The organism is Rhizorhabdus antheiae (assembly GCF_049889055.1).
Lineage (GTDB): Bacteria > Pseudomonadota > Alphaproteobacteria > Sphingomonadales > Sphingomonadaceae > Rhizorhabdus.
Map to the genome: position 1 here is coordinate 1 of NZ_JBLTWO010000005.1, position 55,586 is coordinate 55,586.

Annotated in this window: 54 protein-coding genes and 1 pseudogene (1 of these 55 running past the window's edge); 23 read left to right on the forward strand and 32 right to left on the reverse strand. The window is 63.5% G+C overall.

Annotation, left to right across the window (positions count from 1 at the left end):
• Positions 1-260: 260 nt before the first annotated feature.
• From ACNI3R_RS10895 to ACNI3R_RS10905, 3 genes and pseudogenes are all read right to left on the reverse strand, one after another.
• Positions 261-2,168, reverse strand: a complete 1,908-nt coding sequence (locus tag ACNI3R_RS10895) for an AAA family ATPase (RefSeq protein WP_426183150.1) — start codon at positions 2,166-2,168, stop codon at positions 261-263.
• 260 nt (positions 2,169-2,428) lie between these two features.
• A pseudogene (locus tag ACNI3R_RS10900) lies at positions 2,429-2,767 on the reverse strand (type 1 glutamine amidotransferase family protein); the annotation flags it as partial.
• Between the two features lie 156 nt (positions 2,768-2,923).
• On the reverse strand, positions 2,924-3,469 hold the full coding sequence (locus ACNI3R_RS10905; protein WP_426183152.1) for a MarR family winged helix-turn-helix transcriptional regulator: 546 nt from the start codon (positions 3,467-3,469) through the stop codon (positions 2,924-2,926).
• 1 nt (position 3,470) lies between these two features.
• On the opposite strand from ACNI3R_RS10905, the gene ACNI3R_RS10910 reads away from it, so the two are divergent.
• Both ACNI3R_RS10910 and ACNI3R_RS10915 read left to right on the forward strand, forming a co-directional pair.
• Positions 3,471-4,532, forward strand: a complete 1,062-nt coding sequence (locus tag ACNI3R_RS10910) for a Rieske 2Fe-2S domain-containing protein (RefSeq protein ID WP_426183154.1) — start codon at positions 3,471-3,473, stop codon at positions 4,530-4,532.
• Positions 4,533-4,655: 123 nt separating this feature from the next.
• Complete coding sequence (locus ACNI3R_RS10915; RefSeq protein ID WP_426183156.1) at positions 4,656-6,947, forward strand: TonB-dependent receptor; 2,292 nt, start codon at positions 4,656-4,658, stop codon at positions 6,945-6,947.
• Between the two features lie 324 nt (positions 6,948-7,271).
• On the opposite strand, the gene ACNI3R_RS10920 is transcribed toward ACNI3R_RS10915, so the two are convergent.
• From ACNI3R_RS10920 to uvrB, 5 genes are all read right to left on the reverse strand, one after another.
• Positions 7,272-7,922, reverse strand: a complete 651-nt coding sequence (locus ACNI3R_RS10920) for a hypothetical protein (RefSeq protein WP_426183158.1) — start codon at positions 7,920-7,922, stop codon at positions 7,272-7,274.
• 209 nt (positions 7,923-8,131) lie between these two features.
• On the reverse strand, positions 8,132-8,740 hold the full coding sequence (locus tag ACNI3R_RS10925; RefSeq protein ID WP_426183679.1) for a DJ-1/PfpI family protein: 609 nt from the start codon (positions 8,738-8,740) through the stop codon (positions 8,132-8,134).
• An 80-nt stretch (positions 8,741-8,820) separates the two neighbouring features.
• Positions 8,821-9,378: a DNA-3-methyladenine glycosylase I gene (locus ACNI3R_RS10930; RefSeq protein ID WP_426183160.1), complete on the reverse strand. Its 558-nt coding sequence runs from the start codon at positions 9,376-9,378 to the stop codon at positions 8,821-8,823.
• Positions 9,375-9,839, reverse strand: coding sequence for a DUF1810 domain-containing protein (locus ACNI3R_RS10935; RefSeq protein ID WP_426183681.1), 465 nt, complete (start codon positions 9,837-9,839; stop codon positions 9,375-9,377). Before ACNI3R_RS10935 ends, ACNI3R_RS10930 begins: the two co-directional genes overlap by 4 nt.
• A 70-nt stretch (positions 9,840-9,909) precedes the next feature.
• Positions 9,910-12,096, reverse strand: coding sequence for an excinuclease ABC subunit UvrB (uvrB, locus tag ACNI3R_RS10940; protein WP_426183162.1), 2,187 nt, complete (start codon positions 12,094-12,096; stop codon positions 9,910-9,912).
• A 56-nt stretch (positions 12,097-12,152) separates the two neighbouring features.
• On the opposite strand from uvrB, the gene ACNI3R_RS10945 reads away from it, so the two are divergent.
• The 4 genes from ACNI3R_RS10945 (at position 12,153) to ACNI3R_RS10960 (ending at position 15,164) form a co-directional block, all read left to right on the forward strand.
• Positions 12,153-13,004, forward strand: a complete 852-nt coding sequence (locus ACNI3R_RS10945; RefSeq protein ID WP_426183164.1) for a 2OG-Fe(II) oxygenase — start codon at positions 12,153-12,155, stop codon at positions 13,002-13,004.
• 93 nt (positions 13,005-13,097) lie between these two features.
• A complete protein-coding gene (locus ACNI3R_RS10950; protein WP_426183166.1) occupies positions 13,098-13,583 on the forward strand; it encodes a DUF3617 domain-containing protein in 486 nt (161 codons plus the stop codon).
• The gene (locus ACNI3R_RS10955) at positions 13,580-14,407 is read left to right on the forward strand and encodes an arylamine N-acetyltransferase family protein (protein WP_426183168.1); all 828 of its coding nucleotides are present in this window, start codon (positions 13,580-13,582) and stop codon (positions 14,405-14,407) included. The genes ACNI3R_RS10950 and ACNI3R_RS10955 overlap by 4 nt, the downstream gene beginning before the upstream one ends.
• Positions 14,408-14,582: 175 nt before the next feature.
• Positions 14,583-15,164, forward strand: a complete 582-nt coding sequence (locus ACNI3R_RS10960) for a carboxymuconolactone decarboxylase family protein (RefSeq protein ID WP_426183170.1) — start codon at positions 14,583-14,585, stop codon at positions 15,162-15,164.
• A gap of 117 nt (positions 15,165-15,281) precedes the next feature.
• Here the strand turns inward: ACNI3R_RS10960 and ACNI3R_RS10965 are convergent, their stop codons facing one another.
• Positions 15,282-15,404: a PIN domain-containing protein gene (locus ACNI3R_RS10965; protein ID WP_426183172.1), complete on the reverse strand. Its 123-nt coding sequence runs from the start codon at positions 15,402-15,404 to the stop codon at positions 15,282-15,284.
• A 214-nt stretch (positions 15,405-15,618) separates the two neighbouring features.
• Here ACNI3R_RS10965 and ACNI3R_RS10970 point away from each other — a divergent pair, with 214 nt between their 5' ends.
• Positions 15,619-16,908, forward strand: a complete 1,290-nt coding sequence (locus tag ACNI3R_RS10970) for an MFS transporter (RefSeq protein WP_426183174.1) — start codon at positions 15,619-15,621, stop codon at positions 16,906-16,908.
• Positions 16,909-17,204: 296 nt separating this feature from the next.
• The gene (locus tag ACNI3R_RS10975) at positions 17,205-17,492 is read left to right on the forward strand and encodes a hypothetical protein (RefSeq protein ID WP_426183176.1); all 288 of its coding nucleotides are present in this window, start codon (positions 17,205-17,207) and stop codon (positions 17,490-17,492) included.
• Positions 17,493-17,498: 6 nt separating this feature from the next.
• Here the strand turns inward: ACNI3R_RS10975 and ACNI3R_RS10980 are convergent, their stop codons facing one another.
• A complete protein-coding gene (locus tag ACNI3R_RS10980) occupies positions 17,499-18,590 on the reverse strand; it encodes an MBL fold metallo-hydrolase (RefSeq protein WP_426183178.1) in 1,092 nt (363 codons plus the stop codon).
• 25 nt (positions 18,591-18,615) lie between these two features.
• Between ACNI3R_RS10980 and ACNI3R_RS10985 the strand changes: the two genes are divergently transcribed.
• On the forward strand, positions 18,616-19,824 hold the full coding sequence (locus ACNI3R_RS10985) for a serine hydrolase domain-containing protein (protein ID WP_426183180.1): 1,209 nt from the start codon (positions 18,616-18,618) through the stop codon (positions 19,822-19,824).
• A 25-nt stretch (positions 19,825-19,849) separates the two neighbouring features.
• Here ACNI3R_RS10985 and ACNI3R_RS10990 read toward each other — a convergent pair whose 3' ends face one another.
• On the reverse strand, positions 19,850-21,373 hold the full coding sequence (locus ACNI3R_RS10990; RefSeq protein ID WP_426183182.1) for a fumarate hydratase: 1,524 nt from the start codon (positions 21,371-21,373) through the stop codon (positions 19,850-19,852).
• A gap of 92 nt (positions 21,374-21,465) precedes the next feature.
• Positions 21,466-21,768, reverse strand: coding sequence for a PspC domain-containing protein (locus ACNI3R_RS10995; RefSeq protein WP_426183184.1), 303 nt, complete (start codon positions 21,766-21,768; stop codon positions 21,466-21,468).
• Between the two features lie 296 nt (positions 21,769-22,064).
• Here ACNI3R_RS10995 and ACNI3R_RS11000 point away from each other — a divergent pair, with 296 nt between their 5' ends.
• Positions 22,065-22,565: a CinA family protein gene (locus tag ACNI3R_RS11000; protein ID WP_426183186.1), complete on the forward strand. Its 501-nt coding sequence runs from the start codon at positions 22,065-22,067 to the stop codon at positions 22,563-22,565.
• A gap of 91 nt (positions 22,566-22,656) precedes the next feature.
• Here the strand turns inward: ACNI3R_RS11000 and ACNI3R_RS11005 are convergent, their stop codons facing one another.
• The 7 genes from ACNI3R_RS11005 to ACNI3R_RS11035 form a co-directional block, all read right to left on the reverse strand.
• On the reverse strand, positions 22,657-23,058 hold the full coding sequence (locus ACNI3R_RS11005) for a DUF6481 family protein (protein WP_426183188.1): 402 nt from the start codon (positions 23,056-23,058) through the stop codon (positions 22,657-22,659).
• Positions 23,059-23,144: 86 nt separating this feature from the next.
• A complete protein-coding gene (locus ACNI3R_RS11010; RefSeq protein ID WP_426183190.1) occupies positions 23,145-23,405 on the reverse strand; it encodes a hypothetical protein in 261 nt (86 codons plus the stop codon).
• 81 nt (positions 23,406-23,486) lie between these two features.
• Positions 23,487-23,693 carry a cold-shock protein gene (locus tag ACNI3R_RS11015; RefSeq protein WP_426183192.1) on the reverse strand — a complete coding sequence of 69 codons (207 nt, stop codon included), beginning with the start codon at positions 23,691-23,693 and terminating at the stop codon, positions 23,487-23,489.
• A gap of 334 nt (positions 23,694-24,027) precedes the next feature.
• Positions 24,028-24,810, reverse strand: a complete 783-nt coding sequence (locus ACNI3R_RS11020) for an EAL domain-containing protein (protein ID WP_426183194.1) — start codon at positions 24,808-24,810, stop codon at positions 24,028-24,030.
• A 333-nt stretch (positions 24,811-25,143) separates the two neighbouring features.
• Positions 25,144-26,238, reverse strand: coding sequence for a non-hydrolyzing UDP-N-acetylglucosamine 2-epimerase (gene wecB, locus ACNI3R_RS11025; RefSeq protein ID WP_426183196.1), 1,095 nt, complete (start codon positions 26,236-26,238; stop codon positions 25,144-25,146).
• 54 nt (positions 26,239-26,292) lie between these two features.
• Positions 26,293-27,318 carry a cation diffusion facilitator family transporter gene (locus ACNI3R_RS11030; protein WP_426183198.1) on the reverse strand — a complete coding sequence of 342 codons (1,026 nt, stop codon included), beginning with the start codon at positions 27,316-27,318 and terminating at the stop codon, positions 26,293-26,295.
• A gap of 9 nt (positions 27,319-27,327) precedes the next feature.
• Entirely contained in the window at positions 27,328-27,843 is a 516-nt protein-coding gene (locus ACNI3R_RS11035; protein ID WP_426183200.1) for a GNAT family N-acetyltransferase, read from the reverse strand.
• A gap of 268 nt (positions 27,844-28,111) precedes the next feature.
• On the opposite strand from ACNI3R_RS11035, the gene ACNI3R_RS11040 reads away from it, so the two are divergent.
• A complete protein-coding gene (locus ACNI3R_RS11040; protein WP_426183202.1) occupies positions 28,112-29,305 on the forward strand; it encodes a type III PLP-dependent enzyme in 1,194 nt (397 codons plus the stop codon).
• Positions 29,306-29,421: 116 nt separating this feature from the next.
• Positions 29,422-30,474 (forward strand): 1,9-bis(guanidino)-5-aza-nonane synthase, encoded by a 1,053-nt coding sequence (locus ACNI3R_RS11045; RefSeq protein ID WP_426183204.1) that lies wholly within the window; start codon positions 29,422-29,424, stop codon positions 30,472-30,474.
• Between the two features lie 68 nt (positions 30,475-30,542).
• Here ACNI3R_RS11045 and ACNI3R_RS11050 read toward each other — a convergent pair whose 3' ends face one another.
• Both ACNI3R_RS11050 and ACNI3R_RS11055 read right to left on the reverse strand, forming a co-directional pair.
• Entirely contained in the window at positions 30,543-30,986 is a 444-nt protein-coding gene (locus ACNI3R_RS11050; protein WP_426183206.1) for a BLUF domain-containing protein, read from the reverse strand.
• An 80-nt stretch (positions 30,987-31,066) separates the two neighbouring features.
• Complete coding sequence (locus ACNI3R_RS11055) at positions 31,067-31,345, reverse strand: DUF6356 family protein (RefSeq protein ID WP_426183208.1); 279 nt, start codon at positions 31,343-31,345, stop codon at positions 31,067-31,069.
• A gap of 113 nt (positions 31,346-31,458) precedes the next feature.
• Here ACNI3R_RS11055 and ACNI3R_RS11060 point away from each other — a divergent pair, with 113 nt between their 5' ends.
• The 3 genes from ACNI3R_RS11060 (at position 31,459) to ACNI3R_RS11070 (ending at position 33,605) form a co-directional block, all read left to right on the forward strand.
• On the forward strand, positions 31,459-31,917 hold the full coding sequence (locus ACNI3R_RS11060) for an Lrp/AsnC family transcriptional regulator (protein WP_426183209.1): 459 nt from the start codon (positions 31,459-31,461) through the stop codon (positions 31,915-31,917).
• A 148-nt stretch (positions 31,918-32,065) separates the two neighbouring features.
• Positions 32,066-32,893, forward strand: coding sequence for an alpha/beta fold hydrolase (locus ACNI3R_RS11065; protein WP_426183211.1), 828 nt, complete (start codon positions 32,066-32,068; stop codon positions 32,891-32,893).
• A gap of 73 nt (positions 32,894-32,966) precedes the next feature.
• A complete protein-coding gene (locus ACNI3R_RS11070) occupies positions 32,967-33,605 on the forward strand; it encodes a YqaA family protein (RefSeq protein ID WP_426183213.1) in 639 nt (212 codons plus the stop codon).
• Between the two features lie 6 nt (positions 33,606-33,611).
• Here the strand turns inward: ACNI3R_RS11070 and ACNI3R_RS11075 are convergent, their stop codons facing one another.
• The gene (locus ACNI3R_RS11075) at positions 33,612-34,616 is read right to left on the reverse strand and encodes a glycosyltransferase (protein ID WP_426183215.1); all 1,005 of its coding nucleotides are present in this window, start codon (positions 34,614-34,616) and stop codon (positions 33,612-33,614) included.
• 112 nt (positions 34,617-34,728) lie between these two features.
• On the reverse strand, positions 34,729-35,658 hold the full coding sequence (locus tag ACNI3R_RS11080) for a LysR family transcriptional regulator (RefSeq protein ID WP_426183217.1): 930 nt from the start codon (positions 35,656-35,658) through the stop codon (positions 34,729-34,731).
• 91 nt (positions 35,659-35,749) lie between these two features.
• Between ACNI3R_RS11080 and ACNI3R_RS11085 the strand changes: the two genes are divergently transcribed.
• From ACNI3R_RS11085 to ACNI3R_RS11105, 5 genes are all read left to right on the forward strand, one after another.
• Complete coding sequence (locus tag ACNI3R_RS11085) at positions 35,750-36,058, forward strand: hypothetical protein (protein ID WP_426183218.1); 309 nt, start codon at positions 35,750-35,752, stop codon at positions 36,056-36,058.
• Positions 36,059-36,093: 35 nt separating this feature from the next.
• Positions 36,094-36,792 carry a pirin family protein gene (locus tag ACNI3R_RS11090; RefSeq protein ID WP_426183220.1) on the forward strand — a complete coding sequence of 233 codons (699 nt, stop codon included), beginning with the start codon at positions 36,094-36,096 and terminating at the stop codon, positions 36,790-36,792.
• A 91-nt stretch (positions 36,793-36,883) separates the two neighbouring features.
• On the forward strand, positions 36,884-37,804 hold the full coding sequence (locus tag ACNI3R_RS11095; protein WP_426183222.1) for a pirin family protein: 921 nt from the start codon (positions 36,884-36,886) through the stop codon (positions 37,802-37,804).
• Between the two features lie 14 nt (positions 37,805-37,818).
• Positions 37,819-38,103: an OsmC family protein gene (locus tag ACNI3R_RS11100; RefSeq protein ID WP_426183224.1), complete on the forward strand. Its 285-nt coding sequence runs from the start codon at positions 37,819-37,821 to the stop codon at positions 38,101-38,103.
• Between the two features lie 26 nt (positions 38,104-38,129).
• Positions 38,130-39,377: a bifunctional alpha/beta hydrolase/OsmC family protein gene (locus tag ACNI3R_RS11105; RefSeq protein ID WP_426183226.1), complete on the forward strand. Its 1,248-nt coding sequence runs from the start codon at positions 38,130-38,132 to the stop codon at positions 39,375-39,377.
• Positions 39,378-39,400: 23 nt separating this feature from the next.
• Here the strand turns inward: ACNI3R_RS11105 and ACNI3R_RS11110 are convergent, their stop codons facing one another.
• The 5 genes from ACNI3R_RS11110 to ACNI3R_RS11130 form a co-directional block, all read right to left on the reverse strand.
• A complete protein-coding gene (locus tag ACNI3R_RS11110; protein ID WP_426183228.1) occupies positions 39,401-40,399 on the reverse strand; it encodes an NADPH:quinone oxidoreductase family protein in 999 nt (332 codons plus the stop codon).
• Positions 40,393-41,625, reverse strand: a complete 1,233-nt coding sequence (locus ACNI3R_RS11115) for a cytochrome P450 (RefSeq protein WP_426183230.1) — start codon at positions 41,623-41,625, stop codon at positions 40,393-40,395. Before ACNI3R_RS11115 ends, ACNI3R_RS11110 begins: the two co-directional genes overlap by 7 nt.
• A 69-nt stretch (positions 41,626-41,694) precedes the next feature.
• Positions 41,695-43,644, reverse strand: a complete 1,950-nt coding sequence (locus ACNI3R_RS11120) for a flavin-containing monooxygenase (RefSeq protein ID WP_426183232.1) — start codon at positions 43,642-43,644, stop codon at positions 41,695-41,697.
• A 130-nt stretch (positions 43,645-43,774) separates the two neighbouring features.
• Positions 43,775-44,539 carry an SDR family NAD(P)-dependent oxidoreductase gene (locus ACNI3R_RS11125; protein WP_426183234.1) on the reverse strand — a complete coding sequence of 255 codons (765 nt, stop codon included), beginning with the start codon at positions 44,537-44,539 and terminating at the stop codon, positions 43,775-43,777.
• 17 nt (positions 44,540-44,556) lie between these two features.
• The gene (locus ACNI3R_RS11130) at positions 44,557-45,285 is read right to left on the reverse strand and encodes a Crp/Fnr family transcriptional regulator (protein ID WP_426183236.1); all 729 of its coding nucleotides are present in this window, start codon (positions 45,283-45,285) and stop codon (positions 44,557-44,559) included.
• Positions 45,286-45,473: 188 nt separating this feature from the next.
• Between ACNI3R_RS11130 and ACNI3R_RS11135 the strand changes: the two genes are divergently transcribed.
• Positions 45,474-48,893 (forward strand): indolepyruvate ferredoxin oxidoreductase family protein, encoded by a 3,420-nt coding sequence (locus ACNI3R_RS11135; protein ID WP_426183238.1) that lies wholly within the window; start codon positions 45,474-45,476, stop codon positions 48,891-48,893.
• Here ACNI3R_RS11135 and ACNI3R_RS11140 read toward each other — a convergent pair whose 3' ends face one another.
• Genes ACNI3R_RS11140 through ACNI3R_RS11155 form a run of 4 tightly spaced genes read right to left on the reverse strand, consistent with a single transcriptional unit; the run spans position 48,894 to position 53,541 of the window.
• Positions 48,894-49,994, reverse strand: coding sequence for an LLM class flavin-dependent oxidoreductase (locus ACNI3R_RS11140; protein ID WP_426183240.1), 1,101 nt, complete (start codon positions 49,992-49,994; stop codon positions 48,894-48,896). It abuts the gene before it with no gap.
• 51 nt (positions 49,995-50,045) lie between these two features.
• Entirely contained in the window at positions 50,046-51,680 is a 1,635-nt protein-coding gene (locus ACNI3R_RS11145; protein WP_426183242.1) for an AMP-binding protein, read from the reverse strand.
• Between the two features lie 38 nt (positions 51,681-51,718).
• Complete coding sequence (locus ACNI3R_RS11150; protein WP_296623267.1) at positions 51,719-52,366, reverse strand: TetR/AcrR family transcriptional regulator; 648 nt, start codon at positions 52,364-52,366, stop codon at positions 51,719-51,721.
• Positions 52,363-53,541, reverse strand: a complete 1,179-nt coding sequence (locus ACNI3R_RS11155) for an iron-containing alcohol dehydrogenase (RefSeq protein ID WP_426183244.1) — start codon at positions 53,539-53,541, stop codon at positions 52,363-52,365. The genes ACNI3R_RS11150 and ACNI3R_RS11155 overlap by 4 nt, the downstream gene beginning before the upstream one ends.
• Before the next feature lie 201 nt (positions 53,542-53,742).
• Here ACNI3R_RS11155 and ACNI3R_RS11160 point away from each other — a divergent pair, with 201 nt between their 5' ends.
• Both ACNI3R_RS11160 and ACNI3R_RS11165 read left to right on the forward strand, forming a co-directional pair.
• A complete protein-coding gene (locus ACNI3R_RS11160; protein ID WP_426183246.1) occupies positions 53,743-55,371 on the forward strand; it encodes a long-chain fatty acid--CoA ligase in 1,629 nt (542 codons plus the stop codon).
• On the forward strand, positions 55,368-55,586 hold the beginning of the coding sequence (locus tag ACNI3R_RS11165; protein WP_426183248.1) for a CaiB/BaiF CoA transferase family protein. 915 nt of this gene lie beyond the right edge of the window; the window shows 219 of its 1,134 coding nt (coding positions 1-219); the start codon lies at positions 55,368-55,370; its stop codon lies beyond the right edge, outside the window. Before ACNI3R_RS11160 ends, ACNI3R_RS11165 begins: the two co-directional genes overlap by 4 nt.

The following is a 55,586-nucleotide window of genomic DNA, read 5'->3' on the forward strand; positions in this document are numbered from 1 at the left end:
GACCCCACGAGGCACGAAGAGCGGCGGATATGTCGATGAGGCCAAAATAGCGCCTATCATCGCTAAGATCGATCGCATCAATGAGAAGCGCAAGCTAAACGGTCGGTGATAACAGCCCGTTTCACCCCTCAGATTGTAGCCTCAGCCTGCAATCTTAGAGGGGCGGACGGCTTTTAGGTGATATCGTACCGTGCGGGCATCGACCCCACCGTTTTGCAGCCTCAGCCTACAATCTGAGAGTGTCGATCGCCTTCTAGGCTTCAACCAAGTGCCAACTGGGCTAATCGGTTGAGCTCCCGCAAGCCAGGCGAGGGAAGGTCGGCCTCAAACCCATCGGTACTAGTAAATGTGATGAGCTTATCTATGTCCTTGCCCTTAAATCCTGCCCCAAGATAATCTTCTAAAGCCCCGCGCTTGAGGACGTAGGTGCCAGACGAAGCCAAGCTATCAATGAAATTTGAAATTATCCTCTTCTCATTAGTCGTTAGGGGGCCTACTATTCCATTATGTCTTGATTTAATATAATCCCAGGTCGACTCGGCATGGGACCACGAATTTGTTTTGATAGCCTGATCGATATCTCTTACGAGTTGCTGCCCATCCAAACTACCGGCGTTATCTATGACTTTTTTCTTCAGAGAGTTTACCTTGACCTTAAATAGGGATTTTACATTGCCATCTCCAACCTGTTCAAGATAATCAAAATCTGCAATTGTAAAATTCTCTACTTGAAAGGAATCTAGTATAGCCTTATAAGAGGCGAATATATTTTTCCCACCGACCTCAACTATCTCAATATTACTCGACGTTGCCAGGCGTTTCAGTTTTTCGGCCCATATGGCTTCTAAGAATATTCTGTCAGACAAGCCCTCGACGAGAATAACTCGATCCGCAAAGAAAATTTTCTCATTATTCTGAGAGTTTACGATTTTAAAGAGCAATTTTTTCTTCACCACATTATCGCGATCAAATCGAACAATAGAGCTACGCTGATCTTTGGCATAAACTCTCGAAACATATTCGATAGATTCGGGATTGATAAACATCGGTGAGTGCGTTGCAATAAGGAATTGATTGCCGGTATTCTCGGCAAGAGAAATAAATATACTCAAAAGAGACTTCTGCCATGTGGGGTGGAGGTGAAGTTCTGGTTCATCTATGACAATAAGCGAGTCCTTAATATCCAGAACGTAAATCGAAAATAGATAAGTAAGAAGTTCTTTCTCTCCGGATGAAGCCTCGGATACTAAAAATGACTTACCGTGCTTTTGCAGTTCTATATTATATTGGTTCGTCCTCATATTAAGACATTTTAGGTCCCAGTCATATCCCAAGTCTTTCAAAGCATTTGTTAATCTGACCAGATTGGGTTCAGATCTGAAGCGCCCCTTGGCATCGCCCTTGTCCTCAGCTAGTAAAGTGAGATAGCGATCAGCAAGACGCGCCACAGCTAAGGCGATGTAGGAGGGCGTCATGCGAGAATGTATCGCATCGACCTGGCGTTTAGTTTCGAACATATTCATCCCGCCAAGATGAACGTTCGACGAAAAACTGCCGGAAGCCCTGCTTACAGGGAGATAAATTAAGGGAAATCGCAGACCTTCTAGACCATATTGCTCTCGCAAAAAACTATGGATTTCGAATGACCTCATATATTCGAGAAATAATTTCGATGCGTTATCAGCAAAGGTAACGACCGAATCTTCAATAACATAGCTCACAATCTGATTTGTTTGGATAATTGACAAATCCCATTCCGCGGCAAATTTAATATCAATATTAAAGAATTTTGTTGATGCAAGATCATGCAGTTCTATGCAGGTGTTCTTTATATTGGCGATATTATCAATATCAGACTGAGAGATTTCTATATCAATTTCTATCCGCTGGTGGTCGGAAGTTCTCTCTAGATGCTTCGGAAGCAGCATGCTGTTGAGCATATCATTTTGCCGAATTTCGTAGCGGTCTGGCTGTTCCGATGTGGGCGCATGCGCCGCCCACATGCTGAGCAGAAGGTACTTCCGTAGCGTGATCGTAATCGCATCCAACAGGTTGGTTTTGCCCCCACCATTCGGACCGATGATAATAGAAATTTGCTTATCTATTAGCAGCTCTGAGCGGTCGTAGAAGCTACGAACATTTTCTAGGCCAAACTTCCGAAGCAGCATTGCATCCCCCTCAATTAGCTCGTTGAGGGACTGCGCTCAGCGGATAGTGCCGTCAACAAAAGATAGCTCGGTTTCGGCAAGCTTCTGCCGATGCCGCTCGATCCGGCTAGCAGGTGTTATTGCCGCCACAATGCAACCATCCAAAAATTTGTGTCATCAACCGCGATGTAAGTTCGGCAGCGATTATCCGGTCGAGCTTTTGCAATTACGGTGACACTGCATTTAACTGTCCGACTGTCGAACTGCCTGCGGTTGCGCGCTCACTGTTTCGACTTGAGAAAAGCCCCAACCACCCCCAGCGTCTGGTCGATCCACGCCTGCTTCTCCCCCGCCGGCGCGACATAGTGGATGGCCTCCGCCGCATCGTCGAGGCTAGCACCCCGCGCGATCGTCCAGGCGGCGAGGTAGATGGAGGCGAGGCAGCCGCCGGCCGTCGCGACATTGTCATGGGCGATGAAGGGGGCGTCGATCACGTCGATGCCGGCCTCCACCACCCAGGGCTTGGTGGTGAGATCTGTGCAGGCGGGGAGCGAGCCGATCAGGCCGAGTTTCGCCAGCAGCAGCGTCCCCGAACATTGCGCGCCGATCAGCTGGCGGGCGGAATGCCACGCCTTTTAATGCAGCGTCACCAAAATCACTTTTAATGCAGCGTCACCAAAATCACACCGAAATCAGCGTCACCGATATCAGTATCACCGGAATCCGAAATCTTAGTGCAGCGTCACCGGAATCGGTCACCGGAATCGAAAGTAGTGCTAGGCCGCGATTGCTGATCGATTGGTGATCAGTCTGAGCATCTCTATCAAGGAGCTGCGGCTACTAGGTGGAATGTCTTCCAACAGCTGGTTGATCATTTCCCGCTCGATACTACAGGCATCTTCCAGCTTTTGCCGGCCATTTTCTGATAAGTTTAACCCTGTCTGATTGCGGCCTTTGAGCGCTGTGCGAATAACGAGGCCCGTCTCTTCCATTCGCGCACACGTGGCCATAGACGATGCTCGATTGATCCGCAGTTCGCGTCCCAAGCCGCTCTGGGTAATGTTGGGACGCTGTTCAATTATTGCCATCGCAGTCACCCAGCTTGGCTTCAGGCCGATCGGCACAAGCAGGGAACTGTATAGTTCGTAGACGGCAGAACCGGCAAACGTGAGCCAAACTGCCGCGCTATCGCGGAACCTCAAGATCGCGTCTGCATCTGGAACTCGTGGCGTGCCGCGCGCTTTTTCGACCTTCATACGGATTGCAATAACACCGACTTGGGCGTATGTCATCCATACGTTCAAGTCATGAAAGTGAAACAAGATGTTCCTCCAGAATTCCTGGTACGTCCTCGGTTGGGCGAACGCTCTAGCTCCTGCCGCCCCCCCGATTGGCCGGGTGATCATCGAACAGCCTATTGTCGTTTGGCGGGATGAAGGAGGTCTGCTGCACGCCTTTGAAGACCGTTGCCCACATCGTCACGCGCCACTTTCTCATGGGCGTGTCGTGGGAAACTCTATCCAGTGCATGTATCATGGCATGACATTCGGCACTGACGGGCAATGTTTGCACATGCCTTTGATGAATGAGCCGCCGAATATTTCGATCCGTATCTATCCAGTCGTCGAAAAGGATAGCTGGATCTGGGTTTGGACCGGAGATCCTGCCCTCGCGGACGAAAATCTTATCCCTTCTGCATTCGGAATCGATGATGCAGATCGGCCGATGCGGTCAAACAGCATCGAGTATGACGCGCACTACCAACTCGTGCATGATAACCTCTGTGATCTCTCGCACGTTGATTTCGTACATGATGCAACGTTGCGGCAGGCCACGGGTGCCTATTGGTCCGAGACAGCGCCGCGCATTCTAAAGCAGGACCGCGCCATCCGGTTCGAGCGGTGGTTTGAAAATGCAGACCTGCCTGGACGGCCCGGCGAGAAGGTGGACACTTGGATCACTTACGATTTTGCCGTGCCGGGTATCTTTATCTTGCAAGGCGCGCGCTATCCATTGGGGACGGCCAAGCGCTTTGGCTGGAAGGCCCCGACAGGGATCGAGCCGATCGTCAGGAACATCGATCAACAGGCAGTCACGCCAGTAAGCCGCACCCGGACAGCCTATCATTATGCCACCGGCCTGATCGGGAGCACGCCCGACATAACACGGCAACTCGCAACGCGGATGGACGTTGTCATGGCAGCCTTCGAAGAAGATCGACAGTTGATTGAGGCGCAGCAGAAAATCTGGGATCTGACGGATCCCGCCATCCCCAAGCTCTTCCTGCCGCAAGACAAAGGGCCATTCCTGATGCGCAAGCTGATGGAGCGCCTGATCAGTGCAGAGCAAGGCATGGCCACCACTGAGGGCTGCCCAAAGCGTTGAGGGGAAAATCAACCGGCACTTCTACCTTGCGCTCCGGCCACACCGAGCGTATGTATGTTTGTCATACATACGCTCGGCTGACGTTGAGTGTGCGGACAATGATAAACGACAGGGAGAGTGAAGGTGGCCGCAAAGACAGCGACTATTCTAATGGCTTGCCACGTACTGGCCTCGCCAGCCTTGGTTCTGGCGCAGACCGCAAGCACGGATTTGGATGAGCGGGCCAGTGCCCCGACTGATAGCAACGACATCATTGTAACAGCCCGCCGCACCAGCGAGCGGTTGCAGGACGTGCCGGTGGCGGTGACTGCGCTCAGTGGCGATGCGTTGGTCGCGCGCAGTGTCGACACTCTTGATCAGATCGCGCGCTTTACCCCCAGTGTCCGCTTCGACGGTGCGGCTGCTCTGTCGGGTGGCAACTACAACGCCACTGTGTTTATTCGTGGCGTCGGCCAGAACGATTTTGCGATTTTTTCGGATCCTGGGGTCGGGTTCTATGTCGACGACGTCTACTATGCCCGATCAATTGGCGGGGTGATGGACGCGGTCGATATATCGTCAGTTCAGGTATTGCGTGGGCCGCAAGGCACGCTTTTTGGCAAGAATACCATCGGCGGGGCGGTTGTGATTAGCACCACGCGGCCCGTCATGGACACTTTTGAGGGCAAGATTGAAGCAATTACAGGCAGCTTCAACCGGATCGATGTTCGGGGCGCTATTAATCTACCCTTTGCTGATGGCAAGGCTGCATTGCGCCTATCAGGTGCGACATTTAACCGCGACGGTTATGTCAAACGGCTGCTCGATGGTGGTACGCAGGGTAATCGCAATGCTCAGATGGTGCGTGGGGCGCTGCGGCTGATGCCAACTGAGACGCTGACCATTGACATCGGAGCCGACTACACCCGGGCGCGAGAGAATTCGGCACCTTCTGATCTTCTGGCAGTAGGCAATGCGCCGGGCATCACAGGCATTCCCTTTCTGTCGAACTACAACCGGTTTGTGGCTCCCGTTCGTGGCATCGTCGCGCCCAATGGCGCGCTTACGCTAAACCCCAGTTATATCACGAATAGTCCCTTCGAAACCTGGGCTGGCGGGCCGAACCGCAATGATCTGGATCTGTGGGGTGTGCAAGGCACAATCGCGCTGGAAATCGGCGCGGTGACACTGAAATCCATCACCGCCTATCGCGATATGAAAGCGTATTTCACACGCGATGGCGATAACACCCCGCATGTATTCCGGCAAACTACCAATGATGATGAACAGTGGCAGTTCAGTCAGGAATTGCAAGCCAGTGGCAAGCTGATGGATGACCGTCTAAGCTTTGTGCTGGGGGCGTTCTATTTCAAGGAGAAGGCCTCTGACATAGCAACCGCCGACTTGGCAGTTGGTCTTTGGCCGCCGCTGGCGGCAACACCGCCGTTTTCTCCTGCTGCCTTTATCGAAAACTATACAAATAATCGCAGTTTTGCAGCCTACGGCCAAGCTGATTTTGAGATCGTGCCATCGCTATCCATCACGTTGGGCGCTCGCTACACATCAGACCGCAAGATATTCACGGCGATCGATATTCGGCAGCGTGACAATGTGAAGTATGTCGATGTCACGCGCCAGGCTACTTTCAAGAAGTTCACGCCTCGCTTTGGCATCAACTGGAAAGCCAGCGATGACTTACTGGTGTATGGCTCGTTCTCGCGTGGGTTCAAACAAGGTGGCTTCAATGGACGGCCGCTGGTGAGCGAAGCCGAAGTGACGGAGTATTCGCCTGAAACGCTCGATACTTATGAAGGCGGCATCAAGGCATCATGGCTCGACGGCGCATTGACCACGAACTTTGCAGCCTACCATGCCATTTACAAGAACATCCAGTTGACCGTTAATCAGACCCCGATCAACTTCGTTGCCAACGCCGCTGCTGGCAGGATCAACGGCTTCGAACTCGAAACCGTCATGCGTCCAGCCCGCTGGCTTTCGTTTAATGCCGGGATTGGCTACACTGATGCCCGATACACCGGCATTGGTCAGGGGCTTGGGCCAACCCAGATCCTGCCAATTACGCTGAACACCAAATTCGTCAAAACGCCAGAATGGACTGTCGCTGTGGGGGGCGAGCTAAGCCATGGGTTTGCTGATGGTTCCGAAGCTCGTCTCAGGCTTGATTACTCTACCTACAGCACCATTTTCAATGACGTGGCAAATACACCTATTGTTGCGCAAAAGGCCTATGGGCTGCTGAATGCACGTCTGAGCTATACGCTTCCGGGCGATGCTCTGACACTTGCGGTTTTCGGGACAAATCTGACCGATACGCTATATCTGGTCTCGGGTAATGCATCAGGTGCATTTGGCCTTGCCGAAGCCAGTTACGGCCGTCCCCGCGAGTGGGGGGCATCGGCAACCTTCAAATTCTGAGGCACTGTGCATCCTCCGGGATTACGGTGATGGTGTGGACGGCGCTCTGAGGGATACTGCCGTCGCATAAATTGGTATTGCGCTGGCAGTGCAGCGAATTATCGCTCTATGTTCGGGGCTGAGGGGCGATCTATCCACGATTCCGATCAGCCTTTTTCATGCAGCGTCACCGCAATTCGAACGCCCGCCCAAATCTTCGTCGAACCACTTTGGACATATACCCCTCCCAAAAAGGGCTGTCCCTAATTTCTCTGTCTCAATCCAGGGGGGCAATCCATATTATTCCGCAGCGTCACCGGAGTTTGTAATTTTAGTAGCGGACATTCAAATGCGCGATCGGCAATTATGATAGCTGTCCAGCCCGTCATCCCAAAGTGCGGGTACCTCCGCCCTTACAGCCGCCCAACGCCCTTGCTGCGCGCGCAGGGTGACGCAGAAATGTTTATCTGAATCGGACAGGCTCCAGAGCGGAGGTCTAATCGCCCCCAATCGATAATAGAGGTCGTTGGTAATGAAGGCATCAGCCTCTCGCCCACCAGGCACGGCGATTAAACTGGCGCGTGGGCGCGACTTTCCTCCTGTAACGTGGCTGATCTTCGCTTCAATTTCGTGAGTCCTAATCGGCATAACTGAGAAAGCAGAAAGCTCGAAAACCCAGCGGCCCAAGTAAGAACAGGTCACGATAGAAAGAGCAATCGCGGCTATCAGAGCGGCATATCTCTTCACGACCGGCCCGGTCGGCGCGAGAAGGAGTTTTAGTCGGACAATGATGCCTCCAAGAAGCAATCCGCAAGCATAAGACAGCCATCGAACAACTTCCGGCACTTGCGTCAGGAGGACAGTGTGGCCCGAGAGGGTTTCACGCGCGACAACGCCGCCCAACATCGCCAATATGATCCAGCGACCCCGCCGTCGCACCGAGCGGAGTGCGGCCTCTTCCGCATCCGGCGCCTCCAACACATCGTCTAGCGGCATTAACTCTCACTCGCGCACTTTTACGCAGGCATCGCATGCCAGAGGCGGGACGAAATGCAATATCGTTTCCAACCATTTCCGCCATATCGGATCGATCCAGCCGATGCCCTCGATCGCGGACTGCTCGAAAAGCTGTAGCCTGAATTACGGTGAATTACGTTGACACTGCAGTTAACTGTCCGACAGTCAAACTGCCTGCGGTTGCGCGCTTAATGTTTCGACTTGAGAAAAGGCCCAACCACCCCCAGCGTCCGGTCGATCCACGCCTGCTTCTCCCCCACCGGCGCGACATAGTGGATGGCCTCCGCCGTATCGTCGAGACCCGCACCCCGCGCGATCGTCCAGGCGGCGAGGTAGATCGAGGCGAGGCAGCCGCCGGCCGTCGCGACATTGCCATGAGCGATGAAGGGGGCGTCGATGACGTCGATACCGGCCTCCACCACCCAGGGCTTGGTCGTCAGGTCGGTGCAGGCGGGGAGCGAGCCGATCAGGCCGAGTTTCGCCAGCAGCAGCGTCCCCGAACATTGCGCGCCGATCAGCTGGCGGGTGGGATCGAGGCGCAGGCGGTCGAGCAATGTCCGGTCCTCGGCGATCTCGCGGGTGCGGATGCCGCTCCCGATCAGCACGGCGTCCGCCTTCATCGCGAAATCCAGCGGCTGCTGGCGGTCGATGCGTAGCCCGTTCATCGAGGTGACCTGGGGTGTCGGTGCGCAGATCTGCGCGCTCCATCCTTTGGCGCGCATCCGGTTGAGGATGGACGAGGCGACGAAGGAGTCGAGTTCGTTAAACCCGTCGAAGGTCAGGACCGCGATCTGCATGGTGCGAGACAGCATGGCCGCCCTCGCCGCGCAAGCCCCGCGCGCCGCCCCTCTTCAGCACCCATCGCCAGCGCCCGGCGTCAGACCTGATCGCGGCGGAAGCAATACTGCGCGTGGTCGTTGACCATGCCGATAGCCTGCATCCACGCATAGACGATCGTCGGGCCGACGAATTTGAACCCGCGCTTCTTGAGGTCCTTGGAGATGCGGTCGGACAGCGGCGTGCTGGCCGGCACGCTCGTCCCGTCGCCCAGCAGAACCTTACCCTCGGTGAAGGACCACACATAGTCGGCGAAATCCTCGCCCCGGTCGCGCATGGCGAGGAAGAGGCGCGCGCCAGCGATCGTCGATTCGATCTTCGCGCGCGACCGGACGATGCCGGGGTCCTGCATCAGCCGCTCGACATCGTCGGGGCCGAAGGCCGCCACGCGCTCGGGATCGAAGCCGGCGAAGGCCGCGCGAAACGCCTCGCGCTTGCGCAGGATGACCGTCCAGGAGAGGCCCGCCTGGAAGCCTTCGAGCATCAGATTCTCCCACAGCGCGCGCGGATCGCGTTCGGGCACGCCCCATTCGCTGTCATGATAGACGGTTTCGACCGGATCGCGTTCGGACCAGCGGCAGCGAAACAGCTCGGTCATCGCCCGCCCTCCCGGAGCAGATCGAGCGTCAGCGGATCGGCCTGCCCGTCGAACCAGCGTTCGAGTGCCGCGACGAACAGCCGCTCGCCCGCCACTTCGGCAAATAGCGTCAGCGAGGAGCGCAGCTTCATCGCGTCGACCGCACCGAAGATTTCGGCGGCACTCCCCTGCTCCAGATCCTGCAGCGCCTCGACGCAGGCGCGCAGCCGGGCGCCGAGCAGCGGATGCGCGAGATAGGCCGCCGCTTCCGCTGCCGAGGCCAGCCCATAATGTTGCGCGGTCGGGCTGCGCCCAAGGCCGCGCAGCTGCGGGAAGATAAACCACATCCAATGGCCCCGCTTCGCGCCGCGACGGATTTCGGCCAGCGCCTGGTCGAGCACGCCCTCCTGCGCCGCCACGAAGCGGTCGAGATCGAAGCCTTCTTCCATCGCCCCGCTTATCCTCTCGCCGACGCTCTGCATGACGCCCATATTCCCGATCCATGACAGCAAATGCTGTGGAACATATAAGGAACAAAAAAGCGAAGCGCAATCAGCGGCGGGCGCGCGCGGCCTTCATCTTTCCATATTTGGTGGTGCGCGTGCCGGGTTTGCCGCCGAAGCTGTTGCTCTTCACCGGCGCGCGATGCTCGTCGACCGGCAGGCCGAGCTCTTCCTGCTCCAGCTTGCGGATCTCATCGCGCAGTCGCCCTGCCTCCTCGAATTCGAGATCGGCCGCCGCCGCGCGCATCTTGCCTTCCAGCTCCTCGATATAGGCGCGCAGATTGTGGCCGACCATGTGCGGCCGCTCCTCGATCCCGGTGTCGACGGTGACCTGGTCCTTCGACGCAAGATGGCCGACGATGTCGGTGATGCTGCGGCGGATCGTCTCGGGCGTGATGCCATGTTCGAGATTATAGGCTTCCTGCTTCTCGCGGCGGCGCGCGGTCTCGGCCATCGCCCGTTCCATCGAGCCGGTGATGCGGTCGGCATAGAGGATCACACGCCCATCGACGTTGCGCGCGGCGCGGCCGATCGTCTGGATCAGCGAGGTTTCGGAGCGCAGGAAGCCCTCCTTGTCCGCATCGAGAATCGCCACCAGCCCGCATTCGGGAATGTCGAGCCCCTCGCGCAGCAGGTTGATGCCGACGAGGATGTCATAGACGCCCAGCCGCAGGTCGCGGATCAGCTCGATCCGTTCCAGCGTCTCGACGTCCGAATGCATGTAGCGGACCTTGAGCCCCGCCTCGTGCAGATATTCGGTCAGGTCCTCGGCCATGCGCTTGGTCAGCGTCGTGACCAGCGTGCGATAGCCCTTCTTCGCGGTCTCGCGCGCCTCGAAGACGAGGTCGTCGACCTGGCTTTCGATCGGACGGATGTCGACCGGCGGGTCGATCAAGCCGGTCGGGCGGATGACCTGCTCGACGAACACGCCGCCGGTCTGGTTCATCTCCCAGTCGCCCGGCGTCGCCGAGACATAGACGGTCTGCGGACGCATCACCTCCCACTCGGCGAAGCGCAGCGGGCGGTTGTCGATGCAGGACGGCAGGCGGAAGCCGAACTCGGCGAGGGTGATCTTGCGGCGGTGGTCGCCCCGCGACATGCCGTTGATCTGGCCGATCGTCTGGTGGCTCTCATCGACGAACAGCAACGCATTTTCCGGCAGATATTCGAACAGGGTCGGCGGCGGCTCGCCCGGCAGGCGGCCAGTCAGGAAGCGCGAATAATTCTCGATGCCGGCGCAGCTGCCCGTGGCGGCAATCATCTCCAGGTCGAAATTGGTGCGCTGCTCCAGCCGCTGCGCTTCCAGCAGGCGTCCCTCGGCCTGCAATTCCTTCAGCCGCTCGGTCAGCTCGAAGCGGATCGCCTCCATCGCCTGCTTCATCGTCGGCCCAGGGGTGACATAGTGCGAATTGGCGAAGACGCGGACATAGTCGAGGCTGGCGGCCTTCTTGCCGGTCAGCGGGTCGAACTCGACGATCTCCTCGATCTCGTCGCCGAAAAAGGCGATCCGCCAGGCGCTGTCCTCATAGTGCGACGGGAAGATTTCCAGATTGTCCCCGCGCACCCGGAAATTGCCGCGCGAGAACGCGGCGTCGTTGCGCTTATACTGGAGCGCAACCAGCTTGCGGATGATCTCGCGCTGGTCGACGGTCTGGCCCTTCTTCAGGTCGAAGATCATCGCCGAATAGGTTTCGACCGATCCGATACCGTAGAGGCAGGACACCGAGGCGACGATCAGCACGTCGTCGCGTTCGAGCAGCGAGCGGGTGGCCGAGTGGCGCATCCGGTCGATCGCCTCGTTTATCGAGCTTTCCTTCTCGATATAGGTGTCGGTGCGGGCGACATAGGCCTCGGGCTGATAATAATCATAATAGCTGACGAAGAACTCGACCGCATTGTCGGGAAAGAACTGCTTGAACTCTCCGTAGAGCTGGGCGGCGAGGATCTTGTTCGGCGCCAGCACCAGCGCCGGGCGCTGCAGCTGTTCTACCACCTTCGCCATGGTGAAGGTCTTGCCCGATCCGGTGACGCCCAGCAGCACCTGGTCGCGCTCGCCCTGCTCGGCCTGGGCGACAAGCTCGGCGATCGCGGTCGGCTGGTCGCCCGAGGGCTGATAGTCGGAGACGAGCTTGAACGCCTTGCCGCCCTCGCTCTTTGCGGGCCGCTCCGGCCGGTGCGGGACGAAGCTCTGCCCGAGGTCGACGTCATCGAGGCTGGTGCGGATCTGGATGGTCATGGCTTTGCATATGTAGGATAGAGGGGACGAATGTTCACCTTTTATCTTCCTTCCCCATGAGCCAGTCCGGCAGCCTGCTTCCCTATCGCGACCAGGGCGGCGCGCCTGGGTTCGACGCGGCCACGTGCCGTGCGGCAGGCATGGCGCTGGCCGCGCACTATGCGGAGGCCTCCCCCTTCCCGCACATCGTCATCGACGACCTGATCGATCCGGCCCTGCTGGCGGGGCTGGCCGCGCATTTCCCCGACCGGATGGGCAAGCGCTTCTTCGACCGCGACCAGGAGCGGTTCAAATATCAGTTCGGGCCGGACGAGATCGACCATGGCGGGCTGCGGACACTGCTCACCGAGCTCAACGGCGCGGCCTTCGTCGGCTTTCTGGAGGCGCTGACCGGAATCGAGGGGCTGGTGCCCGATCCCTGGTATCTGGGCGGCGGGCTGCACGAGACGCTGCCGGGCGGTCATCTGTCGGTCCATGCCGACTTCAACCGCCATCCGCGCCTGAAGCTCCGCCGGCGGCTGAATCTGCTCATTTATCTGAACGACGGCTGGCAGCCCGAATGGGGCGGCGATCTCGAACTGTGGGACCGCGCCATGCAGCGTTGCGAGGTGCGCGTCGCCCCGCTGCTCGGCCGGGCGGTGATCTTCAACACCGACGCCGACAGCTATCACGGCCACCCCGATCCGCTGCGCTGCCCGCCCGATCGATCGCGCCGCTCGATCGCGACCTATTATTACACGGCCTTCCCCGCCGACGAAGCCGACGCGCCCGAGCGCACGACCGTCTTCCGCCCGCGCCCCGGCAGCGGCGACCGGCCTGACCGGCGCGTCGCGATCGACCATTTCATCCAGGATTGGGTTCCGCTACGCCTGCAGCGCTATGCCCGCAAATTGAACCGCTTTCGCTGAGCCCCCCGCAACCTTTTCCCGCCACCGACCCGTAAATCAGCAATGGCTGCACCACGACCAGATCCACATGCGCAGCCCATGAGGGACCCACGGATGATCAAAGCCCGCCTTTCGACCGGCATCGCCCCGCTGGCCGCTACCGCCGCCCTGACGCTTGTTCCCGCCACGCCTGCTGCGGCGGACGGCTTCGCTCCCGGCGGCTGGACCCACCACACGACCATGCTGAGCGCCGACGTGCCGGGCGTGCCGCAATGGGTGATCAAGATGTTCGCCGGCAACCGCAAGCGCTCCAGCTGCCACGACGCCGCCGAACTGGCGCGCCGGCCGGAGGCGCTGCTGACCCAGGACGATGCGGCGGTCTGCACCAAGCGGCGCTTCTCGATGGCGGGCGGGCAACTCGCCTATGACGCCTTCTGCACCAACAAGCGTTTCCCTGATGGCTTGCTCGTCGCATCGAAGGGCAGCTACACGGCCGACAGCTACAAGATCTCGACCGTTTCAACCGGCATGAAGGAAGGCAAGCCCGTGAAGATCGTGACCGAAGGCAGCGGTCACCGTACCGGATCCTGCAAGAAATGAGCGACACGACCAACCCCGCCGATTTCGACCTCGACGCCTATCTCGCGCGGATCGGGTTGAAACAGGCGCCCGAGGCCGACTGGGGCGGCATGGATTTCCTCCAGCGCCAGCACCGGCTGACCATACCGTTCGAAAATATCGATATTTCGCTGGGGCGCGGGATCAGCCTCGATCCCGACCATGTCTTCGCCAAGCTCGTCCACCATCGCCGCGGCGGCTATTGTTTCGAGCAGAACCAGCTGTTCCTGCGCGCGCTGCACGCGATCGGGTTCGAGGCGCGGCCGATCCTGGCGCGCGTCTGGCTGCGCACCGAAGGCCTCCCGCCGCGCACCCACACCGCCAATCTGGTCGAAATCGGCGGGCAGACCTGGCTCGCCGATGCCGGCTTCGGCGGCGGCTATGCGCCCCCCATGCCGCTCAGCGACGGGGCGGAGACCTCCGGCCCCGACGGCGCGCTGTTCCGCATGCGCCTCGATGCCGACCATGGCTGGACGCTCGAGCGCCTCGCCCCCGGCGCGGACCGGGCCGGAGGCTGGGAACGGCAGTACAGCTTCACCACCGACCGCGTATTTCCGGCCGATCTGGAAATGTCCAACCACTGGACCTCGACCCGCCCCGAAACCCGCTTCACCAGCCAGACGATCGTCAGCCTGGTCCTCCCCAGCGGCCTCGCCTCGCTCGTCGACCGCCGCTATGTCCGGCACACCGCGAAGGAACAGGTCGAAAGCGAGATCGAAAGCGCCAAGGCCTACCGCCTGCGCCTGAACTTCGTCTTCGGCCTGATCCTCGACGAGGTGGAGGTGATGGGACTGGGCCTGTTTTAGGGGGCTTATCCGAAATTCGGCGACGCCTGGCTGAAACGATGTGGGCCAAGGCGCCTAGCATAATGGCTAGGCCGGGGGGCACCGCCGCCATGATAGCTTCCCTGCATATAGACTGCTGAAATCATGCAGAAAAACACTGCATGATCGAACCAGCGGCGTAGACAGGAGAAGATGCATGGCCGATACGATCAAGAGTTTCCGCCGGGACGAACTGTCTCCCAAGCTCCAGCAGGACTGGGATTTCGTCTATAAACTGACGGGCCAGGCCGGATTCATCGAGAAAGGCGCCCACGCACCGGAACTTCTCGACTTCACCATGGTCGATTTCTACGAGAAGATATTCTACGGCGGGCGCGTCGACGTCAAACTCAAGCATCTTGCCCGGCTGCGCATGAGCCTCGGTCACGGCTGCCGCAGCTGCAACCTGGGCAACACCATCGGCGCCAAGGAAGTCGGCTACAGCGAAGAGCAGTTGAATGCCATTGAGGGCGATCGATCGATCTTCAGCGATGTCGAGATCGCGGTGCTCGAACTGGCCGACGAATTCCTGATGACCAACATTCAGGGGCATCTCGAACCGGAGCTCTACGCCAAGCTGCACAAGCACTTCGACGATGCGCAGATCCTCGAGCTGGGCACTGTGATGAGCTATCTCGGCGGTCTGGCAAAGATGCTGTTCGTCTTCGACATGGCCGAGAAGGAGGAAACCTGCCCCTTCCGTCCTGCGGCGCGGTCTTTGGCCGAAGCCGCCGAGTAGAGCATTGGGCAGTTCAGGGTGCTATCGTCGCCGAACCTTCGATCGTCGTAGTCGGCGGCGGCGGCGGCTCTAAGATCTGCGCCGTGCGCCAGCTTTGTGAAGTGCATCCTTAAAATTCTACCATAAGCGCTTGAGCGCGAAGCCATCGAACAGCGCCTCGTTCGATATGAGCACCATGTCCTCCGACTGCGCCTGAGCGATCAGCAGACGGTCGAAGGGGTCCTTGTGGGGAATGTTCATTTCCCCGGCGACGCGCGCATGATGAACGCTGATCGCCAGCTCGTCGAAGCCCCGCTTCGCCAGGATCGCCGAGAACTGTTGGCCAGCACGGCCGCATCGGGCGATTTTCCGATCCGGACATTCGCCCCCTTTCCCCAATACGCCAATTCACGCCTAGTCACGCCTCCGCTTTCCCGGCAGACAGCCACCGTCGCGACAGCGGGGAGGATCCATCTTGCAGGCCCAGTCCAGTCCACGCCGCCCGATCCGGTCGGTCATCGGCGGTTCGCTCGGCAATCTCGTCGAATGGTACGACTGGTATATCTATTCGGCCTTCTCGCTCTATTTCGCGCAGAGCTTCTTTCCGGCGAGCGACCCGACCGCGCAGCTGCTGTCCACCAGCGTCGTCTTCGCGATCGGCTTTCTCATGCGGCCGCTGGGCGGATGGCTGCTCGGCATGCTGGCCGACCGCTATGGGCGCAAGAGCGCGCTGACCTGGTCGATCACGCTGATGTGCGCGGGATCGCTGATCATCACCTGCGCGCCGACCTATGCGACGATCGGAATCTGGGCGCCGGTCCTGCTGACCTTCGCGCGGATGGCACAGGGACTGAGCCTGGGCGGCGAGTTCGGCACGGCGGCCACCTATCTGACCGAGATCGCCCCGCCCGACAAACGCGGCTTCTGGTCTAGCTTTCAATATGTGACGCTGATCGCCGGACAGTTGCTGGCGCTCGGCCTGCTTGTCACGCTGCAATTTTTCTTCCTGACCGAGGCGCAGCTCGAGGCCTGGGGCTGGCGGCTCGCCTTCGCGACCGGCGCACTCCTTGCCGTGGCGGTGTTCTGGCTGCGGCGCGGGATCGACGAGACCCCCGACTTCGTCGAGGAGAGCGACCGCGGGCGGCGCAAGGGCGGCCTGCTGACCCTGCTGCGCGAGCGACCGAAGCAGGTCGCGCTGGTCTTCGGCCTGTCGATCGGCAGCAATGTCAGCTTCTATGCCTTCACCACCTACATGCAGAAATATCTGGTGGGCAGTGCCGGCTTCGCCAAGGACAAGGCCTCGCTGATCTGCTCGGCCGCGCTGATTTTCTATGTGGTGATCCAGCCGATGCTCGGCGCGCTGTCGGACAAGGTCGGGCGCAAGCCCCTGCTCTACTGGTGCTGGATCGGCGGCATCATAGGCACGGTACCGCTCTTCACCGCGCTGGGCCGCGCCGATGGCATGGTCGAGGCCTTCCTGCTGCTCTGCGTCGCCTATCTGATCATCTCGGGTTCAAGCGCCACCAGCGCGGTCGTCAAGGCCGAACTCTTCCCCCCGCACATCCGCGCGCTGGGCGTGGGCCTGCCCTATGCCGTCAGCCAGGCGATCTTCGGCGGTACAGCGGAATCGGTCGCGCTGGGCTTCAAGAGCGCCGGCGTGGAAAGCGCCTTCTTCTGGTATGTCACCGGCTGCATGGGCGTCGCGCTGGTGACGACGCTGTTTCTTCCTGAAACCCGCTGGCAGACGGCGCGCTCGGACCGATAATCTGCACACCTGTCCTTTAATGCAGTGCACAACGTTCGATTCGGGCATATGTCGCGGCGCACACAGGGCAGAGTTCGCGAAAAAGCACCGATAATCCATCGCGATAGATTTTCGGAAAGATGGTTCCGAATCAATCCACTCATGCCGCGATGCCGCAAAGCGAATAAAGCGATACCCAAATGGGAGTACGCCATAAGATTTTGCGGCACTAAGCGACGATAGTGTCCCTATAGCGGTGCGCCGAACGGGTCGGCAGATGCATCGCCTCAGGCATTTTCATAACGGAGTTTGCACCGATGCGTTCCATCATCATCGCCGCCGCCATCGTCTCCTCGCTCGGCCTTTCGGGCGCCGCGCTTGCGCAGGAAGCCCTCACCGTCAAGAACGGCATGCTGGTGACCAGCGCCGACGGCAAGAAGCTCGGCCGCGTCTATGAGGTCAAGAAGGGCGCCGACGGCGCGCCGGCCGCGATCGTCGTCATCAACGACGCGAAGATGGCGACCCTCGACATCGGCACGCTCACCAAGGCCGACAACGGCGTGACGACCTCGCTGACCGCCGCCGAGGTCCGCAAGCTCAAGTAAGGGTCATCACCGGCCGGCGATCTCGATCGCCTGGCCGGGCTGGATCGTGACGAAGCGGTCGGCGGCAACGCCGGCCGCTTTGCTTTGTGCGACCAATTCGCGCGGCGGTACGTCGGGCCCTTCATCGGTCAGGTGGAACGTACCCCAGTGGATGCCGAGCGCCTTGGGCGCCCCGAGCACGCCCAGCACGCGTACCGCCTCGGCCGGATCGACATGGCTTTGGCCGAACACCTCGCGCGGATGATAGGCACCGATCGGCAGGACGGCGAGGCGGAAGGGTCCATGCCGCGCCGCGTCATGCGGCCAGCTGCCGTCGCCCCAGCCGGTGTCGCCGGCAAAGAAGATGTTGCCACCCGGCAGGGTGACGGTGAACCCGCTCCACAGCGCGCGGTTGCGGTCCTCGCCCCAGCGCGAGCTCCAATGCTGGACCCGCTCGACGATCACCGACACGCCGGGCCGGACCGCCACGCGCCCGCCCCAATCGCGCGCCTGCGCGGCAATGCCGGCGTCGCGCAGGATGCTGTCATTGCCCAGACCCGTCACGATCAGCGGCCGGTCGCGCTGCCACAGTCGCCGCAGCGTCGGCAGATCCATATGATCATAATGATTGTGGCTGACGAGGACGAGGTCGATAGGCGGCAAATCCTCGAACCGCACGCCGGGCGCCCGCACGCGGCGCGGACCGACGCGGTTCCAGGGGCCGGCGACATCGGACCAGATCGGGTCGGTCAGGATGTTCAGGCCCTGCGTCTGGATCAGCACGGTCGCATGTCCGACCCAGGTCGCGCGGATCGCGGCACCCTCGACGCGGGCGGGCGGACGCGAGGGTGTGACCGCGATCGTCTCCGGCCAGACGTCGCCGCGCTGCCCGGTCGCGGTTCGCCAGATCCGGTCGATGCCAACCTTGAACGGGTTGACCTGGCCCCCGTCGCCGGTCGGGTTGCGGAAACGATGTCCGTCATAATGATCGCTGGCCGGCCCGCGATAATAGATCCGGTCGAGCCAATAGCCGCGCGCGAGCCAGAACAGCCCGCCCAGCAGGACAAGCGCGAGCAGCGCCCATCCCGTCCAGCGCGCCAAACGACGGATTGCCTGCACCCGCTAACCCTTCCATGATCGGACGATGTGCATCGCCGCCCGCCTGCTGATAATTTCCGGATCGCTGTTCGCGGCCCCGCTCGCCGCCGAGCCTATGGACTTCGCCTCGGTTCGCCTAGGCTTCACGAACCATGCGCTGGCGACGCCCATAAGCCGGGGGGTGGCCGACCGCCGCAGCGGTCGCCGCGTGACCGCCGACGATCCGGTCCGCATCGCCTCGATCAGCAAGCTGGTCGTCGCCATCGGCGTGCTGCGGCTGGTCGAGCAGGGCCGGCTCGACCTCGACACCGATGTCTCGACCTATCTCGGCTGGCGGTTGCGCAACCCCGCCTTTCCCGATCGCCCGATCAGCCTGCGGCTGCTGCTGTCGCACCGGGCGTCGCTGGTGGACGGGATCGACTATGCGCTGCCGCTCGACCGGTCGCTGCGCGAGGCGCTCGCCGATCCGGCCGCATGGGACGCGGCACACGGCCCCGGCGACCATTTCCGCTATGCCAATATCAATTTCCCCATCGTCGCCTCGGCGATGGAGCGGGTGACGGGGGAGCGTTTCGACCGGCTGATGCAGCGGCTGGTACTGCGCCCCTTGAGGCTGCGCGCCTGCTTCAACTGGGCAAGCTGCGACGATGCCACCATCGCGCGGGCGGTCACGCTCTACGACGCCTCAGGCAAGGCGGTGCGCGACGACGATGGCGGCCGGCGCCCCGCCTGCCCGGTCGTGTCGGCACGCGACGGTGGCTGCGATCTGAGCCGGTGGCAGCCGGGCACGAACGGCGCGCTCTTCTCACCGCAGGGGGGCCTGCGCATCTCGGCGCGCGATCTGGCGCGGATCGGGCAGATGCTGCTGAACGATGGCCGGTCGGGTGGACGGCGCTTCCTCAAGCCCGCCTCGGTCGACCTGCTGCTCCGCCCGCTGTGGACCTATGATGGCAGCAACGGCGTCACCGGCGAGACGACCGCCGGTTCGATCTGCCGCTATGGCCTCGCCAGCCAGACGCTCACGACCGGAGTGGCAGGCTGCGCCGACGACCTGTTCGGCGACGGCCGCCCGTGGGTCGGCCATGCAGGCGAGGCCTATGGCCTGCGATCGGGTCTGTGGATCGACCGCGAACGCGGCCAAGGCGTCGCCTATTTCGTGACCGGGATCGCCGACGATGCCCCACTCGCGCCCGGCACCGCCTTCACGGCCGCCGAAGTCGCCGCTGCGCGCGCGGCGCCGGAGGAAGGCCGCTAGCCCCACCCCCGGCTCCCGAACCAGATCAGGCGTTTTCGAGCAGCTTCTCGCGCGCGATCTTCTCGCGCCACACCAGCGGCGCGGTGTGGTGGACGCTCTCGCCGGTCGCGTCGACCGCGACGGTGACGGGCATGTCCTTCACGTCGAACTCGTAGATCGCCTCCATGCCGAGATCGGCGAAGCCGACGACCTTGGCGCCCTTGATCGCGCGCGCGACCAGATAGGCCGCCCCGCCGACCGCCATCAGATAGGCGGCCTTGTGGTTCTTGATCGCCTCGATCGCGACCGGTCCGCGCTCGGCCTTGCCGACCATCGCGATCAGGCCGGTCTTGTCGAGCATCATGTCGGTGAACTTGTCCATGCGGGTCGCGGTCGTCGGGCCGGCCGGCCCCACCACCTCATCGCCCACCGGATCGACCGGGCCGACATAATAGATGACGCGGCCACGGAAATCGACCGGCAGTTCCTCGCCCTTGGCCAGCATGTCCTGGATGCGCTTGTGCGCGGCGTCGCGACCGGTGAGCATCTTGCCGTTCAGCAGCAGGCGATCGCCCGGCTTCCAGCTGGCGACGATCTCGGGCGTCAGGCTGTCGAGATCGACGCGGATCGCTTCCTTCGACGGGGTCCATTCGACCTTCGGCCATTCCTCCAGGCTTGGCGGCTCCAGATAGGCCGGGCCCGATCCGTCGAGATGGAAATGCGCGTGGCGGGTCGCCGCGCAATTCGGGATCATCGCGATCGGCTTCGACGCAGCATGCGTCGGATAGTCGAGGATCTTGACGTCGAGGATGGTCGACAGGCCGCCCAGCCCCTGCGCGCCGATGCCCAGCGCGTTGACCTTGTCGAAGATCTCGATGCGCAGCTTCTCGATATCGTTCTGCGGCCCGCGCTGCTTGAGCTGGGCCATGTCGATGTCACCCATCAGCGACTCCTTGGCCATCGTCATCGCCTTCTCGGCGGTGCCGCCGATGCCGATACCGAGCATGCCCGGCGGGCACCAGCCGGCGCCCATCTTCGGGATCATCTCGAGCACCCAGTCGACGATCGACTCGCTCGGATTGAGCATGGCGAATTTCGACTTGTTCTCCGAACCGCCGCCCTTGGCCGCGACGGCGACCTCGACATGGTGGCCGGGCACCATCTCGACGTTCAGGACCGACGGGGTGTTGTCCTTGGTGTTGACGCGGCTGAAGGCGGGATCGCGCAGGATCGAGGCGCGCAGGCGGTTCTCCGGGTGAAGATAGGCGCGGCGGACGCCCTCGTCGACGACGTCCTGCAGGCTGTGCTCGGACTCGAGCAGGCACTGCTGGCCCCATTTGATGAAGACGGTGACGATGCCGGTGTCCTGGCAGATCGGGCGGTGGCCCTCGGCGCACATCCGGCTGTTGGTCAGGATCTGGGCGATGGCATCCTTGGCGGCGGGGCTCTGTTCGGCCTCATAGGCCACGCCGAGCGCCCGGATATAGTCCATCGGATGATAGTAGCTGATATATTGGAGGGCATCGGCGATGCTCTCGATCAGATCGGCTTCCTTGATGATGACAGTCATGCCCCGCCTCCGGATCTAGCGCTGTTTGCGGTGCACATAGCTCCAAAGACGGGGACTGACAGCCATAAAATAGCGGGGTTCGGCGGGACGACTCACGCTGCCGCGGCGATCTCCGCGACGTCCCGGTCATTGTCGGCGCGCCGCGCCTCGGCTTCGACCGCCGGCACGGCTGCGCCGGCATCGGCACGACGTGCCGGAAAGATCAGCCGCGAGGCGAGAACGATGAGCGCGAGCGCCCCGTAGATGCCCAGTACGACCGTCGGGTTGAACAGCAACGCACTCGCGAAGACGACGCGCAGCCAGTCGGGGTTGAAGCCGAAATCCTGCCCGATGGCCTGGCAGACGCCGAGAAAGGTGTCGTGGCGCCAGAGGACGATGTTCTTGTCGATCTGCATGTCTTCAATCCTGATCCTGTACCCGCCGGCCGATGCGTGCGCCGCCGCCGGGCTTCCATGCCCGAAAGCTCTGCAGGACCCGTGCCAGATTGGAGTCGGCCCGTCTGCCTGCCCTTTGGCGAAGTCACATCCGCACAGCGGCTGAAATTTCTGCCGAGAGTTGGGATATCCCGCCGATCTTTCAAGAGATCGCCACCCATATCCACTCACCGACAATGACGGCGCCGACCGCAAAGTGCCTTGTCCCCTGCCCCGCCCTCGCCGACTATGCGTCACGAACGGGAGGGGACAGGAACATGAACACGGACTTCGCGGCGCTGGTGCCGATCGCGCGCGGCATCGCGGACAAGCTGGTCGCATTGGGGCAGACCGTCGCCATTGCCGACGGCGCGAGCGGCGGCCTGATCTCGGCGGGGCTGCTGACCATACCCGGCGCGCGGAATTATTATCTTGGCGGCGGGGTGATCTATTCGCTGGCCGGGCGCGATCTGCTCCTCGGCCTCGACCGGGAGCAGCTGCGCGGCATGAAAGCGGTGTCGGAACCCTATGCCCTGCTCCAGGCCCGCGCGATCCGTGACCGCTTCGGCGCGGACTGGGGCGTGGCCGAATCCGGCTCGGCCGGGCCAGACCCGCATCCCTATGGGATCGAAGCCGGCCTGTGCTGCGTCGCGGTGGTGGGACCGAAGGGTGAGGAAACGGCCTTCGTGCGAACCGGCAGCCCCGACCGGATCGGCAACATGCTTGCCTTCGCCGCCGGCGCGTTGCGGCTGCTCGACGAGAGCCTGGCGCGCAACTGATCAGCGCGGGTCGGGATCGGAATTCTCCGAGAGGTCCAGACCGCTCGAAAGCCGCAGGACTCCGGGCGTGCCCGGAGTCCAGCGCGGTATGTTACCGCCTGCCTTGCCGCATCTTTCGGGCGGCGTAGCGCGCATCGCGCGCGGCTTTCCGATCCTCTTCGGTCCACTGCTTCCGCTCTTCCCTGCTCCGGGCGGTCGCATCTGCCTTTGCCTGCGCCATCATCAGGGCTTTGGCTTCGGCAGCGGCCTGCGCATCGGCTGCGGCCTGGCGCTCCTGTTCGCGCTTCTGCTCCTCGGCTTCGGCCTTGGCACGGTTCATGGCGATCCGCTTTTCCGCTGCGGCGGCCTCACGGGCGGCGCGGCGCGCCGCTCTGTCCGCCATAACGGCCGGATCGACCGGAGGCCGGGCAAGATATTTGGCGAGCGCATCGGTCCGCGCGCGCGCGGCCGCCTGTTGACGGTCCTGGAAAGTGGGGTTTTGGAATGCAGCCATGCGAGTTTTTCTGTCCTTCGTTGAAATCGGGGTAGTAGATTTGCCGGGTCAGCCTGTGGCTGGGCAATGGTAATGGCCGACCAGCGTCAGTTGCGACCGATGAGAAGCCCGAACAGGTGATCGAGATTCTGCTGGGCGTCCTGCACGACCGGATTGTCGGCATTGCCCGGCAGCGACAGGGGCCTGCTCATGATGTCGTGCAGCGCCTCTGTCTCGACATCGCTCAGCAGGTTCCGTTTCCGCAGGACGATGGCGAGGCTCAATATGCCGTTGAACGCGGCCACATCGAGCGCTTGCTGGGCCTCCAGCAACTGCTGCGCGGTCAGATCATGTTCCTGCTCAGCCATGCGGGCGGCTCCTGCCGATAGGGGGACATCCGCGCCGGGATGAGAGCGGTGGGCGGACGCTTGCGCGCCCGCCTCCACCTGTCAGGCTTCCCGCAGGTTCACGGCAGAGGTCTTGCCGCGACGATCGGTTTCGAGCTCATAGGATACGCGCTGGTCCTTGTTGAGCGTCGACATGCCCGCACGCTCGACCGCCGAAATGTGGACGAAGGCATCGCCCGTGCCGTTTTCCGGCGCGATGAAGCCATAGCCCTTGTCGCTGTTGAAGAATTTTACGGTGCCAGTGATCATGAGAACTTCCTTGTCCCACGGGTATCGGACATGCGCCCGAGCGGCACATTCCGGCGTCTTGAAGCTAGAAGGACAAGGGGAGGAGCCAAGGCGGCCCATCATCCGTCGCAGGCGACGTTCAGCCGCTTGAACATAAGCACTTCTGCGGCAAAAGCTAGTCTCGACGAGAAAACTATTCTCTATCTATCTTATTTACGCAACGTCCCCACAACCTCCGGAACGGTTCACCGTGCGTCCCGAAGCGCACATACTCGTCCAGATTTGCGCAGCGTTAACAGGCCGCCTCAACCCAAAGTAGCAGGTCTGCTGGCGCCAACCAATTTGCCCACGCCGCCTAAGCTTGCAATCTCATGCCGGCCGGTTGCTGGTGCTGCCAATTTGGAGACGTGATCGCCGCGATCGAAGGGCGGCCGAGCAGATAGCCCTGCATCAACTCGACACCCATATCGCGCAGAACATCAAATTCACCGATCGTTTCGATCCCCTCGCAAATCACCTGAATCCCCAGATCCTTCACCATGTTCAAGGTGTGCTTGAGAATGCTGCGCTTTACGCGGTCTGTGTCGATAGAGCGAATGAGGTCCATGTCAATCTTGACCAGATCCGGCTGAAATTTAGCCAATAAACTGAGACCGGCGTAGCCCGAGCCAAAATCGTCAATCGCCGTCCGAAATCCCATCGCGCGGTAGCACCGCAGAATATTCAGCAGGTGACCAGTGTCCAGATTTTCCGATTCCGTGAACTCAAAAATAATGCGGTTCAGAGGAAAACCATGCTCAAGTGCCGCCGCAAGAGTAAGGCGAATACAGGCCCTCGGCTCATAGACTGCATTGGGAAGAAAATTGATCGACAGGCATGCGCCTTCGTCGGCGAACTTCAATGCTGCAGCCAATTCTATGGATTTCACCCGACATCTCTGGTCAAATGCATAACGGTTATGATCTGAAACATATTGCAGAACCTGACTTGCGCCTTCGCCGTTTACACCGCGAACGAGCGCTTCATGCGCGAAGACAGTACCATTTGCCACGTCCAGGATAGGTTGAAAGGCCATTGTGATCGGCAGATCGAACCCGGCGCCGTCCCGACAGCCGGAGCAAGCAGCACTGGCACCCATTTTTGCACCTCACGCATAAAGCTCTAAGCCTTCTTACGAGAGATATATTGCCAATCCTATAAATTTACCTTTCGGGAGCTCGCGACCAGGGCCGATCAAGAAATGAAAAGGGCGAAATCCTTCGGTCCATCGCCCAATCCATCATTGTCTTTGGCCCATCCTAGGTCGCAGGGCGGCGGCGTGATGGCGTAATTCGAGACCTTGGTACTGGGGGAGACCGCAGCGGCGTACTGGTTCATGGCGACGATCTGATCGCGTTTGGCCGGAAGCTCTTGGCTTCCCCTATAGAAGCGACAGGAAGCTACAGGGACACCATACTCAACCCTGGCTACCCTACACAGACCGCCTTCTCAAATCCTCCACACAGCGCTCCGCCGTCCGCCCGTCCCACAGGTCCGGCCGCTTACGGTCCTGGCGCGGCTCGGCGAGTGCCACGAGCAGGCGTTCCAGCAGAGTGTCGGCGTTCACCAGTTGCGCGGTGCCCTCGCTGATCGTGATCGGGCGCTCGGTGTTTTCGCGCAGCGTCAGGCAGGGGATGCCCAGATAGGTCGTCTCCTCCTGAATGCCGCCGCTGTCGGTGATCACCGCCGCCGCACCCGCGACGAGGCTCATGAAGCGGACATAGGCGGCGGGGCCGACCAGCGTCAGGCCGGCCGCCTCCAGCTTCGCGACGCCCGCGTCGCCGAGCCGCTGGCGCGTGCGCGGGTGGACCGGGAAGATCAGCGGCAGATGCGCCTGCACCGCGATCAGCGCGTCGACCAGCCGGTCGAGCTGCTCCGGCACGTCGACGTTGGACGGCCGGTGCAGCGTCACCACGCCATAGCTGCCGGGGGCAAAGCCCAACTCGCCCGGATAGTCGGCGGCGAGGATCGCGGGGCGGACCAGTTCGTAGCTGTCCATCATGATGTTGCCCACGCGGGTGATCCGGCTTTCGGGAATGCCCTCGTCGCGCAGATTCTCGTCGGCGTCGGGCGACGGGGTCCATAGCACGTCGGCGAGCACGTCGGTGACGAGGCGGTTGAGTTCCTCGGGCATGTCGCGGTCGCGGCTGCGCAGCCCCGCCTCGAGGTGGACGATCGGGATGCGCAGCTTCGCCGCTGCCATCGAGGCCGCCGCGGTCGAATTGACGTCGCCCACCACGACCAGCCAGTCGGGGCGCTCCTCGATCGCCAGCTTCTCATAGGCGATCATCACCCGACCGGTCTGTTCGGCATGGCTGCCCGAGCCGATGCCGAGATGATGATCGGGCGCCGGCAGGCCCAGATCGGCGAAGATGTCGTCGGACATCGCCGCGTCATAATGCTGCCCGGTGTGGACGATGACGGGGCGGAAATCGGCCGTCGCGTTCAGCGCATGCCAGAGCGGCGCCACCTTCATGAAATTGGGACGGGCGGCGGCGATGAGATGGACGATCTTGGGCTCGGTCATGCGAAACGACCTACCGAATTATCCGCACTTGTCGAGGCGCAGCAGCCACAAGGCTCAATGGTGATCATGGTCGTGGTCGTGCTTATGCCTATGGTCATGATCGTGGTGCCCCTGCCCGCCCGCCCCCTCGGCGCAGCCGGCGTCGGCACAGCGGCCGCGCTCGATCTGAAAGGTCGCATGGCCGATACCGAATTCCTCGCGCACCAGCCGCGCGGTCGAGACGAGGAACTCATCCTGCTCGGCCAGATCGGGCATCACGAGATGCGCGGTCAGCGCGGTCTCGGTCGTGCTCGTCGGCCAGATGTGGATATGGTGCACCGCCGTCACGCCCGGCAGATCGGCAAGCCGCGCCGAGACCTTGGCCGGGTCGATCCGGCTCGGCACGCCGGCCAGCGACATCACAAGCGAATCCCGGAAAAGACCCCAGGTTCCGGCCACGATGACGGCGACGATCACGATGCTGATCGCCGGATCGATCCAGAGCGCCCCCGTCCGCGCGACGAGAAACCCCGCCACCACGACGCCGGCGGAGACCGCCGCGTCGGCAGCCATGTGCAGGAAGGCGCCACGGATGTTGATGTCGTCATCCCCACCCCGCAGGAAAAGGAGTGCAGTGCCGAGATTGATCGCGATGCCGACCGCCGCCACCGCCATCATCGTCCCGCTCTGGATCGGCTCGGGCTCGAACAGCCGCTGAATCGCGCCGAGCGCGATCGCCCCGCAGGCGATCAGCAGCAGGATCGCGTTGAACAGCGCCGCCAGGATCGACGAACCGCGCAGCCCATAGGTGTAGCGCGCGCTCGCGGGACGCTTTGACAGCGCATAGGCTGCCCAGGCCATCAGCAGCCCCAGCACGTCCGACAGATTATGTCCGGCGTCGGCCACAAGCGCGATCGACCCGGACGCCAGCCCGGCGGCTCCTTCGACGATCACGAAACCGAGGTTCAGCGTTACACCGATGGCGAATGCCCGGCCGAATTCCTTGGGCGCATGGCCATGCCCATGGGCGCCATGCCCATGGGCATGGCCGCTATGGTCGTGCTTGTGGTCGCTATGAGAGGGGCTGAGCGCGCGTGTCATGGCGACCACCTACAGGCTTTTCTCGAGCAAGAGAAAATGAAGATCGTTGCGCGGATCGACGGCCGCCACGCCTCCCTGCCCCGGGAAGGGCCGGGTCTCGCCCGTCGGCCGATAGCCGCGCCGTCCATACCATGAGAGCAGCTCGGGGCGCCGGTGGACGACGTAGAGCCGCATCCGCTGTGCTCCTTCGCGCCGAGCGACATCCTCGGCCGCCGCCATGATCCGCTGACCCAGGCCGTCCTTCTGCCGGCCGGGATCGACGCTGAGCATGCCCAGCTGCCATAGCCCCGCTCCCTCGTCCTGCAAGCGGACGGTGGCGACCGGCGCGCCCGACGCCTCGTCGCGGACGATCCGAAGCCGCACCGAGGGGTCAGCGAGGTCCTGCCGGATCTCGGCCTCGTCGACTCTCGGTTCGGTGATGAAGTCTTCGACCGTCCAGCTGCGTAGCGCCCCCCAGCCGCGATAGGCCCGGTTGACCAGATCGACGATGGCAGGGACATCGGATTCGCGCGGAAGATCGAGCATGGCTTTCCTTCAGCCATTTCGGCCAGCGAGAGGCAAGCGTCGGCGTCGATTCGCCCGGCGATGCAGCATCGGGACATCGGGCGGGCCACGCGCAATTCGCCCCGTAATCCGGGCATTTTTGCGATCGGACGAACATGCTGGACGGCAAGTAGAATTTCGAAACTTTACATGGGGGTCAGCGCACCATATATCCGCGCCTCCGCTGCCCCATGGGACTTCCACCGCAAGGCAGCTTTCTTGCCCACGTTACACCCGGAGGTCCCTTGAGTTGCACAAGCACCATAGCGCGCTGGGGCTAGCTTCGTCCCTTAAGCCGGTTCAGCCGGTAACGCTTCTTCGTCCCCACGCCGCTGCGCGGGCTGCCCGGTTCTTCGTCGAGAAGTTCCAGGGGCGCTCGATGTATGCCGTCAAGGCGAATCCGTCCCCCGATCTGATCCAGATCCTGTGGGACAACGGCATCACGCAGTTCGACGTGGCGTCGATCGCGGAAGTGCGGCTGGTGGCCGGCATCGCGCCGGAAGCCACGCTCTGCTTCATGCACCCGGTCAAGGCCGAGGAAGCAATCGCGGAAGCCTATTTCGACTATGGCGTCCGCACCTTCTCGCTCGACTCGCTCGAGGAGCTGGACAAGATCGTGCGCGCCACCAAGGGTGCGGCCGACCTGACGCTGTGCGTCCGTCTGCGCGTTTCGTCGGAAATGTCGAAGCTCAGCCTCGCCTCGAAATTCGGGGTCGAGCTGGCCGATGCCAAGGAACTGCTGCTGCGCACCCGCCAGGTCGCGGATGCGCTCGGCATCTGCTTCCATGTCGGCAGCCAGGCGATGAGCCCGTCGGCCTATGTGCAGGCTATGGAGAAGGTCCGCGCGGCGATCGTCGCGGCGGCAGTTACGGTCGACGTCATCGACGTCGGCGGGGGCTTCCCCTCGGTCTATCCCGGCATGGAGCCGCCCGCACTTGAGGCCTATTTCAACGCCATCCATCAGGCGTTCGAAAGCCTGCCGGTGTCCTATTCGTCGGAATTGTGGTGCGAGCCGGGCCGTGCATTGTGCGCAGAATATGCGAGCCTGCTCGTCCGCGTCGAGCGTCGCCGCGGTGACGAGCTCTACATCAACGACGGTGCCTATGGCGCGCTGTTCGATGCCGCGCATGTCGGCTGGCGCTTTCCGGTCCAGCTGCTGCGCGACGGCGAGCCGCGCATCCGTGACACCGGGTTCAGCTTCTACGGCCCCACCTGCGACGACATGGACCGGATGGCCGGCCCGTTTGTCCTGCCTGGCGACGTCAATGTCGGCGACTATATCGAGATCGGCATGCTCGGCGCCTATGGCTGCGCGATGCGGACCGGCTTCAACGGCTTCACCGCCGGCGAGCGGGTCATCATGACCGACGAACCGATGGCGTCGCTCTACACGCACGACGACACGCAGCGCGAAACGGTTTCGCACAACGTCATCACCCTGTAAGGGCTGCCCAGCAGAAAAGCCCGTCTCCGGCGGAAAGCCGGATCATCCGCCTCGATCGAGCGCGATGGTCCGGCCTTCCGCCGGAGCTGCGGCCGTTTTGATTTCCGGAGACCAAGATGAACACACCCTCTGTCAACGACACGCGCAAGGCCGAGCTGCTTTCGACGCAGGTCGAGCATATCGACATCACCAGCTTCGATGCCCGCCCGATCATCGACGCGATGGGCAAGATGAGCTTCACCAGCCGCGATCTCGCGCGCGCCACCGGCATCTACAACCAGATGCTCGAGGATCCCGACTGCACGATCTTCCTGGTGATCGCCGGGTCGACCTCGGCCGGCGGCTGCATGGACGCCTATGCCGAACTGGTCCGCTCGGGCATGGTCGACGCCGTCGTCGCCACCGGCGCCACGATCGTCGACATGGATTTCTTCGAGGGCCTCGGCCACAAACATTATCAGGCGCTCGAAGTGCCCGATGACGACACGCTGCGCTCGCTGCTGATCGATCGCATCTACGACACCTATATCGACGAGGAGCAGCTTCAGGACTGCGACTTCACGATTAACAAGATCGCCAACTCGCTGGAGCCGCGTGCCTATTCGAGCCGCGCCTTCATCCGCGAGATGGGCAAATATCTGGTCGAGCACGGCAAGAAGGAGAACAGCCTCGTCAAGCTCGCTTATGAGCATGACGTGCCGATCTTCTGCCCGGCCTTCGTCGACAGCTCGGCGGGCTTCGGCCTCGTCAAGCATCAGGTCGACTGCATGAAGGCGGGCCGTCCCTATATGATGATCGACGCTATCGCCGATTTCCGCGAACTCACCGACATCAAGATCAAGGCGGGCACCAGCGGCCTGCTGATGATCGGCGGCGGCGTGCCGAAGAACTTCATCCAGGACACCGTCGTCTGCGCCGAGATTCTCGGCCACGAGGACGTCGAGGTTCACAAATATGCCGTGCAGATCACCGTCGCGGACGTGCGCGACGGCGCCTGCTCCTCTTCGACGCTGCAGGAAGCCGCCAGCTGGGGCAAGGTCAACACCGGCATCGAGCAGATGGTGTTCGCCGAGGCCGGCTCGGTCGTGCCGCTGCTGGCATCGGACGCCTATCATCGCGGCCATTGGAAGAATCGCGCCAAGCGCGCCTGGGGCAAGCTGTTCGACTGATCGCGGTCGACAGGAAAAAAGGAAAAGGCCGGGTCCGCAGGGGTCCGGCCTTTTTCATTGGAATAGGATCAGCAGCGTTGCGAAGGTCTGCCGATCGGCCCGCCTGCCTTGCGGCTCTCCTGCGCCATGCGCTGGATCAGCATGTACAGATCGGCCGCTTCTTCGCCCGCCTCACCGTCGAGGAGCCGCCCGATCTGCGTGTCGACATAGCCGGCGTCGCCCCAATAAGACAGGCTCCAGTCGGCGAACCGATAGCTGTCGATCGGCTTTGTCTCGATCACCGTTACCGCTTCGTGGCGATGGTCCTTCTCGATGCTCCGCATCACCGCGTCGACGGCCGACGGCGGTCCTTCGAGCAGCTGCGCGAAATGCCGTTCGGTAAAGAGAAGCGAGCCACGGACACCCAGCGCCGCATTGCGCCGTTCGGACACCGCGACGATGGCCTTGATCTCCCCACATTGGACCGGGAGCACCAACAGGCTGCGGCTCACATATATCAGCGACTGAAGCATAGCCTTTGCAATACAAGGGTTTGCGTGCCGGACGGTTGCGATAAATACGTATGGAATGTAAAATACTGTAAACTTTTGTCTTATTGCGTTGCACCAATGTGTATCTTGCTTTGACGAGCGGTAGCAGAACCGGGCTCGCTTGTTTCCAACTCCCTTCGCCGCCGATTGGTTACCATCCGGTCGTGCAACTGAGTAACCAAGCGGCTCGCCGTCCGCTCGAACAGCGCGGGCACCAGCGCATGGATGAAGCAGGCACAAGCCGCGCGTCCCAGCAGCAGGCCAAAGCCTGCGGCGTTTACGAAATGCTCGGCATAGCTTTCGCCAACCGACGCGGGGTGATCCAGGAACAGCTTCTTCATGATCGTCTCCTCGCCACCAGAATATGGGCGCGCAGGCGCGACATGCTTCTTTTTTCTGTCTTCATCCGTACGAGATGCGATAAGATCATTCTCCCTTCGGCAGTTTGGAGAGAATGAAAATGCTGGATGCCACCGACCGCCGGATTCTTGCCCATCTGCAGCGCGACGCGACACTGCCGCTGGCGGCACTCGCCGAGGCGGCCGGGCTCTCGCAGACCCCCTGCTGGAAACGCGTCAAGCGGCTGGAGCGCGAGGGCTATATTCGCGGCCGGGTGACCCTGCTCGATCCGGCCAAGGTGGGGCTGAAGACCGTGGTCTTCGTCGGCGTCCGCGCCAACGAGCATAGCGAGGAATGGCTGTCGCTATTCGCCCGCTCGATCTCCGAAATCCCGGAGGTAACCGAGTTCTACCGCATGAGCGGGGAAACCGATTATCTGCTAAAAATCGTGTGCGCCGACATCGACGATTATGACCGCATCTACAAGCGCATCATCCGCTCCGTCCCCTTACGCGACGTCACCTCGTCCTTCGCGATGGAGCAGATCAAATATTCGACCGCCCTTCCCTTGTGACCGGCCATCTGTTCTAAAATATAGAACATTCTGGACGATTTTATACGACTGCATCGAAGGTCCGCGATCTCATAGATCTGCTTTCAGCCAGACGGACGGGCGAACGGGCCCGGTACCGACAGCCGGATCATTCGGAAAGGACTTCACCATGACCTATGTCACCACGCAGGACGGCACCCGCATCTTCGTCAAGGATTGGGGGCCCAAGGATGCCCAGCCCATTCTCTTCGCCCATGGCTGGCCGCTTTCGGCGGACGCCTGGGACGGTCAGATGCTCTTCTTCGCCCAGGCCGGTTATCGCGTCATTGCCCATGACCGTCGCGGCCATGGCCGCTCGGACCAGCCCGCGACCGGCAACGACATGGACAATTACGCCGATGATCTGGCGGCCGTCATCGAGGCGCTCGACCTCAACAACCTGATCCTCGTCGGCCATTCTACCGGCGGCGGCGAGATCAGCCATTACGTCGGCCGCCACGGTTCCGCGCGGGTGGCGAAGATGGTGCTGGTGGGCGCGGTCCCACCGATCATGGCGAAGACCGAAGCCTATCCAGGCGGCCTGCCGATCGAGCTGTTCGACGGGATCCGCAACGGCGTCGCAGCCAACCGCTCGCAATTCTATCTCGACCTGACGACACCCTTCTACGGTTTCAACCGTGAAGGCGTGACGGCGAACGAAGGGCTGCGGCAGGGCTTCTGGGCGCAGGGAATGGCAGGCTCGATTCTCGGCCAATATCTCTGCATCCACGAATTCTCGGAGGTCGACTATACCGAAGACCTGAAGGCGATCGACGTCCCCACCCTGATCATCCACGGCGACGACGACCAGATCGTGCCGATCGGCAATTCGGGCGAACTCTCCGCCAGGATCGTCAAGGATGCCGCACTGCTCGTCTATGAAGGCGCTCCGCACGGTTTGACCGCGACGCATCAGGACCGGTTCAACGCCGACCTGCTCGCCTTCGCGCGCAGTTGAGCGCAGCGGACTGATACCCTTTCCCCCCGGGCGTGGAGCCTCTATCAGGCGGCCGAACGCTCGGGGGAATGAAATGCTGCGCCGCTTGTATGACTGGACCATGGCCAAGGCGGCGCACCGCCATGCCGAATGGTGGCTGGCGGCCTTCGCCTTCATGGAGGCGAGCTTCTTTCCGGTACCGCCGCACCCGCTGCTCGGACTGATGTGCCTGGCCGAACCGAAGAAGGCGATCCGCTTTGCCGCCGTGGCGACGCTGGCCTCGGTGGCCGGCGGGCTGCTCGGCTATGCAATCGGGCATTTCGTCTACGAGGCGTTCGGGGAGGCGCTGCTGCGCGCACTCGGCCTGGCCGAAAGCTTCCCGAAGGCCGCCTGCTATCTGCGCGACTATGGCGCCGAGATCATCATCGTGAAGGGGGCTACCCCGATCCCGTTCAAGCTGCTGACGATCACTGCCGGCTTCATCGGCATGAACCTGCTCGTTTTCATCGGTGCCTCGATCGTGTCGCGCTCGATCAGCTTCATGATCGTCGGCATCCTGTTCCGCCTGTTCGGCGCGCCGATCAAGGCAGTGATCGACCGCCACCTCGGCAAGGTTACGGCGGCTTTCGCGATCCTGGTCGTGGCCGGTTTTCTGGCGGTCACGCTGGTCGGGGGCGGCTCACAACAGACCAACGAGAAGTGTGCGGTGGCACAGGAAGTGCATCCCGACTGAACCGGGTCAGTTCCACTCTTTTGCCAGCGCCTCGGTGAGGCGCGCGAGCATCTGCCTCTGATCCTGTTCGAATGCGTCGCGGGCGTTGGCGCCCATTTCGGCCCTTCGCGCATGTGACAGGCTCTGCACTTGGTCGATCGCCGCTTCGATCAGGTCGATGGTCGTAACGTAGCGCACGCCCCTGTTCAGCGGCGCACTGTCGACAGTGGGCACCAAAATGCCGAAATCAGGCCGGATCAGTTCGTTCATCGGCGGCGCGTCGAGCGTCACGACCAGCGCGCCCATCGCCCGGCTCTCGTTGATATAATGGCCGAAGCCTTCGACCGCAGACGTACAGAGGTGGATTCCGCTCGCCGCGAGTTCCCGGAAATAGGCCTCATGTTGGGGGAAGAAGCCGAGGAACAGGCGCAGATTGCCATCCTCGATCCATCGACGCGTGTTCAGGCCGATGTCCTGCCCATAGGCCTGCAACGAGAGGAGCGGCAAGTCGGCGCGCTTCGCCCACAGATCGATCAGCAACTGGCTATGCCGGGTCGTGGCCTTACCCCGAAAATGCGCATAGGTCCGGTAGTCGCTCACCCGCAGCGCCGGGTCGCGCGAGGTGAAGCCGACATGGTGGTGGCGAGCATCGGGCAGATGCGGCGCCAGATGGTCGGATGAGAACCGGCTCCGGTGGAACACCGCATTGATCATGCGCCCCGCTGACTCGACATCCTCCGGCAGGAACCATTCGGGATTGGGCAGCAATATGCGCGACTTGTAATTTTCGAGGAAGGGCCGTTCGAAAACCCGCTCCAGGAAAATGGCAAGCCGGCCGGTCTTGCGAAGATAGTCCGGCGGCGGATCGCCGCGCTTCTCTTTGCGGTAGAGGGACATCCGCCCGCGCATCGGCCGGACCTCTATCCGGCCGCCGGAAACCTTCCGGATGGCCGACTGGATAACCTGCGCACAATGCTCCAGCCCGGTGCTCCATGCCGGATAGAATAGGTCGATCAGTCCGCCGTTCGCCATTGCCGCTGCGCCCCCTTGAGGGCACGACCAGCCCCCCGCCTCATTGCCATGCCGTAACGGCTTTCACTCCAGGAGCAATCGCGGCGGGCTGTCGGCAACAAAATGTCACCGGTCAGATATCGCCGAACCCCTCCTCCTCCTCGTCGTTCGCGCCGAGCGTCACGAACTGGTCGAGCAGCCAGGAGCCGGCCGGTCCGGGTGGCGTGTCGCTGCGCCAGATGCCGTTGAAGCGGTAGGTGCCGCCGATATGATCGGGCATGTGCAGACGGACGAGCGTGCCGGCCATCAGGTCGGGCTCGATCATCGGCAATGGCATATTGCCCCAGCCGATGCCCTGCCGCAGCAGCTGGTGCTTCGCGCCGAGGTCGGCCAGGCGCCATGTGCGGTGGCTGAGCACCGAATAATCCTGTCCGTCTGTGAAGCGCGAGCGGTCGGTCAGCACGATCTGGACATGCTCGCGGCCCATGCCGGGCGGGATTTTCGCGGTCCGGCCGAGGGGGTGATCGGGCGCGGCCACCGGCACCATCGGCACCGAGCCGGCCGAGACGAGATCGATGCCGCTGACCCCGGCGGCGAGCGGGCCCGAAATGCCGATCGTCGCCACCCGGTCGAGCACCATCGCGGTGACCGCGCCCAGCGCCTCGACATGAAGGCGCAGCGACACCGTCGGGAAGCGCTCGGCGAAGGCGCGCAGAACCTGTCCCAGTCGCTCGGCCGGCAGCATCACATCCACCGCCAGATCGACTTCGGCCTCCAGACCGTCCAGCAGACCTTTGACCTTGGCGCGAAGGCCATCGATCCCCTGAGACACCATACGCGCCTCGGCGAGCACTGCGCGGCCCGCCGTGGTCAGCACCGGCTTACGCGTCCCCTCCCGATCGAACAGCGTCAGACCCAGCTGCGCCTCGAGATTGCCGATGCCATAGCTGATCACCGACACCGCTCGGTTGAGCTTCCTCCCCGCCGCCGCGAAGCTGCCCGTCTCGACGATAGCGAGAAATATCCGCAGCTGGTCGAAGGTCGGCATGCCCGGATTTGACATTTCAATTTCCTCGAACGTTTCGGCCAATTTTATCCGTCTGACCGGATAAGTCGAGCAGGTCTAGAAGGTCCTCAACAGGAAGGAGGACGAGATGACGACCACCCCGATCAGCGCACCCGAATTGAGCCGCACCGAGTGGAAGGCGGTCGCCCGCGCCTATGAGGAGGCCGAAGCCTATCGCTCGGTCCCCCACAAGCGGTCGTTCCTGCGCAGCGCACTGGACCGCGTCACTGGACAGCATTCAGAACTGCCGGTGCTCGATCCCCGGGCCGACGCACTGCGCCGTTTCGTTTGCACCGTGCGGCGCACCCGCCACGCCGACGAACGGCTGGTCCCCGAGCTGCTCGGCCTCGGCTTCAGCCGCGCGCAGGTCGACGCCCTCACCCTGATTTCAGCCTGAAACCAAGGCCCTGCCTCAGACATTGGAGACATGACATGATCGACATTCGACGCTTTTCCACCCTCGGCGGCGCCAACCATGGCTGGCTCGACGCCAAGCATCACTTCTCCTTCGCCGGCTATCATGACGAAGCCCGGATGAACTGGGGCGACCTGCGCGTGTGGAACGACGATACGATCGCGCCGCGCACCGGCTTCCCGCCGCACCCCCACCGCGACATGGAGATCATCACCTATGTCCGCGAGGGCGCGATCTCCCACCAGGACAATCTGGGCAATCGCGGACGAACCGAAGCCGGCGACGTGCAGGTGATGTCCGCCGGCAGCGGGATCCAGCATTCGGAATATAATCTGGAGGACGTCACCACGCGCATCTTCCAGATCTGGATCCAGCCCGCGCAGCGCGGCGGGCAGCCGAGCTGGGGCGCCAAGCCCTTCCCCAAGGACGACCGCGCCGGCCAGTTCGTGACCCTCGCCAGCGGCATAGCCGGAGACGAGGACGCGCTGCCGATCCGCGCCGAAGCGCGGGTGGTCGGCGCAACGCTGCGGGCCGGCGAGACCGCCGAATATCCGCTCGGCGCGGGCCGCTTCGCCTATCTCGTGCCCGCCACCGGCGCGATCGAGATTGACGGACAGCGGATCGATGCCCGCGACGGCGCCGCGATCCGCGATCTCGAGGTCATCCGCGTTACCGCGCTGGAGGACAGTGAGGTCGTCCTGGTCGATGCGGCCTGACCCATCAGCCTTGAACCGGCGGGCCGGGTGGCGGACAAGATATCGTCCGCACCGGCCCGCCTCCCCACCGATCGATTTGAGGAAGACACAGATGAGCATGCGCAGCAGCGAGGTCGACGGCGTCGACATGGTGATCCTGCCCCCGGTCCGCGACCTGGGCGAGGGCTTCGAGGTTCGGCGCGCATTGCCGTCGCCGCACCGGCGGATGGTCGGCCCCTTCATCTTCTTCGACCAGATGGGTGAAGCAACTTTCCGCAGCGGCGAAGGCCTGGACGTACGTCCCCACCCGCATATCGGCCTTGCAACGATCACCTATCTGCTCGACGGCGAGATCATGCATCGGGACTCGGTCGGCAGCGTCCAGCCGATCCGCCCCGGCGAGGTCAACTGGATGACCGCCGGTTCGGGCATCGTCCATTCCGAGCGCACGCCGGACGCGCTGCGCCCTTCGGGCAGCACGCTGTTCGGCCTCCAGACCTGGGTCGCGCTGCCGACCGACAAGGAAGAGATCGACCCCGCTTTCGCGCATCATAAAGCATCGGAGATTCCGGTGATCGAGGCGGACGGCACGAAGCTGACGCTGATCGTCGGTACCTGGGATGGCCTGCGCTCACCAGTGAAGGCCTATTCGGACATGGTCTATGCGGACATCGTCCTCGTCGACGGCGCGCGCTATCAGGTCAAGGCCGAGCATGTCGAACGCGCCGTCTATGTGGTCGAGGGATCGGTCGAGGTCGCCGGACAGACCGGAAGCTTCGCCGCCGGTGAGCTGATCGTCTTCAAGCCCGGCGCGGAGATCGTGCTGAAGGCCAAGGGCGCGGCGCGGCTGATGCTGATCGGCGGCGAGCCTTTCCCCGAGGGACGCAACATCTACTGGAACTTCGTCTCCTCCTCGCGCGACCGGATCGAGCAGGCGAAGGAAGACTGGCGCGAGCGCCGCTTCGCCCCCGTGCCCGACGAGCAGGAGTTCATCCCCCTGCCCGAAGAGCCCAAGGCCGTCCGCTACCCCTGAACCGAGAGGCCGTGATGGCGCATGCAACCGCAACCATCGGTGCCAATCGATACCGCACCACCATCGTCGCCGGCGGTCACCAGCTGACCGCCGACGAGCCCGAGGCGCTGGGCGGCGCCGATAGCGGCCCTGCGCCGTTCGACCTGCTGCTCGCCGCGCTCGGCGCCTGCACCGCGATCACGCTGCGCATGTATGCCGAGAAGAAGGGCTGGCCGCTGGAGTCGCTCGACATCGCCGAACGAACGCCGGTGACGCTCACGCTCAAGGCGGGCATCCCGATCGCCACCACCCTGATCTGACCTTTCGACCCAAGGAGAAGCGCCCCATGCCGACCGAGGTCTTCGACTTTCCCGGCACCCGCGCGACCATCGCGGGCCGACTGGAAGTCCCGGCTGGGCCGGTGCGTGGCTGGGCGCTGGTGGCCCACTGCTTCACCTGCGGCAAGGACCAACTGGCCACCGTCCGGATCGCCCGCGCGCTGGCCGCCCAGGGTATCGGCACATTGCGGTTCGACTTTGCCGGGATCGGCGAAAGCGGCGGCTCGCTCGCCGAGGGTAGCTTCGCCGACGACGCGCGCGACATCGTCGCGGCGGGGGAGGCGATGGCGGCGGCGGGGAAGGCCCCATCGCTGCTGGTCGGCCATAGTTTCGGCGGCGCGGCGGCGCTCGCGGCGGCAGGCGAGATGTCCTCGATCAAGGCCATCGCCACCATTGCCGCGCCGTTCGACGCGACCCATGTGCTGCGCCATTTCGATGAGCAGAGCCTGTCGGCTATCGAGCGCGACGGCGTCGGAGACGTGACGCTTGCCGGCCGTCCCTTCCGCTTCGGCAAGCGCTTCCTCGACGATCTGCGGCAGCAGGATCAGGGCGCACGGATCGCCGGCCTGCACAAGCCGCTGCTCGTCCTGCATGCCCCCTTCGATCAGGTCGTCGACGTGGAGAACGCCACCCGCATCTTCCTCGCGGCGCGGCACCCCAAAAGCTATGTCTCGCTGGACAAGGCCGATCACATGCTGAGCGGCGATGGCGAGGCCGACCATGTGGCGGCGATGATCGCCGCCTGGGCCTCCCCCTATCTGCCTGCGCTCGAACAGACGCGCGATGCCGGCGAGGCCGATGTCGTTGCCGAGGAGAGCCGCGCAGGCCGCTTTCAGGTCGCGATCCAGGCCGGCGGCACGAGCTTCCTCGCCGATGAGCCGCAGAGCGTCGGCGGGCTCGGTTCGGGACCCACGCCCTATGACCTGCTTTCAGCCGGGCTCGCCGCCTGCACGACGATGACGCTGCGCCTTTATGCCGACCAGAAGGGCTGGCCCGTGGCGCGCATTCGAACGGCCGTCGGCCACCAGAAGCGCAAGGGCGAGTTGCCAGCCGACCTCTTCGCCCGCCGGATCGAGATCGAGGGTGCGCTGGACAACGAACAGCGCATACGCATGTTGGAGATCGCAGATCGCTGTCCGGTCCATCGCACGCTCGAAAGCGCGGCTGCGGTCAAAACAAGTGCCGGCCCGCCACCGGCTGCGACGGACTCGATCGACGCACATATGGAGGAGGCGGCCCGGGTTGAGGACGGCTGAACTGCGCCACGCCCAGCCGCGCCTTACATCGTCACCACGATCTTGCCCGCCTTATCGCGACCCAGCAGCGCCGACAGCGCCTCACACGACCGCTCCAGCGGGAAAGCATGAACCGCAGGAAGTACGAGTTCCCCTCCGGCGACCCGCACGAGCAGATCGGCCCAGATTTGCTTCGCCCGCCCGATATCGCTCTCCACCAGATGCCGCGCGTCGACGCCGACCAGAGCGCCGCTCTTGAGCAGCGGCAAGTTCGCCGGAAGGCGCGGTATCTCACCGCCCGCAAAGCCCAGTACAAGATGTCGGCCACCCTTCGCCAGCGAACGGAAGGCGCCCTCGAAGGTCGATCCACCGACGGGATCGACGACGACCGAAATCCCGGCCTCAGGCTGCACCGCACGCAGCGTATCGCGCCAGTCCTCGGCGAGATAATCGATCGCGGCCGCAGCACCGCAGTCGAGCGCCATGCTGCGCTTGGCGGCCGTCGACGCACCCGCGACGACGATCGCGCCGGCCGCCGCCGCGATCCGCACCGCAGCAGAACCGACACCGCCGGCCGCGCCGAGCACCAGCACGCCCTCACCCGGTTGCAAGCCACCTCGATCGAACAGAGCATAAGAGGCGGTCAGATAATCGAGCATCATGCCCGCGACCCCGGCGGCATCGAGCCCTTCGGGAACCGCCACGGTCCAGCCAGCGTCGAGCAGCGCATAGTCCGCAGCACCACCGCCCCGCGCCAGCTGCCAGGTCGCCACACGGTCGCCGATGGCTTGGTTAGCGACGTCAGGTCCCACTGCGACCACACGGCCGACGATTTCCGCGCCGGGGACGTAGGGAACGGCCGGCTTGAGCTGGTAGAGCCCCCGCGTGATCAGTCCGTCGACATAGCCGAAGCTCACCGCCTCGACCTCGACCAGCACCTCCCCCGGACCCGGCTGCGGCACCGGCAATGTCCGCAGCGAAAAGACACCGGGCCCGTCGAGGCTGTCGCCCGCCAGTGCCCGCATGGTCTGCGGGATCACCATGTGGCGTGCAGGCGCAGCAGACCCCGGAATAGGAAATTGTCGCGCCACTCGGCCGAAGACAGGTCGACCTTCATCGTCGGCAGCACCGTCGCCATATGCTCGAAGGCGACCCGTGCCTCGATCCGGGCGAGTTCGGCACCCACGCAGAAATGGATGCCGCCGCCGAACGACATATGGTCCGAAGCACCCCGTCCGATGTCGAACCGGTCGGGGTCGGGAAATTTGCGGTGATCGCGATTGGCTGCGCCGACCAGGGTGAGGACGCGCTGGCCCTTTGCGACCGGATGGCCGTCGATGGTGGTGTCGTTCAGCGCGGTACGATAGGCCGCGACCAGCGAGCTTTCGTAGCGCAGCGCTTCCTCATTGGTCGAGGCGGCAAGCGCGGCCGGAGCCTCGACCAGGCGCTGCCACTGGTCCGGATGGCAATGCAGGCGGTAGAGACCGTTGCCGATGATGTTCGCGGTCGTCTCGAACCCGGCGCCGAACAGCGCGATCGCAACCGTCGTCGCCTCGTGCATCGAGAGGCCGTCGGGCATCGTCCCCGTCTGCGCCAGGGCGGTGAGCAGGTCGTCGCGCGGGTTGGCGAGGCGATCCTCGAACTCGGCGAGGAAAAAGCTTTCGAGATCGTCGATCGCGCGGTTGGCGGTCGCGAGCTCCGCCTCGGTCAGCTTGCGCGCCTCGAACGCGACGAAAGCCTCCGGGATCGCCGCCATCAGACGGTCCATGGCCGACGCACCATAATCGATGCCCATCAAGTCGCAGATGACCATGACCGGCAACCTATAGGCGAACTGGATCATCAGATCGGCGCGGCCGTCACCGATGAAAGCGTCGGTCAGTTCGCCGCAGATTTCGCGGATGCGCGGCTCCATCGCGCGCACCCGCTTGGCCGTCAGCGATCCCGTCACCAGGCCCCGGATGCGCGTGTGCTGGGGCGGGTCCTGCATGATGAAGACCTCCGACAGCCAGCGATAGGCCGAATTGGCCATCGGGTCGAAGTCGGGCCCATAGAAGAGCTTGAGATTGGCGATGAAGTCGCCGGTGCCGAAATCCTTCCGGTTCATCAGCACCTCGCGCACATGATCGTAGCGCGAGACCACCCAATAGCCGAATTTCGACCAGTGAAACGGATCGTTTTCGCGGATCGCCGCGAAGATCGGATAGGGATCGGTGATCAGTTCCGGAATCGACGGATCGAACGGTTCGACGACGGCGACTGCCTCCACATGCTCCTCCTCGGTCATCCTCTCGCGAGCCGGTCGTTGCCGGCCCCCGCCCGCCGCGCTGCTGCGCGGTCAGGCGGTCAGTTCTGCGTCGGCCTTCGCGCCGGCTCCGTCGAGGAGCAGATCCTCGACCTTAGCCTTGCGCGTCATCCGCCAGAAGGCGTCGTTGCGCCACGGCGTGATCGCCACGACCCGGCCACGCGAATTGCGGTACCAGTTCTCGGTTCCCGGATGGGTCCAGACGAGCTTCTCATGCGCCGCATCCAGCCGCGCGACATAATCCCGATAGACGTCCTCGCGCACCTCGACCGCGCTGGCGCCCTTCTCGACCATCGTCTCGATCAGGCTCATCGCATAATGGGCCTGGTTCTCGATGTTGCGGATCATGCTGCCGCCATGGCCCGAACCGACATTCGGCCCGAGCAGGATGAAGAAATTGGGGAAGCCCGGAACCAGCGTGCCGAGATAGGCTGCGGCATTGTCGCCGTCCCAATAGTCGCGCAGCACGCGGCCCTCGCGCCCGATCACGTCATAGGAGCCGAGGACGTTCGATGCCTGATAGCCGGTGGCGAGGATCAGGACGTCGACCTCGACCGCCTTGCCGCCGCTCGCGACCAGCGTCCCGCCCTTCACCTCGGCGAGGCGCTCGGGGATCAGTTCGACATGCGGCTTGAGCAAGGTGCGGTACCAGCCATTGTCGAGCAGCATCCGCTTCGCGAAGGGCGGATAGTCGGGGAGGACCAGCGAGACGAGATCCTCGCGCCCTTCCAGCTGCTGGCGGACATAGCGCGTGAAGAACTCGCGGTGGCCATCGTTGATCGCGTTGACCGCGCGCTCGGGCGCCGGCCAGTTCGGATCGCGGAACAGCGTGCCGTGGACCCGGTCGTTGAACGTCCAGGACAGGCGCTGCTCGACCCAGCCCCGATAGAGCGGGAAGACCTTCATCAGATAGCGGACGCCGTCAGGCACGGGCTTGCGGAACTGCGGAAAAGGCGCCGCCCATTGCTTGGAGCGCGCGAAGATCGTCATCTCGGCGACCTCGTCGGCGATCGCGGGGACGACCTGCATCGCCGAGGCACCGTTGCCCACGACCGCGACGCGCTTGCCCTTGAGGTCGAGGTCGTCGGGCCACTGGCAGGTATGGACCACCCGGCCGGTGAAATTCTCGAGCCCCTTGATCTGCGGGATCAGCGGCATGTTGAGGATGCCCACCGCGCTAAGGACGATATCGGCGAAATGCTCCTGCTCGACGCCGTCGGGGCCGCGCACGACGACCCGCCAGCGGTTTGCCTCGGCCTGCCATTCGGCCTTCAGCACCATCGTCGAGAAGCTGACATTCTCATAGAGATTGAACGATTTGGCCGTATCGAGCAGATAGCGCTCGATCTCCTCCTGGAGCGGAAAATATTTGCTCCAGTCATTGGGGCGGCAGGCGAAGGTATAGGTCAGGTTGGGTGTGTCGACGCCGCAGCCCGGATAGCGGTTTTCCCACCAGGTGCCGCCGAAATCCTCGTTCTTCTCGAAGATCCGATAGGCGATCCCGCGCTGCTGCAACTGCATCGCCGCCGCCATGCCCGAAATGCCGCCACCGATGATGATCGCCTGCAGCGGACGGCTGGACGAAACGGGCAACGGAGCCGGATCAAAGCCGAGCGAAGAGGCGACGACGTCGCCATATTCGGCAGGCACCTCCTCGGTCATGGCCACGCTCAGCATCCGTGCCAGATCGGCATTGGCCGGGCGCGCAACCGCAAGCGGCTGGCCGTCGACCCAGATCGAGATCGCGGCGAAAGCGGCATCGCGAATCTCGCGCTGGATCTCGTCCGAAAGCCCGCCGCTGTCATTGTCGTCGAGGCCCTTGCCGCGATTGGGGGCATAGGGCTTGGCGAGCCAAGCCTCGTCACCGGTCAGCTGGACCAGGCACATAAGCAGCGCCGGGATATTGGCTTCGTCGACGCCGCGGCGAAGGAGATCGCGGTCGACCATGTCGGGGGAAATCGGGCGTGCGGTGCTGTTGCTCAACGTCTTGTCTCCATGCCCGCGATAGTGCGCGGGAACCAAGAAATCCGCCCCCTCCAGCGGAACCATACCATAGATAATATATATCTACCGGTGAGTATATGGAGTCAATGACCTTCGGCTTCCGCAAGCATCACAGACCGCTTATGCTATGCCCGCCATCCACCACGATCACTGATCCGGTCATGTAGCGCGATGCGTCCGATGCGAGCAGCAGCATCGGCCCGTCGAGGTCCGCGAATTCGCCGAGCCGCCCTTGCGGAATGCGCGCCATCATCGTCTGGCCCGCGGGCGATTCCCAGAAGCCCGCAGTGATCTCGGTCGGAAAGGAGCCAGGCGCGATGGCATTAACCCGGATGCCGGCCGGCGCCAGTTCGAGCGCCAGCGTCTTGGTCAGCTGGATCACCCCCGCCTTGGACACATGATAAGGGAGCAGGCCGACGCCCTGACGCAGGCCGGTGATCGACGCGATGTTGACGATCGCCCCCGCTTTCCCCTCCGCCTTGCGCGCGCGTGCAAAGGCCTGGGACAGGAAGAACAGCCCCTTCAGATTGGTATCGAGCGCGACGTCCCAGTCTGCCTCGCGCAGCTTGAGCGCCATCGCCGCCCGGGATGCGCCGGCATTGTTGACGAGCACATCGACTCCGCCGAGTTCGGCTTCCAGACCGGCGATCGCCTCCATATCGGTCAGGTCGATGGTGATGCAGCGGCACGTGCCGCCAGCCTCCTCGATCTCGGCTCGGACCGCATCAAGCCGGTCGGCGCGGCGCGCGGCGGCGATCAGGCTCGCGCCCGCCCCTGCCAGGAGCTTCGCGAAATGCCGCCCCAATCCCGCCGATGCACCCGTGACCAGCACCGTCCTGCCTGCCAGTGGCCGTTCCCCGAACATGCCAGTCATCCCGCCCTCTCCTTCCATCAATCGTCTTTTGCCTCGTCGGGGGCATCGTCGAAACGGCGCAGCTTCCACCCCTGCGCGGCGATCCGGCGCATCGCCGGCAGATCGGTCACCACCAGCGCGTTGCCGCGCGTCACGACCAGCTTCTCCCGCTTGAAATCGCGCAGCACGCGGTTCACCGACTGGCGTGTGCCACCGACCATCAGCGCCAACTCGCTTTGGCTGATCGGCCGCGAAAAACCGTGGCCGCCGGGCACCGCCACCCCGAACATGTCGATCGCGCCGAGGATCCGCTGTGCGAGGCGGCAGGACAGCTCGTCGAAGGCAAAGCCCGCAAAATAGTCGCTCAGCAGCCGCATGTGGCGCGACAGCAGGCGGAGCAGAGCATCATTCAGCGAAGGATGGACGCGACGGAGCTCATCGAGAGTCCTGCGCGAATACACTTCGAGTTCGACATCCTCATAGGCCTCGGCGGTCTGCGGCCGGGGTTCGTCGTCGACGATCGTGCTGGTACCGAAACTGTCGCCCGGCTGGAACAGTTGAAACAGAAGTTCGCGCCCATCGCGCTGCATCACCGACAGGCGGACGACGCCGTTGACGATGCGGAACATCTCGTCACCTGCATCGCCCTGCGCATAGATGGTGGCGCCGGCAGGCAGACGGCGGGTTCGCGCCGCAGCCGCCAATGCGGCGCGTGCATCAGCGCTCAGCCACTGGGTGAAGTCGAATGTGGCAAGCCCACCGCTCATGCCGCCGCAGCCAGCAGGCGTCGCGATGCCCTCTGCTCCAGCGCTGCGATCTCATGTTTCTGCGCCAAATTGGCCTCCTCCCTTTCCGCGAATCATAGAAGTCGACGGCCTCCAACACTGTCGCATATGCGACAATCGAATGACCCTTAAGCTGATACTAGCTTCCAGCATCTGCCGGAGAGAATGCGATGATCGGCCTTGACGACAAATGGGAGGTGCGCAGCGGCCGCATCCTCGTCAGCGGAACGCAGGCGATCGGGCGCGTCCTTCTCGGTCAGGCCTGGCTCGACCGCCGCGACGGCTTGCGCACCGCCGGCTATGTCACGGGCTATCGCGGCTCGCCGCTCGGCAATGTCGACACCATGCTCTGGTCGATCGGCCAGCGGCTTGAAGCCTCCGATGTCTGTTTCCAGCCAGGGGTGAACGAGGACCTCGCGGCGACGGCGGTGGCGGGGACGCAGCAGATCGACCAGATTCCCGGCGCACGCTTCGAGGGAGTATTCTCGGCCTGGTACGGCAAGGGGCCCGGAGTCGACCGCTCGCTCGATGCCATCCGGCACGGCAATTATGCCGGCGCCCACGCCAAGGGCGGGGTCGTACTCTTCTATGGCGACGACCATGCCGGCAAGTCGTCGACCGTCGCTTTTCAGAGCGAACAGTCGATGGCCGCCTGCATGGTGCCGATTCTCTATCCGGCACATGCCGGCGAGATCGAGCATTTCGGGCTGCACGCCATCGCCCTGTCGCGGCACAGCGGTTCCTGGGTCGCCGTAAAATGCGTCAACGAGGTGGTCGAGCAGACCGCAACCGTCGATGTCGACCTGCCCGCCTTCCGCCCCGTCTTGCCGGCGGTCGATAGCGCGCCGCCCGAGGGGCTGCATGCCGGACGCCGCCCGTTCAATCCGCTGCGCGCCGAGCAGATCGTGGTCGAGCATCGCCTGCCGGCGGTGCTGTCCTATGTCCGGGCCAATGGGCTCGATCGCGCCATCTTCCGCGCCGAACGCCCACGACTGGCCATCGCGGCGGCGGGCAAGAGCTTCGCCGACGTCCGCCAGGCGCTCGACCTGCTCGGCCTCGACGACGAGGCCGCTGCCTCTGCCGGGCTGTCGCTGTACAAGATCGGCTACCTCTGGCCGCTCGACGGGGAGAGCCTTGCGGCCTTTGCCGATGGGCATGAGGCGCTGCTGGTGGTCGAGGAGAAAAAGAGCTTCGTCGAACAGCAACTGGCGTCCGCCCTCGTCAATCGCCCGACCGCACCGGCTTTGCTCGGCAAGCGCGACGCGCAGGGCCACACGCTTTTCTCGTCCACCCTGCCGCTCGACCCCGGCGACATTGCCCGTGCGATCGCGCGTCTCGCGGGTCTGGTGGACGCCCCCGCCCCGTCCGCCCCCGCTGTGGCGGCGAACGCCGACCTCCGCCGCAGCCCCTATTTCTGCTCGGGCTGCCCGCACAGCCGGTCAACGCGCATTCCCGAGGGCAGCCTCAGCATGACCGGCATCGGTTGCCACACCATGGCCAATTTCGTCCGGCCCGACGAAGCGCTGCTCCCCACCCAGATGGGCGGCGAAGGCAGCAACTGGCTCGGCCTCGCACCGTTCACCGATACGCCGCACATGTTCCAGAATATGGGCGACGGGACCTATTATCATTCGGGCCTGCTGGCGATCCGCGCCGCCGTCGCCTCGGGCGCAAACATCACCTACAAGATCCTTTACAACGACGCCGTGGCAATGACGGGCGGCCAGCCGGTCGACGGTCCGCTGTCGGTCGCCGAAATCGCGCAGCAGGTGCACGCCGAAGGCGTAGTGGATATCGTCATTCTCAGCGACAATCCCGACCATCACCGGGCGGATTGCGGCTTCCCGGCGGGCGTCACGATCGGCCACCGCGACGACCTCGACAGCGTCCAGCGGCGGCTGCGCGAGGTGACCGGCTGCTCGGTCCTGATCTACGAACAGACCTGCGCCGCCGAGAAGCGCCGCCGCCGCAAGCGCGGGACGATGGCGGACCCGGCCAAGCGGATGGTCATCGCGCCCGAGGTCTGCGAGGGCTGCGGCGACTGCTCGGTCCAGTCGACCTGCGTCAGCATCGTGCCGCGCGAGACCGCCCTGGGTACCAAGCGCGCGATCGACCAGTCGAGCTGCAACAAGGATTATAGCTGCAACGAGGGCTTCTGCCCGTCCTTCGTCACGGTGAAGGGCGCGGCGCCCCGCAAGCCGGCCGCGGTCGCGCTGTCCGAAGAGCTGTTCGCCGACATGCCCGTCCCCGCCGTGCGATCGGGGGCGAGCAGCATGATGATCGCGGGCATCGGCGGGACCGGCGTCATCACCGTCGGCGCGGTGCTGGCAATGGCCGCGCATATCGAGGGGCGCGCCGCGTCCGCCTTCGACATGACCGGCCTGGCGCAGAAGAATGGCGCGGTGTTCAGCCATCTGCGCTTCGCCGACGATCCCGCGCAATTGCACAGCCAGCGGCTCGGTGAGGGCGAGGCCGACCTGCTGCTCGCCTTCGACCTCGTCGCCGCGCTGTCGGCCGAAGCGGTGCGCAGCCTGCACAAGGGCCGCACGCGGGCGCTGGCCAATGCCGGTGTCGTTCCAACCGTCGCCTTCCAGTTTCAGCGCGACTTCCGGCTGGAGCCCGCAATCCTGCTTGCCCGCCTGCGCAAGCAACTCGGCGACGACGCCGTCGATCCGTTCGACGCCAATGGCATGGCGGTCGGACTGATGGGCGACAGCATCGCCGCCAACATGCTGATGGTCGGCCGCGCGGCGCAGGCGGGGCTGCTGCCGGTTGGGGTCGATGCGATCGAGACGGCGATCCGACTCAACGGCGTGGCGGTCTCGCTCAACCTCACCGCGTTTCGCCTCGGCCGCCTGTCGGTCCATGCCCCCGATCGGCTTCCGTCCATCGCCCCTCAGGACGCGGGGACGCCGCCCGAGACGCTCGAGGCGATCGTCGATCTCCATGCAGGTCGGCTCACCGCCTATCAGAGCGAGCGGCTTGCCGAGCGCTACCGCGCGGTCGTCGCACGGGTCGCCACGGTCGAACGAGATAAGACACCCGGATCAGATGGGATCGCCCGGATCGTCGCCCGCCAGTTCGGCCGGCTGTTGGCCATCAAGGACGAATATGAGGTCGCCCGGCTGCTAAGCGACCCCGCCCTTCTCGCAGAACTCCGCGAGGGTTTCGCCGATGGTGCCGCACTCAGCTTCAACCTCGCGCCGCCGCTGCTCAGCCGGCCCGGCCTGAACGGTCGGCCGCGCAAGCGGGAGATTTCGGCGCGCATCGCCCTGCCCCTGTTTCGCCTGCTCAAACGCCTGCGCGGCCTGCGCGGCACGCCGCTCGACATCTTCGGCTGGACCGCCGAGCGCCGGGCGGAGCGGCAATTGGTCGCGGAATATGAGGCGCTGGTCGAGCGCGTCGTCTCAACGCTGACACCGGCCCGCGCCGATGCCGCCGCAGAGCTGCTGTCGCTTGTCGCCGAGGTCCGTGGTTTCGGACCGGTCAAGCTGGCCGCTATGAAGCGCTATGCCGACCGCGTCGCCGCTGCCGAGGCCGTCTATAGCGGTGCGGCAACGGTAGAACGACAAGCCGTCACAACAGCCTGATCAGCCGCGGAGACCGGCTTTCCGCAAGCGGGGGAGCACGTCGCGCTCGACCCGGTGCATGCCGTCGATCGCATCGACGAAGCTCATGATCACCCCGTCGAGCCCGGCGCGCGACAAGGCGAGCAACCGCTCCGCGACGCTGTCGGGCGAGCCGATCAGGGGGAAGCCCGATCCGAGCACGGCGTTGCGGCGCAGGAAGGCCATCTGCTCGCTGCCCTCCGCGACCTTGTTCTCGCGCGCCAGCGTGCCCACAAAGCTGTCGATCGCGGCCTGGTCGGCGCAGGCCTCGGTATAATGTCTATACAATAGATCGGCATCGCCGTCGCTGTCGCGCAGGATCGTCGGTGCGTTCGTCCAGACCTGGATCTCCTTGCCGAACTGCTCGCGCGCCAGCGCCTTATACTGGCCGATCTGCTCGGCCCAGGCCGCCTCGTCGGCGCCGAACAGGCCGATCAGCCCGATATCGCTGTTCGCCGCCGCGAAGCGCATGCCGGTCGGCGAGAAACCCGCATTCATGATCGGAACCGATCTACGCACCGGCTGCGGGCGCGACAGCGCCTTCTTCATCGCGAAATGCCGGCTCTGAACGTCGAACTCGGCATCCGCCGACCAGAGCCGACGGACGATGGCGAGCCATTCGGCGAGATAGACATAGCGCTGCTCATGATCGAGCAGGTCGATGCCGAACATGTCGAACTCGCGCCGGTTCCAGCCGCCGACCACGTTCATGGCAAATCGGCCGCGCGCTATATGGTCGACCGTCGCCGCCTGCTTGGCGACGATCAGCGGGTGGACGGTCGGCGCGTGCGTCGTGGCGAACACGCCGATGCGCCGCGTGGCCTGCGCGATCCCCGCCGCGAAAGTGAAAGGCTCGAACACCGCATTCGACGGATGGTCGAAAGCATCGTCGACATAGCCCTTCCACCGCGCGATCGGGACGAACGCCTCCAGCCCCGCATCGTCCGCCATGCGGGCGAGCCTGACGCAGGCGTCCCAGTCGCCCGCGAACATGTCGGGCGCCGTGGTCAGCGCCGACAGCGTGTTCATGCAGAACAGGCCGAGCTTCAGCCGGTTCGGCCCGAACACGGGATGGTTGCTCATATCGTCGTCCTCTCCCAAAGACCGCCCACGTCCCGCCGGCCTCGCGCCCGATCAGCCTTTGAACACCTCGCGGCGCACGCGCATCCCGGCCTTCTCGCGGTCCCAGGTATCGGCGGTGATGCCCTCCTGCCGCAGGTCCGCCTTCAGCACCTTGGCCGAAGGCGTCTTGGGCAGTTCGTCGAGAATGCGGATGTAGCGGGGCACCATGAAATAGGGCATCTTCTCGATCAGGAAGGCGGCGAGATGCTCGACGTCGATCGTGCAACCGGGCACCGGCGCCACGATCACCATCACCTCGTCCTCGGAGAATTCGCTCGGCACCGCGATCGCCGCGCATTCGCGGACATGCGGGTGTGCGCAGACCTCGACCTCGACCTCGAAGGAGGAGATATTCTCGCCGCGGCGGCGGATCGCGTCCTTCACCCGGTCGACGAAATAATAATAGCCGTCCTCGTCGCGTCGGAAGGCGTCGCCGGTGTGGAACCAGCCATTGGCCCAGGCCTTGGCGGTCGCTTCCGGGTTGCGGTTATAGCCGCTGTTCATCGCCCAGGGGCGGTCGGTGCGGACCAGCATCTCGCCGATGGCGCCCACCGGCACCTCGCAATCATTGCCGTCGACCAGCCGCACTTCGACATGCGGTCGCACCTTGCCACAGGTGCCCCGCTTGACCGGATTGGCCTCCGACACGATCGGCGAGGAAATCTCGGTCATGTTGAAGATGGTGTAGATGTCGATCCCGAACCGCTCGGTAAAGGCCGGCGCGTCGTCGGTCAGCGGCACCATGAAGGCCTTGCGCACACCATGCGTCTTGTCCTCGGGCGACGGCGGCTGCTTCATCAGGAAGGTCGCCATGACGCCCAGCAGGAACACCATGGTCGACTGCGTCTTGCGGGCGATGTCCCAGAAACGGTCGGTCGAGAAGGTTTCGATCACCGCGACCGACGCACCGCGCGCCAGCATCACGAAGGGCGGGCCCATGCCACCGATGTGGAAGATCGGCGCTACGCACATATAGCGGTCATCCTCGCCCACCATCGGCCAGGATTCGGGGCCGGCGTTCGAGAACATGTGGAGATAGGAGGACAGCACCCCCTTGGACGGGCCGGTGGTGCCGGAGGTGTAGATGATCGACTGGATGTCCCAGGGCTGGATCGGCCGGTCGAGCTCGCCGACATCGTCGCCGTCGAGATCGTCGAAGCGCGTCACCGGCAGGCCGATATCCGGAACCGCTCCCTGGGTCGTCACGACCAGCTGGCGCAGTTCGGCGCAGTCGACCTCGGGCAGGCGCCCGACCAGATCGGGATGGACGACCATCAGCGCCGCACCCGAATTGGACAGGACATGCGCCAGCAGATTGCCGCGATAGGCGGTGTTGAAGGGCACGAATACCGCGCCGAGATAGTTGATCGCGTAGAAGGCGAGCAGCGCGTCGCGGCCGCTGGGCAGCCAGGCCGCGACGAAATCGCCCTGCTTGACGCCCAGCTTGCGCAATCCCGCCGCCTTGGCGCGGACGAGCCGACGGACGTCGGCGAAGCTCCACTCCTCGCCATCCTCGAAGATGACATGGGTCTTGTCGGCGCGCTCGACCGCCCAGCGATCGACAAGATAGCGCAGCACGCACTCATCCCGATTGGGGATGCGCGGATCGGTGAAATCGCGCGGGCGCGCTGGTGCAGTGGTTGTCATGATACCTCCAAATCCCCGATGGGCCGGAGGCAGTTGGTTCAGGCGACGGCGATAAGCCGCAGACAGGCCTCGACCGCCTGGTCGACCACCATTTCCGCCGAACGTTTGCTGCCTGGCCGATAGCAATAGGTTATCCAGCTGAGCAGGCCGCCGATCCAGACCGACATCGCGGCGGCGTCCGGGACGGTCACATCACCGTCGCGCACGCAATCGTCGATGAGCTTGCCGATCCGCAGGTCGAACTCGTGCCGCAGGCGCAGGATGCGCTGGGCATCGGTCCGCTCGAGGTTCATCATCTCGCGCTGGTACACGACCAGATATTCGTGTCGCGCCACGATGATCTCCGCGACTTCGCGCAGAGACGCCTTGAGCAGGTCGATCGACGTGCGTTCGGTTTCCGCCATCCGGTCCAGCGCGGCCAGCGACTCCTTCACGCCCACTTCGCAGATCGCGCTGAGAATGGCGCTCTTGCCTTTGAAATAGGTGTAGAGGAACGGCTTGGTCGCGCTCAGTCGGTCCGCCAGCATCTCCAGCGTTGCCGCCTCATAGCCCTTCTCGAAGAACAGGGCGCTCGCTTCCTCGAGGATGCGGGCGCGCTTGAAGGCCACGACACCAGGCTTGATCTCGCGCCCCGTTCCGGGGGCGGAGGCCTGTTTCTTGACGGAGGCAGCGCTGGATCTGGTCATGCCGCTTTTCTTAGAATCTCCATGATGTCCGCTGGGGACCGGACCGGCCTCGGATTGGTCCTCCCCCATATATCAAGCATGGTATATTCGGCTACCCTCTGGAACTGGTCCTCCAATACGCCGACCTCCGAGAGCGTGCGCGGCATGCCCAATCCCCGGATGAAGGCGTCGAGGCTCTCCGACGCGGTCGCATGAGTGTTGCCGAGGCAGGCATTGATGCGGACCTGGCGGCTCGCATCATGCTCGGCATTCCACGCGAGCACATAAGGCGACATGACGCAGGAGCAGTGACCGTGCGGCACGTTGCAGGTACCGCCCAAGATATGCCCGATCGCGTGGCTCGCACCCATCGGAACCCCGCCGATGATCGAGATCATCGACTGCCAGGCGCCGATCTGGCATTTGAGCCGGCCTTCGAGATCGGACGGATCGGCCTTCACGCGAGGCAGGCCCTCCGCCAGCAGGCGCAGCGCATTGTCGGCAAGACCATCGGCGAAATCGTTCGACTGATAGGAGGCCAGCGTCTCGACCGCATGATCGACCGAACGCACGCCGGTCGACAGCCACAGCCATTGCGGCGTGTGCACAGTGATCGCCGGATCGAGTACGACCATGATCGGCGCCATGTTGCGATGCTCATAGCCCTGCTTGTGCATCGTGACTTCGTCGGTCGCACCCGACAGCGCGTTGAACTCGCCGCCCGACAGCGTCGTCGGCACGCAGATCACTCGGATATCGGGGCCGACCGTGATCGGGTTGATGACGTTGCCGGCATCGTCGACATAGGTCCGCAGCGGCTCGAACGCCTCGACGGTCCGCACGTCGTGCTTGATCAGCAGCGCAACAATCTTGGCCGCATCGGTGGCCGAACCGCCGCCGATCGAGACGATCAGATCGGCCCGTGCGTCGCGCGCGGCGTCGGCCGCCGCGAGCACGTCCTTGCGCGGGGCGTGCGGGGCGATGCCACTGTAGGTCGCCGCATGACGGTCACCCAGCGCCGCCTCGATCTGCCTGATCTCATCGGTGTCGTTGCGCAATGTCGCCGAGGCGAGCAGGAACACGCGTCGCGCACCCATCGCCTCCGCCTGCGCGAGAATGGCGTCGCGGGCGGGCTGCCCGAACGTCACCTTCTCGGTCGCGGTGAATCCCATCTGGCCTGCGGTGACGCTGCTCACCTGGTCCTCCTCCTCGCATCCACTCCGCCCGTTCGACCGGGCAGAAAAGATAGTGCCACAGGGCGAACCTACTGTATAGTATATTTTCGGACCGTTATTAAGTGCGGGCTTTGTGGCTTGCTTGACGGCCATAATACCCGTTGGTAGGCGATTGGCTTCGCGCGGCGGGCGACGATGATGCGCCAGGGAGGATCGGGGGCGATGACGAAGAAGGTGACGCTGGCCGGGCTGATGCAGGATCATGCCCTGACCGTCGACCGCTTCATCGACTTCGCCGCCCGCTGGCATGGGACGACGCCGGTCGTCTCGCGGACCGTGACCGGCGAGACCGAGCGATCCAGCTATGCCGACATCGCCCATCGCGCCCGCCTGCTGTCGTCGGCGCTGCTGGGGCGCGGCATCGTCGAGGGCGACCGCGTTGCCACATTGGCGATGAACCATGCGCTCCATGTCGAGGCCTGGTATGGGGTCATGGGCATCGGCGCCGTCTGCCACACGGTCAATCCGCGCCTGTTCGACGAGCAGATCGTCTATATCATCAACCATGCCGGCGACCGCATCCTGCTGGCCGACGCCGCTTTCATCCCGCTGCTTGCCCGGGTGCTTCCGCACTGTCCGTCGATCGAACAGGTCATACTGTTCCCCGACGGTTCGGCCGAGGACGCCCCCTTCCCCACGATCGGTTATGAGGCCTTCCTGCGCGAAGCCGGGACGGCGGCGAACTGGGTCGGGATCGACGAGCGCGCGGCCTGCGGTCTGTGTTACACCTCGGGCACGACCGGACAGCCGAAGGGCGTGCTCTATTCGCACCGTTCCAACTATCTCCATGCGCTGGCGACGCTGCAGCACGACTTCATGAATTTCTCGGCACGTGACGTCGTCCTGCCGGTCGTGCCGATGTTCCACGCCAATGCCTGGGGCATCGCCTTCTCGGCGCCGGCCTCGGGCGCGAAGCTGGTGATGCCGGGCGCCCGTCTCGATGGTGCCTCGCTCGAAAGCCTTATCCACGAGGAGGGCGTGACCTTCGCCGCCGGCGTACCCACGGTGTGGCAGGGACTGCTCCAGCATCTGGCGCGCAGCGGTGGCTCGCTGGGCACGCTCCAGCGCGTCCTGATCGGCGGCTCCGCCTGTCCGCCAGCGCTGATGCAGGCATTGGAAGATGACCATGGCGTGGAAGTCGTCCATGCCTGGGGCATGACCGAGACCTCGCCGGTCGCGACGGCAGCCAGCCCCACCGTCGCCACGGCCGCGTTGCCCGCCGAACAGCGCCGCGCGCAGGCGCTGAAGCAGGGCCGGCCGATGTTCGACGTCGACCTGTGCCTGAAGGGCGAGGATGGCGAAATCGTCCCGCACGACGGGGTGACACCGGGGCATCTGATGGTGCGCGGCTCGACGGTCGCGGGCGCCTATTTCCGGCACGACGCCGACATAGTGGACGCCGATGGCTGGTTCGACACCGGCGATGTCGCCACGATCGACGAACATGGCTTCGTTCGCATCACCGACCGGTCTAAGGATCTGATCAAGTCGGGCGGCGAGTGGATTTCGTCGATCGAGATCGAGAATATGGTGATGAGCCACCCGGCCGTGGCCAATGCCGCCGTAGTGGGCCAGCCGCATGAACGCTGGGGCGAGCGCCCGTTGCTGATCGTCGAACCGCGCGAGGGAGCCACCGCCACCGCCGGGGAGGTGATCGCCCATCTCGAAGGCCGCATCACCAAATGGTGGATGCCCGACGAGGTTCGTTTCGTCGATCGCATCCCGCTGGGTGCGACCGGCAAGATCGACAAGAAGAGGATCAGGGCCGAGATGATCGGACAGCCCGCATGACCGGACCGCTGGCGGGCATTCGCGTCGTCGAGTTTGCAGGCCTTGGCCCCACCCCGTTCGTCTGCATGATGCTGGCCGACATGGGCGCCGAGGTGCTGCGCATCGACCGGCGCGGCGCCCAGGCCTTTGGCGGGGGCGACGAAAGGCACAATTATCTCAACCGCAGCCGTCCCTCGATCGAGCTCGACCTGAAGTCGGCCGAGGATCTCGCTCTG

Coding starts and splice junctions, on each gene's coding strand:
- ACNI3R_RS10895 (WP_426183150.1), bottom strand. CDS start 2,168: ATGCTGCTTCGGAAGTTTGGCCTAGAAAATGTTCGTAGCTTCTACGAC.
- ACNI3R_RS10910 (WP_426183154.1), top strand. CDS start 3,471: ATGTTCCTCCAGAATTCCTGGTACGTCCTCGGTTGGGCGAACGCTCTA.
- ACNI3R_RS10920 (WP_426183158.1), bottom strand. CDS start 7,922: ATGCCGCTAGACGATGTGTTGGAGGCGCCGGATGCGGAAGAGGCCGCA.
- ACNI3R_RS10925 (WP_426183679.1), bottom strand. CDS start 8,740: ATGCAGATCGCGGTCCTGACCTTCGACGGGTTTAACGAACTCGACTCC.
- ACNI3R_RS10930 (WP_426183160.1), bottom strand. CDS start 9,378: ATGACCGAGCTGTTTCGCTGCCGCTGGTCCGAACGCGATCCGGTCGAA.
- ACNI3R_RS10935 (WP_426183681.1), bottom strand. CDS start 9,839: ATGCAGAGCGTCGGCGAGAGGATAAGCGGGGCGATGGAAGAAGGCTTC.
- uvrB (WP_426183162.1), bottom strand. CDS start 12,096: ATGACCATCCAGATCCGCACCAGCCTCGATGACGTCGACCTCGGGCAG.
- ACNI3R_RS10945 (WP_426183164.1), top strand. CDS start 12,153: ATGAGCCAGTCCGGCAGCCTGCTTCCCTATCGCGACCAGGGCGGCGCG.
- ACNI3R_RS10950 (WP_426183166.1), top strand. CDS start 13,098: ATGATCAAAGCCCGCCTTTCGACCGGCATCGCCCCGCTGGCCGCTACC.
- ACNI3R_RS10955 (WP_426183168.1), top strand. CDS start 13,580: ATGAGCGACACGACCAACCCCGCCGATTTCGACCTCGACGCCTATCTC.
- ACNI3R_RS10960 (WP_426183170.1), top strand. CDS start 14,583: ATGGCCGATACGATCAAGAGTTTCCGCCGGGACGAACTGTCTCCCAAG.
- ACNI3R_RS10965 (WP_426183172.1), bottom strand. CDS start 15,404: ATGAACATTCCCCACAAGGACCCCTTCGACCGTCTGCTGATCGCTCAG.
- ACNI3R_RS10975 (WP_426183176.1), top strand. CDS start 17,205: ATGCGTTCCATCATCATCGCCGCCGCCATCGTCTCCTCGCTCGGCCTT.
- ACNI3R_RS10985 (WP_426183180.1), top strand. CDS start 18,616: ATGTGCATCGCCGCCCGCCTGCTGATAATTTCCGGATCGCTGTTCGCG.
- ACNI3R_RS10990 (WP_426183182.1), bottom strand. CDS start 21,373: ATGACTGTCATCATCAAGGAAGCCGATCTGATCGAGAGCATCGCCGAT.
- ACNI3R_RS10995 (WP_426183184.1), bottom strand. CDS start 21,768: ATGCAGATCGACAAGAACATCGTCCTCTGGCGCCACGACACCTTTCTC.
- ACNI3R_RS11000 (WP_426183186.1), top strand. CDS start 22,065: ATGAACACGGACTTCGCGGCGCTGGTGCCGATCGCGCGCGGCATCGCG.
- ACNI3R_RS11005 (WP_426183188.1), bottom strand. CDS start 23,058: ATGGCTGCATTCCAAAACCCCACTTTCCAGGACCGTCAACAGGCGGCC.
- ACNI3R_RS11010 (WP_426183190.1), bottom strand. CDS start 23,405: ATGGCTGAGCAGGAACATGATCTGACCGCGCAGCAGTTGCTGGAGGCC.
- ACNI3R_RS11015 (WP_426183192.1), bottom strand. CDS start 23,693: ATGATCACTGGCACCGTAAAATTCTTCAACAGCGACAAGGGCTATGGC.
- ACNI3R_RS11020 (WP_426183194.1), bottom strand. CDS start 24,810: ATGGGTGCCAGTGCTGCTTGCTCCGGCTGTCGGGACGGCGCCGGGTTC.
- wecB (WP_426183196.1), bottom strand. CDS start 26,238: ATGACCGAGCCCAAGATCGTCCATCTCATCGCCGCCGCCCGTCCCAAT.
- ACNI3R_RS11030 (WP_426183198.1), bottom strand. CDS start 27,318: ATGACACGCGCGCTCAGCCCCTCTCATAGCGACCACAAGCACGACCAT.
- ACNI3R_RS11035 (WP_426183200.1), bottom strand. CDS start 27,843: ATGCTCGATCTTCCGCGCGAATCCGATGTCCCTGCCATCGTCGATCTG.
- ACNI3R_RS11045 (WP_426183204.1), top strand. CDS start 29,422: ATGAACACACCCTCTGTCAACGACACGCGCAAGGCCGAGCTGCTTTCG.
- ACNI3R_RS11050 (WP_426183206.1), bottom strand. CDS start 30,986: ATGCTTCAGTCGCTGATATATGTGAGCCGCAGCCTGTTGGTGCTCCCG.
- ACNI3R_RS11055 (WP_426183208.1), bottom strand. CDS start 31,345: ATGAAGAAGCTGTTCCTGGATCACCCCGCGTCGGTTGGCGAAAGCTAT.
- ACNI3R_RS11060 (WP_426183209.1), top strand. CDS start 31,459: ATGAAAATGCTGGATGCCACCGACCGCCGGATTCTTGCCCATCTGCAG.
- ACNI3R_RS11065 (WP_426183211.1), top strand. CDS start 32,066: ATGACCTATGTCACCACGCAGGACGGCACCCGCATCTTCGTCAAGGAT.
- ACNI3R_RS11070 (WP_426183213.1), top strand. CDS start 32,967: ATGCTGCGCCGCTTGTATGACTGGACCATGGCCAAGGCGGCGCACCGC.
- ACNI3R_RS11075 (WP_426183215.1), bottom strand. CDS start 34,616: ATGGCGAACGGCGGACTGATCGACCTATTCTATCCGGCATGGAGCACC.
- ACNI3R_RS11080 (WP_426183217.1), bottom strand. CDS start 35,658: ATGTCAAATCCGGGCATGCCGACCTTCGACCAGCTGCGGATATTTCTC.
- ACNI3R_RS11085 (WP_426183218.1), top strand. CDS start 35,750: ATGACGACCACCCCGATCAGCGCACCCGAATTGAGCCGCACCGAGTGG.
- ACNI3R_RS11090 (WP_426183220.1), top strand. CDS start 36,094: ATGATCGACATTCGACGCTTTTCCACCCTCGGCGGCGCCAACCATGGC.
- ACNI3R_RS11095 (WP_426183222.1), top strand. CDS start 36,884: ATGAGCATGCGCAGCAGCGAGGTCGACGGCGTCGACATGGTGATCCTG.
- ACNI3R_RS11100 (WP_426183224.1), top strand. CDS start 37,819: ATGGCGCATGCAACCGCAACCATCGGTGCCAATCGATACCGCACCACC.
- ACNI3R_RS11105 (WP_426183226.1), top strand. CDS start 38,130: ATGCCGACCGAGGTCTTCGACTTTCCCGGCACCCGCGCGACCATCGCG.
- ACNI3R_RS11110 (WP_426183228.1), bottom strand. CDS start 40,399: ATGGTGATCCCGCAGACCATGCGGGCACTGGCGGGCGACAGCCTCGAC.
- ACNI3R_RS11125 (WP_426183234.1), bottom strand. CDS start 44,539: ATGACTGGCATGTTCGGGGAACGGCCACTGGCAGGCAGGACGGTGCTG.
- ACNI3R_RS11130 (WP_426183236.1), bottom strand. CDS start 45,285: ATGAGCGGTGGGCTTGCCACATTCGACTTCACCCAGTGGCTGAGCGCT.
- ACNI3R_RS11135 (WP_426183238.1), top strand. CDS start 45,474: ATGATCGGCCTTGACGACAAATGGGAGGTGCGCAGCGGCCGCATCCTC.
- ACNI3R_RS11140 (WP_426183240.1), bottom strand. CDS start 49,994: ATGAGCAACCATCCCGTGTTCGGGCCGAACCGGCTGAAGCTCGGCCTG.
- ACNI3R_RS11145 (WP_426183242.1), bottom strand. CDS start 51,680: ATGACAACCACTGCACCAGCGCGCCCGCGCGATTTCACCGATCCGCGC.
- ACNI3R_RS11150 (WP_296623267.1), bottom strand. CDS start 52,366: ATGACCAGATCCAGCGCTGCCTCCGTCAAGAAACAGGCCTCCGCCCCC.
- ACNI3R_RS11160 (WP_426183246.1), top strand. CDS start 53,743: ATGACGAAGAAGGTGACGCTGGCCGGGCTGATGCAGGATCATGCCCTG.